The 57,671-nt window shown below is 36.4% G+C and carries 37 protein-coding genes, 3 tRNA genes and 8 pseudogenes (2 of these 48 only partly in view); 27 read left to right on the top strand and 21 right to left on the bottom strand.

Annotated elements, in window-relative coordinates; all coding sequences use genetic code 11:
• Together E4O00_RS00990 and E4O00_RS00985 are read right to left on the bottom strand one after the other, a co-directional pair.
• Positions 1-2,992: the 5' portion of a hypothetical protein gene (locus E4O00_RS00990; protein ID WP_253678132.1), read on the bottom strand. It extends 287 nt beyond the left edge of the window; only the first 2,992 of its 3,279 coding nucleotides appear in the window; its start codon is at positions 2,990-2,992; its stop codon lies beyond the left edge, outside the window.
• Positions 2,993-3,000: 8 nt separating this feature from the next.
• A complete protein-coding gene (locus tag E4O00_RS00985; protein WP_253678131.1) occupies positions 3,001-3,885 on the bottom strand; it encodes a hypothetical protein in 885 nt (294 codons plus the stop codon).
• A gap of 130 nt (positions 3,886-4,015) precedes the next feature.
• Between E4O00_RS00985 and thiI the strand changes: the two genes are divergently transcribed.
• The 4 genes and pseudogenes from thiI to E4O00_RS00965 all read left to right on the top strand — a co-directional run bounded on the left by thiI (position 4,016) and on the right by E4O00_RS00965 (position 8,372).
• Complete coding sequence (gene thiI / locus E4O00_RS00980) at positions 4,016-5,176, top strand: tRNA uracil 4-sulfurtransferase ThiI (protein ID WP_253678130.1); 1,161 nt, start codon at positions 4,016-4,018, stop codon at positions 5,174-5,176.
• A gap of 2 nt (positions 5,177-5,178) precedes the next feature.
• Positions 5,179-6,235 (top strand): annotated as a pseudogene (locus tag E4O00_RS00975) (3-deoxy-7-phosphoheptulonate synthase); the annotation flags it as partial.
• A 45-nt stretch (positions 6,236-6,280) separates the two neighbouring features.
• Entirely contained in the window at positions 6,281-6,757 is a 477-nt protein-coding gene (gene rnhA, locus E4O00_RS00970) for a ribonuclease HI (RefSeq protein WP_253679768.1), read from the top strand.
• Positions 6,758-6,760: 3 nt separating this feature from the next.
• Positions 6,761-8,372 (top strand): annotated as a pseudogene (locus E4O00_RS00965) (AAA family ATPase).
• 10 nt (positions 8,373-8,382) lie between these two features.
• Here the strand turns inward: E4O00_RS00965 and E4O00_RS00960 are convergent.
• Positions 8,383-8,613: a YdbC family protein gene (locus E4O00_RS00960; RefSeq protein WP_253679766.1), complete on the bottom strand. Its 231-nt coding sequence runs from the start codon at positions 8,611-8,613 to the stop codon at positions 8,383-8,385.
• A complete protein-coding gene (pgsA, locus tag E4O00_RS00955; RefSeq protein ID WP_253678129.1) occupies positions 8,606-9,199 on the bottom strand; it encodes a CDP-diacylglycerol--glycerol-3-phosphate 3-phosphatidyltransferase in 594 nt (197 codons plus the stop codon). Before pgsA ends, E4O00_RS00960 begins: the two co-directional genes overlap by 8 nt.
• 100 nt (positions 9,200-9,299) lie before the next feature.
• Here pgsA and E4O00_RS00950 point away from each other — a divergent pair.
• The 4 genes and pseudogenes from E4O00_RS00950 (at position 9,300) to E4O00_RS00935 (ending at position 12,948) form a co-directional block, all read left to right on the top strand.
• A pseudogene (locus tag E4O00_RS00950) lies at positions 9,300-10,887 on the top strand (glucose-6-phosphate isomerase).
• The gene (gene yihA, locus E4O00_RS00945) at positions 10,884-11,522 is read left to right on the top strand and encodes a ribosome biogenesis GTP-binding protein YihA/YsxC (protein WP_253678128.1); all 639 of its coding nucleotides are present in this window, start codon (positions 10,884-10,886) and stop codon (positions 11,520-11,522) included. Before E4O00_RS00950 ends, yihA begins: the two are co-directional and overlap by 4 nt.
• Before the next feature lie 3 nt (positions 11,523-11,525).
• Entirely contained in the window at positions 11,526-12,143 is a 618-nt protein-coding gene (locus E4O00_RS00940; protein WP_253678127.1) for a HutD family protein, read from the top strand.
• A 52-nt stretch (positions 12,144-12,195) separates the two neighbouring features.
• On the top strand, positions 12,196-12,948 hold the full coding sequence (locus tag E4O00_RS00935; RefSeq protein WP_253678126.1) for an RluA family pseudouridine synthase: 753 nt from the start codon (positions 12,196-12,198) through the stop codon (positions 12,946-12,948).
• Between the two features lie 59 nt (positions 12,949-13,007).
• Here the strand turns inward: E4O00_RS00935 and E4O00_RS00930 are convergent, their stop codons facing one another.
• From E4O00_RS00930 to recG, 4 genes and pseudogenes are all read right to left on the bottom strand, one after another.
• Positions 13,008-13,289 (bottom strand): DUF4160 domain-containing protein, encoded by a 282-nt coding sequence (locus E4O00_RS00930; RefSeq protein WP_253678125.1) that lies wholly within the window; start codon positions 13,287-13,289, stop codon positions 13,008-13,010.
• Between the two features lies 1 nt (position 13,290).
• Positions 13,291-13,512, bottom strand: coding sequence for a DUF7723 family protein (locus tag E4O00_RS00925; RefSeq protein WP_253678124.1), 222 nt, complete (start codon positions 13,510-13,512; stop codon positions 13,291-13,293).
• A complete protein-coding gene (locus E4O00_RS00920; protein WP_253678123.1) occupies positions 13,505-13,783 on the bottom strand; it encodes a DUF7724 family protein in 279 nt (92 codons plus the stop codon). The genes E4O00_RS00925 and E4O00_RS00920 overlap by 8 nt, the downstream gene beginning before the upstream one ends.
• A gap of 72 nt (positions 13,784-13,855) precedes the next feature.
• A pseudogene (recG, locus tag E4O00_RS00915) lies at positions 13,856-15,914 on the bottom strand (ATP-dependent DNA helicase RecG).
• A gap of 117 nt (positions 15,915-16,031) precedes the next feature.
• On the opposite strand from recG, the gene E4O00_RS00910 reads away from it, so the two are divergent.
• Together E4O00_RS00910 and E4O00_RS00905 are read left to right on the top strand one after the other, a co-directional pair.
• Entirely contained in the window at positions 16,032-21,350 is a 5,319-nt protein-coding gene (locus tag E4O00_RS00910) for a diguanylate cyclase (protein ID WP_253678122.1), read from the top strand.
• A gap of 10 nt (positions 21,351-21,360) precedes the next feature.
• Positions 21,361-26,661, top strand: coding sequence for a diguanylate cyclase (locus E4O00_RS00905; RefSeq protein WP_253678121.1), 5,301 nt, complete (start codon positions 21,361-21,363; stop codon positions 26,659-26,661).
• Position 26,662: 1 nt separating this feature from the next.
• Here E4O00_RS00905 and E4O00_RS00900 read toward each other — a convergent pair.
• The 4 genes and pseudogenes from E4O00_RS00900 to dnaX all read right to left on the bottom strand — a co-directional run bounded on the left by E4O00_RS00900 (position 26,663) and on the right by dnaX (position 31,083).
• Positions 26,663-26,734, bottom strand: a tRNA-Pro gene (locus E4O00_RS00900).
• Between the two features lie 53 nt (positions 26,735-26,787).
• A tRNA-Asp gene (locus E4O00_RS00895) sits at positions 26,788-26,861 on the bottom strand.
• Between the two features lie 97 nt (positions 26,862-26,958).
• Positions 26,959-29,296: pseudogene (locus E4O00_RS00890) on the bottom strand (methyl-accepting chemotaxis protein).
• Positions 29,244-31,083: pseudogene (gene dnaX / locus E4O00_RS14070) on the bottom strand (DNA polymerase III subunit gamma/tau). The pseudogenes E4O00_RS00890 and dnaX overlap by 53 nt, the downstream one beginning before the upstream one ends.
• Before the next feature lie 149 nt (positions 31,084-31,232).
• Here dnaX and E4O00_RS00875 point away from each other — a divergent pair.
• Positions 31,233-32,252 (top strand): endonuclease/exonuclease/phosphatase family protein, encoded by a 1,020-nt coding sequence (locus tag E4O00_RS00875; protein ID WP_253678117.1) that lies wholly within the window; start codon positions 31,233-31,235, stop codon positions 32,250-32,252.
• Between the two features lie 69 nt (positions 32,253-32,321).
• On the opposite strand, the gene E4O00_RS00870 is transcribed toward E4O00_RS00875, so the two are convergent.
• A tRNA-Leu gene (locus E4O00_RS00870) sits at positions 32,322-32,404 on the bottom strand.
• 214 nt (positions 32,405-32,618) lie between these two features.
• On the bottom strand, positions 32,619-34,025 hold the full coding sequence (locus E4O00_RS00865; RefSeq protein ID WP_253678116.1) for an aminopeptidase: 1,407 nt from the start codon (positions 34,023-34,025) through the stop codon (positions 32,619-32,621).
• 160 nt (positions 34,026-34,185) lie between these two features.
• Here E4O00_RS00865 and E4O00_RS00860 point away from each other — a divergent pair, with 160 nt between their 5' ends.
• The 3 genes from E4O00_RS00860 to E4O00_RS00850 all read left to right on the top strand — a co-directional run bounded on the left by E4O00_RS00860 (position 34,186) and on the right by E4O00_RS00850 (position 36,542).
• Complete coding sequence (locus E4O00_RS00860) at positions 34,186-34,581, top strand: rhodanese-like domain-containing protein (protein ID WP_253678115.1); 396 nt, start codon at positions 34,186-34,188, stop codon at positions 34,579-34,581.
• A gap of 89 nt (positions 34,582-34,670) precedes the next feature.
• Positions 34,671-35,303: a DbpA RNA binding domain-containing protein gene (locus E4O00_RS00855; protein WP_253678114.1), complete on the top strand. Its 633-nt coding sequence runs from the start codon at positions 34,671-34,673 to the stop codon at positions 35,301-35,303.
• Positions 35,304-35,405: 102 nt separating this feature from the next.
• Complete coding sequence (locus E4O00_RS00850; protein WP_253678113.1) at positions 35,406-36,542, top strand: sigma 54-interacting transcriptional regulator; 1,137 nt, start codon at positions 35,406-35,408, stop codon at positions 36,540-36,542.
• On the opposite strand, the gene E4O00_RS00845 is transcribed toward E4O00_RS00850, so the two are convergent.
• The 6 genes and pseudogenes from E4O00_RS00845 to tmk all read right to left on the bottom strand — a co-directional run bounded on the left by E4O00_RS00845 (position 36,539) and on the right by tmk (position 41,618).
• Positions 36,539-37,639 (bottom strand): tetratricopeptide repeat protein, encoded by a 1,101-nt coding sequence (locus E4O00_RS00845; RefSeq protein WP_253678112.1) that lies wholly within the window; start codon positions 37,637-37,639, stop codon positions 36,539-36,541. The genes E4O00_RS00850 and E4O00_RS00845 overlap by 4 nt on opposite strands.
• Positions 37,640-37,642: 3 nt before the next feature.
• A complete protein-coding gene (locus E4O00_RS00840; RefSeq protein ID WP_253678111.1) occupies positions 37,643-38,719 on the bottom strand; it encodes a hypothetical protein in 1,077 nt (358 codons plus the stop codon).
• On the bottom strand, positions 38,716-39,678 hold the full coding sequence (locus E4O00_RS00835; protein ID WP_253678110.1) for a tetratricopeptide repeat protein: 963 nt from the start codon (positions 39,676-39,678) through the stop codon (positions 38,716-38,718). Before E4O00_RS00835 ends, E4O00_RS00840 begins: the two co-directional genes overlap by 4 nt.
• On the bottom strand, positions 39,675-40,304 hold the full coding sequence (gene rpe / locus E4O00_RS00830) for a ribulose-phosphate 3-epimerase (protein WP_253678109.1): 630 nt from the start codon (positions 40,302-40,304) through the stop codon (positions 39,675-39,677). Before rpe ends, E4O00_RS00835 begins: the two co-directional genes overlap by 4 nt.
• Positions 40,305-40,357: 53 nt before the next feature.
• Positions 40,358-40,973: pseudogene (locus E4O00_RS00825) on the bottom strand (hypothetical protein).
• A 3-nt stretch (positions 40,974-40,976) separates the two neighbouring features.
• Positions 40,977-41,618, bottom strand: coding sequence for a dTMP kinase (gene tmk, locus E4O00_RS00820; RefSeq protein ID WP_371921862.1), 642 nt, complete (start codon positions 41,616-41,618; stop codon positions 40,977-40,979).
• Between the two features lie 32 nt (positions 41,619-41,650).
• On the opposite strand from tmk, the gene E4O00_RS00815 reads away from it, so the two are divergent.
• The 7 genes from E4O00_RS00815 to mutS all read left to right on the top strand — a co-directional run bounded on the left by E4O00_RS00815 (position 41,651) and on the right by mutS (position 51,874).
• The gene (locus E4O00_RS00815) at positions 41,651-45,292 is read left to right on the top strand and encodes a translocation/assembly module TamB domain-containing protein (RefSeq protein ID WP_253678107.1); all 3,642 of its coding nucleotides are present in this window, start codon (positions 41,651-41,653) and stop codon (positions 45,290-45,292) included.
• Positions 45,293-45,389: 97 nt separating this feature from the next.
• Positions 45,390-46,166: a hypothetical protein gene (locus tag E4O00_RS00810; RefSeq protein ID WP_253678106.1), complete on the top strand. Its 777-nt coding sequence runs from the start codon at positions 45,390-45,392 to the stop codon at positions 46,164-46,166.
• A gap of 14 nt (positions 46,167-46,180) precedes the next feature.
• A complete protein-coding gene (bamA, locus tag E4O00_RS00805) occupies positions 46,181-47,938 on the top strand; it encodes an outer membrane protein assembly factor BamA (protein ID WP_253678105.1) in 1,758 nt (585 codons plus the stop codon).
• A gap of 70 nt (positions 47,939-48,008) precedes the next feature.
• Positions 48,009-48,302, top strand: a complete 294-nt coding sequence (locus tag E4O00_RS00800) for a BamA/TamA family outer membrane protein (RefSeq protein ID WP_253678104.1) — start codon at positions 48,009-48,011, stop codon at positions 48,300-48,302.
• Between the two features lie 13 nt (positions 48,303-48,315).
• Positions 48,316-48,639, top strand: coding sequence for a BamA/TamA family outer membrane protein (locus tag E4O00_RS00795; protein ID WP_253678103.1), 324 nt, complete (start codon positions 48,316-48,318; stop codon positions 48,637-48,639).
• Positions 48,640-48,663: 24 nt separating this feature from the next.
• Complete coding sequence (locus tag E4O00_RS00790) at positions 48,664-49,191, top strand: OmpH/Skp family outer membrane protein (protein ID WP_253678102.1); 528 nt, start codon at positions 48,664-48,666, stop codon at positions 49,189-49,191.
• 13 nt (positions 49,192-49,204) lie between these two features.
• Entirely contained in the window at positions 49,205-51,874 is a 2,670-nt protein-coding gene (gene mutS, locus E4O00_RS00785; protein WP_253679764.1) for a DNA mismatch repair protein MutS, read from the top strand.
• A gap of 69 nt (positions 51,875-51,943) precedes the next feature.
• On the opposite strand, the gene E4O00_RS00780 is transcribed toward mutS, so the two are convergent.
• Positions 51,944-52,219 carry a hypothetical protein gene (locus tag E4O00_RS00780; protein WP_253678101.1) on the bottom strand — a complete coding sequence of 92 codons (276 nt, stop codon included), beginning with the start codon at positions 52,217-52,219 and terminating at the stop codon, positions 51,944-51,946.
• Between the two features lie 446 nt (positions 52,220-52,665).
• Between E4O00_RS00780 and E4O00_RS00775 the strand changes: the two are divergent.
• From E4O00_RS00775 to E4O00_RS00750, 6 genes and pseudogenes are all read left to right on the top strand, one after another.
• A pseudogene (locus E4O00_RS00775) lies at positions 52,666-53,325 on the top strand (Rpn family recombination-promoting nuclease/putative transposase).
• A gap of 84 nt (positions 53,326-53,409) precedes the next feature.
• Positions 53,410-53,799 (top strand): VOC family protein, encoded by a 390-nt coding sequence (locus tag E4O00_RS00770; RefSeq protein WP_253678100.1) that lies wholly within the window; start codon positions 53,410-53,412, stop codon positions 53,797-53,799.
• A gap of 161 nt (positions 53,800-53,960) precedes the next feature.
• Complete coding sequence (locus E4O00_RS00765; protein WP_253678099.1) at positions 53,961-54,635, top strand: class I SAM-dependent methyltransferase; 675 nt, start codon at positions 53,961-53,963, stop codon at positions 54,633-54,635.
• Positions 54,636-54,704: 69 nt separating this feature from the next.
• Entirely contained in the window at positions 54,705-55,466 is a 762-nt protein-coding gene (locus E4O00_RS00760) for an RpnC/YadD family protein (protein ID WP_253678098.1), read from the top strand.
• Between the two features lie 86 nt (positions 55,467-55,552).
• On the top strand, positions 55,553-56,905 hold the full coding sequence (locus E4O00_RS00755; protein ID WP_253678097.1) for a YjiH family protein: 1,353 nt from the start codon (positions 55,553-55,555) through the stop codon (positions 56,903-56,905).
• Between the two features lie 215 nt (positions 56,906-57,120).
• Positions 57,121-57,671 carry the beginning of a urocanate hydratase gene (locus E4O00_RS00750; protein ID WP_253678096.1) on the top strand. It continues 1,474 nt past the right edge of the window, so the window shows 551 of its 2,025 coding nt (coding positions 1-551); it begins with the start codon at positions 57,121-57,123; the stop codon falls past the right edge of the window.

Raw genomic sequence — 57,671 nt, 5'->3', positions numbered from 1 at the left:
TTAGCTCAGTATCTAACTTAAAATACTCGTATTTTACACGATGTAGATTATCACTTGATACATCATAATTCTGATAAATATGATGAGCGTTATCTGTTACAGGAGTCTCTTTCCATATAGGAATCTTTTTTCCTTGATATTTTTCCCAGATAGTAGTAAATGTTTCAGGCTTTTCTGAATCATAGTAGCTATATATTCTAAAATCATGAACAAAATAACCATCATATATAAATGTACTCTTATAACCAAAACCAGTATTTTTTAACTTCTTCGCTGTTACCGTCAATTTTCCCGGCGGAATATATGCCATGTCGCATACGGTATTTTTGGCATCTTCTTCACTGTTTATGGTTATTTCAGCCAGATTGATATTACCGGTTGCTGCAGCTCCTTCCCAAGCTTGTGTTTCATAATCAGTGTTGCAAAATGCAAGAAATTGAATTTTATCGCCCTTCTTTACATAGGAGCCTAGCTCAATTGGTTTTCCATCTCGAAGAGCAATAATACGCCCTGCATTTTCATTATTTACTTTAAAACCCAAGGGGTACAATTCCTGTACCTCAACTTTTACAACGTTAGAAATCCGTATTGCAGTGTTCAAGCCGTCAACCTTATCATTTGTATTTGTAACAAGGCAATAATAGTAATACTTGTTTGCTTCGGAAGTCGGAACGGTTACAGTAATAGAAGCAGATGTTTCTCCGGTCATTATCTGCCCGGTTTGGTTATTATCCTCAGTGTTTTGATACCATTGATAGGATATCTGTCCCATATCAATTGAAACAGCTTCTGCCGTAAGGGTAATGGTTCCTGAGGTGTTTATAGGTATAATCTTGCCTTCAGGTTGCTTAATAATTTTAGGAAGGGCTGCATCAGTAACAAGCAAATGCGGAGGTTTAATTAAGAGTTTTACTGCATCGGTTTTTACCGTATCGGTATGACCGTTAAAAGAATTGGTATTGGTTACTTCACAATATACATAACAGTTTGTTTCAACAGTTTTATCCGGATGATAAGCAGGTGAATCTGCATTCGGTATTGGCACACCGTCCTCATTTAACTGCTCTGTATTTTTATACCACTGATACGAAAGACCTTCCCCGGTGGGTACAGGCGCAGTTTTTACCGTCATAACTGCATCTTCAGCCGAGTTAATAGGTATTCTCAGAGTCTTAGGCTGAGCTAAGATAAGGGGCTGAGCAAGGCTATAGGCTGGATTCTCGGCTGTAACAACCTCGGTTTTCTTTGTAATAACCTTATTTCGGTAGGGAGAAAAACCTGCACCGCTTGCCTTTTTTTCGGCAGGTTTGGTAAAGGCAGGATTTTTTTGTGCCGTATAATTATTATTGGTAATATTTTCCTTTATCCAGCTATACAAGACAACTTGACCATCCTCTTTAACAAAACCTACAGGGTCGCTTAAATAAAAAGGCTCGTCAAATTGTTGATGACTTCCGCTTGAAGGTTCTGCATAATCCGTCCATCCGCTGGGTACCCCTACACCGCTTATACTAGCAGGATCGCTATAGTAAAAGAGAAATTTAGAATGAGTATCAACACAGAACATTGAGTTATCAAGCGATACACCTCCCGAGGCTGTAAATCGGTAAAAATAAAAACGCTTTTCTTTTTCCGCGTCAAAAAGAAGCGGGGTACTGCCCCATCTCTCTTGTCTTGACTTATAGCGGTAAAATTTTACATTCCCCATAGCTTTTAGGCCTGAGCCAAAATCAGGTCCTGCATATTGATCGGGCGAGCCCGACCATGAGTCAGGTTTAAACTTATAAGACGCAATATTATTGCTATTATTAAAGGCATCAATATAAACAACCCACTCATCGAATTTGGAAGCAGAAAAATCGTAGTCTTTGTCATAATAGACAAAGGGGTCAATTTCTTCGGTTATGGTATTTACCTTTACTACGTATTTTTTATTTCCGCTTTTATCTACGGGATTATAGACGGCAGCTGCATTTTTTCTGACAGTAAATTTCATACTCCAACCGAGATATTTGCCTTCTAAAGCAGGAACAGAAATTTCTGCCTCAACAATCTCAGAGCTTTCAAAGGTGATAGGATTAGGAGTTAGTTTTACCGGAAGATCATCAAAGGTCTTAAATACCACAATTATATCTTCCTCAGTTATTTGTGTTGTATTTACAGGAACATTGACTTCTTTTCCTATTTCTGTTTTAATACCCTGCACATAAATTTCGATAGGCTCCAAGGCAGCATCTTCATTTTCAGATCTTTTTTCTCTGGTTACAGATACAAAATTTTCAAAATCTTTATATTGACCCTTTAGGGCCTTTACAGAAATCTTTACATCAATACTTTCATCTTCTTTTAGTTCAATGCTGTTTCTTTCTAGCACGACAGGAATAACACTTTTTTCTGTACCGTAGCTAAATTCTGCTTTAATATCGGCTGCCGAGATCATGCTTTTTTTGTAAGGAAGAGTTACACTTCCTCCCATTGCATTTTCTCCGGCAATTGTCAAGCTTTCTAATTTTAAGTCAAATGGTTCATCTTGTGTAATCTTGATTATCTTTGTAACTTCACCATATTCAGCATTAGTGTCTTTTATCTTTATAGTTACAGGAATAGCTTTTCCCGGAATCAAGGGTACTCCTTCTCCATTAATTTCAACAGTTACTGCAACTTCTTCCATAGTCGATAAAGAGCTTACAGCCTTTACCTTTATATTTTCAGACACAATCTCTTCAATGGAAGGAGAAACATTGACGAAAAATTCTTTAGCTTCGACAAATTTTTTTAACTTGTCAGCCTCATCAGCCGGCTGCTCAGATAAAAAGGGACTAACAGGATTTTCGAGAACTTTTATTTCGGTAATATATAGCTTTCTAGGTTCATTTGAAGAAGCTCTTGGATACCACGGAGTTCCTATTGCCGGCTGGCAAGAATTTATAAATATAAAAGCCGTAAGAATAAAGACTACAGCTAAAGAATTCTTTATATAGTTTCTTGTCATAATTTACCTCACACCTTAAATAAAAGACCTAAACTTACTCCAAAATCAAGAGTATTCATAAAAAAGGATTTTATAGGATCTCGTTGAAAATTAACATTTGCATTCTGTTTACGAGCTGCATCTTCAATTTTTTTTGGCATAGCTACATAACCGGGTTTATATATCGAGTATGATAAATATCCGCCAATAATTAATCCCATAGTAGAAATAATAGGTTGATTGTATTCCATAGAGCCTTTTAAGCTAACCCCCAAAGGATTCATTTTTGTCATCATAGTTTCAGATACATAAAGTGTACCTCTTTCAGAGGAAAAATCTATGCCGTTGGCTTTTAATTGATCTATTTCATAATCATTTAAATTAGAATATAGCTCGTAAATAGGCCGCGGATCTGCCAGCAACTTTCCTCCTATCCCGAAGCCTAAAACAAGCCTGTTTTTTAAAAGCAGCGTTTTAAGTGTTGTCCCAAATTGCAAAACCGGCATCATATAAACTCTTGCATAAATTTCAATATCTTTTTTATAATTTGCTCCGCCGGACCCTTTAAAAGTTTGCTGTTTTGATCCCGAAATCTGTCCTGAAAAGCCTTGACCGATACCTAGGTTAAAACCAAGCCCCAAACCTCCAAAAATCTTGTTATTCGTATAGTTAAAATATCTTATGGAGTCAAAAATATAGGTAAGCTCGGCATCGCCGTTCATAATAAAACCTACCATACCCCGCATAAAATCGGCCCCAAGATATCTTTTATCTGCTTCATTTATATGGGGATCGGTAAAAGATCCGGAAAAGTTCGCTTTTAGTCCGAGAGTAAAGCCTTTTTCAAAGGCAAAGGCCGAAAAACTTACAAACACAAACATAACCAACAAAATAAATTTTCTAATCGGTCTCATAAACACCTCTTGGCTAAAGTGTACGGATTTTTTTATAAAAAGGTCAATACGAGGATAAATTATTATCGGTAATTTATTATCTATTCCCCCTGATGGACTTTTTTGCATTTTTAAGCTAAAATATAAAAATATGGAACTTTTCTATCTTGCAAAAATAGGCGAAATTAACCTAAAAAAAGGGAATTTAAAAGATTTTGAAATGCGGCTTTCGCAGAATTTACGCAGCTATTTATCCGGAGCGAAGCCCAATATACGCGTGCGGGCCGGAAGAATGTATGTAAGCGTTAAACCCGAATTTAAAGAAAAAACCGAAGAAGCCTTAAATAAACTCATAGGCATTACGGGCTGGGCCCAAGCCCTTCCCGCCGAAAAAACTATTGAAGCGATCACCGAGACAGCCAAGGCCGAAGCCATAAGGGCAAGGGATGCCGGGGCAAAAACATTTAAAATAGAATCCCGCCGCGGAGAAAAAAACTTCCCCCTCACCTCTTACGAAATTTCAAGAGAGGTCGGCGGCGTAATCCACATGCAAGGAATCTTAAAAACCGATGTTCATAATCCCGACATTGTAATCACAATCGAGGTAAGAGAAAAAGCCTTTATCTACGGCCTCCAACACAAGGGGCGGAGAGGTCTTCCATGCGGCTGTTCGGGAAGGGGTCTTTTACTCCTTTCGGGAGGGATTGACTCCCCAGTTGCAGGATTTAAGATGCTTACCCGCGGAATGAAGCTCGATTATCTTTACTTTCATTCTCATCCTTATACCTCGCCCGAAGCTCAAGCTAAGGTTGAAAAACTTGCCGAAATTTTAGCCGGCTACGGCCTCGGCGGATACTTAAATATAATTCCTTTTACAAAGGTTCAGCAGCAAATCAGAGAAAAAAGCCCCGAAGCCTATCTCACCTTAATGATGAGAATCTGCATGATGAAGATAGCGAATATGACGGCTAAAGGCATAAATGCCAAATGCCTTATTACCGGGGAAAGCCTTGCTCAGGTTGCAAGCCAAACTGTCGAAAACTTGACAGTTACCAATTCCTATGCGGAACTTCCTGTTTTCAGGCCGCTCATAGGCCTCGATAAGGAAGAAATCACGATACAGGCCAAGGAAATCGGAACCTATGAAACCTCAATCTTACCATACGAAGATTGCTGCGTAATGTTTTCGCCCAAGCACCCGATTTTACACTCAAACCTAAAAGATGCAGCCGAAATTTTTGAAAGAATGGAAATAGACGGCCTTTTGGAAGAAGCCTATGCACAAAGAGAAGTAAAAAAGATGAGTTTTTAAATATGATAAAAGACCTTGTTGACCTCCGTATCGAGAGGATTCACTGCATAAGTTCTCCGGCAGAAATGGTAGAAAAAATCCCTGCTTCCGATAAACTTTATTCTTTTATAGCCGATGCCCGAAAAACTATCAGCGATATAATAAGCGGAAAGGATAGGCGCTTTTTACTCATAGTCGGCCCCTGTTCCATCCACGACACAAAAGCCGCAGAAGATTATGCAATGCGTCTTTTAGAGCTAAAAAAGAAATGTGCAGATTCTTTCTATATTATAATGCGCACCTACTTTGAAAAACCCAGAACGGTTTTAGGCTGGAGGGGCCTCATTGTAGAGCCGGAACTTGACGGCTTTATAAACATTGAAGGAGGCATTCAAAAGTCGAGAAAATTTTTGATTAAACTTGCCGAAATCGGAATTCCTGCAGCCTCCGAAATGGTAGATCCTATGATTCCGCAATACATTGCCGACCTTGTAAGCTGGGCATCGATAGGGGCACGCTCGGCCGAAAGTCAGATCCACAGGGAAATCGCCTCAGGGCTTTCGATGCCGGTCGGCTTTAAAAATACGACTTATGGAGATATAACGGCAGCAGTAAACGGAGTAATTGTTTCCCGCCTGCCCCATGCCTTTGTGGGCATTGCCCGAAACGGCCTTTCCGCAATACTCCACACTACCGGAAATCTCGATACACACTTGGTTTTAAGGGGAGGTATTTCAAAACCCAATTATACTAGAGAAGATTTAGTAAACGCCGCTTCTCTCATGAAAGAAAAAGAATTGGAGCCGAGCATAGTAATAGATTGTTCGCACGGGAATTCGGGAAAGGATCCGAAAAAACAGATAAGCATTTTGGAAGAAAGCTTAAAACTCCGCTTCGATAAATATAAGCCTCTAGGCTATATAAGAGGCTGCATGATTGAAAGTTTTATCCAAGAGGGCAAAACCTCTATCGAAAAAAGCAAGGGAAGGCAGCGAATACGGAAAATCCATAACCGACCCCTGCCTCGGCTGGGAGGAAACTCAAGAAGAAATACTCAGAATCTATCAAAAATACAGGAAGTTTTTCACAGGCAGAAATTATGTTAAAGATAACAAGGAAGAAAAAATGAATATCGAAATATACACTGACGGAGCCTGCTCCAAAAATCCCGGCCCCGGAGGCTGGGCCTATATAATCATAAATAAGGATTCAAAGGAAGAAATATGCAGGGCAAGCGGAGGCGAAAAGCTGACCACCAATAACCGCATGGAACTTACGGCAGTCATACGAGCTCTGCAAAAAATAAAAGGTGCAGATTTAAGCGGTCAATCCAGCGGAATTGCAGCCTATAAAAGCATTTCAGTCCATACCGATTCCCAATACGTACAGCAGGGCATAAGCTCGTGGATCTTCAACTGGAAAAAAAATAATTGGAAAACTGCCTCCAAACAGCCTGTAAAAAATCAAGACCTTTGGCAGGAGCTGGATGCCCTTTCATTATCGGTTAAACCGGAATGGGTTTGGGTAAGAGGCCACGCGGGCAATCCTCTAAACGAGGCCTGCGACCGCCTGGCTGTCGAGGCTTATAAAAAAGAGGGGTGAGCTATGATTTCCGATAGAAAATTACCGCTTGGAATTCAAAATTTTGAAAAACTGAGAAATGAAAATTGTGTTTACATAGATAAAACTCAATTTGTGTGGAAACTTTCCCGTACTCCCTCTTCTTATTTTTTTAAGCCGTCCGCGCCGCTTTGGAAAAAGTCTTTTTCTTTCCACATTGGAAGCCTATTTTTTAGGAAAAAAAGAGCTGTTTAAGGACTTGGCTATAGAAAAACTTGAAGAAGCCGAAGCCTGTTCCAGAGAAATTTGGCAAACCTACCCTGTATTTTATCTGGATTTAAATGCCGAAGTATATAACGATTTAAAAGACTTAACCAGCAGGCTGAATTTATTTTTATCATACGGCGAAGAGGTTTACGGGAAAAACATTGAAGAAAAAACCTTTGCACAAAGATTCGAGGGCATCATAAAACGAGCTTACATAAAAACCGGAAAACAAGTAGTAATTCTCGTAGACGAATACGACAAGCCTCTCTTACAAACTATGAATAAAAATGAAACTTTAAACGAAGACTATAGAAATATCCTAAAAGCTTTTTTTACCGTAATTAAATCCTCAGATAAATATCTGCGTTTTGCTTTTTTAACCGGTGTCACAAAATTCAGCAAGATAAGCGTATTTAGTGATTTAAATAATTTACAAGATATCAGTATGCTTTATAACTACGGTGAAATATGCGGAATCTCTCAAGAAGAACTTGAAGATAATTTTAAACCGGAGATTGAAAACCTTACTGAAAACGGCTCCATTAGTATTGATAAGGCCTTACTAACACTTAAACAAAAATATGACGGTTACAGATTCAATGAAAAGTCTAAGGGTGTGTATAATCCTTTCAGTCTCTTAAATGCTTTCAGTTCCGGCGAGTTAAAAAATTTTTGGTTTACAACCGGCACTCCGGCCTTTTTAATTGATTTTATAAAAAAAGCCCGCTATAATATCCCTGACCTCGACGGTAAGGTTAGGATGGACGAGGCCGGCTTAAACAGTTATAGGGCAGAGTTCGCCCAGCCTGTTCCTATTCTCTTTCAAACAGGGTATCTTACTATAAAAGATTATAATACGGAAAGCAAATTATATACCCTTGGATTCCCTAATGATGAGGTAAGATACGGTTTTCTTAATAACTTGCTGCCTGCCTATACGTCTATCCCTCAAGACCGGACAGGAATTTCCGTATGGAATTTTGTCGAAGATATACAAAATGCAAATATCGACGGATTTATGCAAAATCTAAAATCAATTATATCAGGCATTCCATACGATAATTTTTCGGAAAAAAATTTGAACTTACGAGAACAAAATTATCAGGCTGCAATATATCTAATATTTGCCCTCATGAATCAATTTGTAGAAACAGAAGTCCATTCCTCAGCCGGAAGAGCTGATTGTGTAGTACAAACCCAAGATGCCGTTTATCTTTTTGAATTAAAATTAAGTAAAGAAGCATCCTCTGAAGATGCTATTTTACAAATAAAAGAAAACAATTATAGCGAAAAATATAAACCAAGCGGTAAAAAAATATTTGCAATCGTAACTTCTTTCAATGAAAGATTGAGAACGATTAAAGATTGGAAAACCGAAAGACTTTTATAAAACGTATAATCTATATCCCGGCCTCGTCCAAAAGCTTTTTTAAAGCTATAAGCTCATCCCTTGTAAGAGTTATCCCCTTCCCCATTTTTTGGTGATCGGGGGACCAAGACCTTATATCGAATTTCGGATCTCTCCCGTTCCATGAAACCTCGTTAAGTTCGGTGTTCCAACCGCCCTTTCCTTCCGAGATAGTACCGTAATTCTTTGTAATTTCAAATTTGAATTCGTCCTGATTATTCATCATTTTCCCTCCTTGTGTTTAAATATGAAGTAAGATAATCTGCAAATGATGCAAGCGACAAGATAACGGCTGCAAAATAAAGAAGCCAGTTAAAATAGGTAACGTAACGGGTAAGAGCCGGCGGTAAAAATACATAAATCTGCTCAAGCTTTAAAAACATTGAAACACTTGCAGCTACGATATAAAGCACAGTCTTTGTCTTTCCGCCCATCTTTGCCCCTATTGTCATACCTTCTCCGCGGGCCTTCATCCTCAAAAACATGATTCCGAATTCGCGGTAAACTATAATTAAAAAGAAGGGAGCAAATAAAAGGCCGTCCATCAAAAAACAAAATAAAACCGTCACATTTGCAACGACATCGGCGAAGGGGTCGAATATTTTTCCGAATTCATCCACCTGATTACGCTGCCTTGCATAGTAGCCGTCCAAAAAATCGGTAAATTCCATAAAAATAAAAATCGGAATAATAATAAGAATGGTAATTTTAGGATTTATAAAAGGAAGCCACTCAGGCAAAAAATACAAAACATAAATAAGAGGAGCCAGCACCAGACGCGATGATGTAAAAACATTAGATAACTTCATATCCTATATGATGTAGCTTTAATCCTTTTTTGTCAATAGGCAAAAGTACGCTTTTACCAACGAGTTGTTTTTTTTAGAAAAAAAGGTTAGAATAGAATTTATGGAATGGAAAAATTTAAATACTTGTAAATCTTTTACAAAATTGCAGGAAGTTCATAAAGAACAGGCTAAAAACTTAAACTTAGCAGATATTTTCAATAAAGAAAATTCATGCGAAAGGGTTACCTCTTATCAGGTCAAAATGGGCGGAAACCTTAAATACAATTATGCGGCTAAGCCCGTAAATGAAGAAATCCTTAAAGCCTTGCAAGCTCTATCCGATGAACAAAAACTAATCGAAAAATATGAGCTCTTGCTCAACGGGGATTTTATAAACACAGGCGAAAACCGTATGGTTCTCCATCAGCTGACCCGCGGCCAACTAAAAAACGATGTGGTTTATAAGGGTTTAAACATGAGGAGCTTTTACCTCAACGAGCTTGCAAAAATAAAAGAATTTTCTAAAGACATTCATTCGGGAAAGATTAAAACTTCTACAGGTAAGACCTTTACCGATGTTGTCCAAATCGGCATAGGCGGCTCCGACTTAGGGCCGAGAGCCATGTACATAGCCTTAAAAAATTGGGCAAAGGCAACCGGCAAACATAAAATGAAGGCTCACTTTATTTCCAATGTGGATCCCGATGATGCAGCCGAGGTTTTAAATTCCATCGATCTTGCAAGCTCCCTTTTTATCCTCGTTTCAAAAAGCGGAACAACTCAAGAAACACTTGCAAACGAAAGGTTTGTAAAATCCGTTCTCGAAAAAAACGGCCTTGACAGCAAAAAGCAGATGCTTGCCGTTACAAGCGAAACAAGCCCGCTTGCAAATAACCCCGATTATCTTACTTCCTTTTATATGGATGATTTTATAGGAGGAAGATATTCTTCCACCTCGGTTTGCGGAGCGGCAGTACTCGCCCTCGCCTTCGGCATGGAAACGGTAGAGTCTTTTTTTAAAAGGGGCTGCAGAAGGGGATAAGCTTTCTTTAAACAAAAACATAAAAGAAAATGCAAGCCTCTTAGATGCCCTCCTCGGTGTTTACGAAAGAAACATTTTAGCTTATTCGGCGACGGCCATCCTGCCCTATAGTCAGGCCCTTTCCCGCTTCCCTGCCCACCTCCAGCAGCTGGACATGGAATCGAACGGAAAAACCGTAAACCGCTCAGGCGAAAAAATTTCCTATAAAACGGGCCCCGTAATTTTCGGAGAACCCGGCACAAACGGACAACATTCTTTTTATCAGCTCCTTCATCAGGGAAGCGATATAATCCCCTTGCAGTTTATCGGCTTTAAAAAAAGCCAAATCGGCCTCGATGTCGAAAGCGAGGGTTCTACCAATATGCAAAAGCTCAATGCAAATTTGGCAGCCCAAATAATGGCCTTTGCAGCGGGTAAAACCGATGAAAACAAAAACAAGGACTTTGCAGGCAACCGCCCGGCAAGTTTAATCTACGGAGACGAGCTTAACCCCGAAAACCTCGGTGCCCTCCTTGCACACTACGAAAACAAGGTGATGTTCCAAGGCTTTATCTGGAACCTCAACAGCTTCGACCAAGAGGGAGTTCAGCTCGGCAAAACCCTTGCAAAAAAGGTGCTTTCAAAGGATATGCCCCCGGCCCTCAAGGCCTTTTCGGAACTTCTATGAAGATTATAAATGCGGAATTTATAAAGGGAGCCGTCAAGGCAGAGCAGTTTCCCGAAATAGGAGTTTCCGAATTTGCCTTTTTCGGGCGTTCCAATGCAGGGAAGTCGAGCTTGATAAACATGCTTGTCAACAGAAAAAATTTGGTCAAGACAGGCTCCCGCCCCGGAATGACAAGGGAGGTAAACTTCTTTTTGGTAAACCGTCCTGCTTCTTTAAATTTTAACCCCAAGACCAAAAAGTTTTCAGGGCAGCCCCCTAAGGACATGTTTGTGCTGACAGACCTTCCGGGCTACGGCTATGCAAAACTTTCAGGCGGAATGACCTTGCAAATCGACAAGATGCTCTACGAGTATTGTACAAACCGCCCCCTCTTAAAAACCATCTTTTTTTTGATGGACATGAGGAGGGAACCTACAGAAACCGAAAAAGAAAGCATCAATTTTTTCAACAAGCTGGATATTGAAGTTATAATTGTGGGCACTAAAGCCGATAAGATAGGTAAGAACGATCAGATAAAGGCAAAGCAGGCTTGGACCGCCTTCTTTAACTTTGACGAAGAGCTCATCATCATAAGCTCTGCTGCAAAAAAAACGGGAAAGGACGAGATTTTGTCCTTAATCTCAAAAAGGATTTAAATTATGAAAATTACACATTACGGCGAAAAAGATTTTAAAACTTCAAACTGGAGCGGAGGCACTACGACGGAACTTTTTATTTATCCGCGTGAAGCCGATTATCAAAAAAGAAATTTTTTGTTCCGCTTAAGCTCCGCTACAGTCGATTTGGATAGGTCGGACTTCACTCCCCTTCCGGGGTTTTTCCGTTTTATTTCACCCTTAAACGGAGACTTAAAAATAAGCCATGACGAAAAAAACTTCACCAAGCTCAAGCCCTACGAGGTCTACGCCTTTGACGGCGGGGCAAAAACAGTCAGCATGGGAAGGGTTAGGGATTTTAATCTCATGGTAAAAGAAGGCATACAAACTGAAGTGAAAAATTTTGCCTTAAACAAAAATTCTATTTTAAAGTTTTCGGTATCAAAGGGAGAAATCGGCTGGATCTTTTCGTACAATGCTAAAGCCCTGCTTAATGTAGAAGCCGTTAATAGCAAATCATTTTCTCAGAAAGACAAATTCAATCTTGATAAATTGGACCTGATTATTTTTGAATCGGACGGCGATACAAAAGAAGAAGTTTTGCTTTCAGCCGATAACACTATAAGTTTGTTTTACGGAAAGATTCCTGTACTTTCTTAACATAAAACAAGATAAAAAAACATAAGCTTAAAATCACAAGCTTGGAATTATAATGAAAAAAAAGCTTTATGAAATAGTCTATGAAGATAAAGACCTCATAATCGTAAATAAGAGTGCAGGCCTTCTTGTAACAGCCGACCGCTGGGACAGCGAAGCTCCCCGCCTCGATAAGATACTTGAAGAAGCTCTTTTAAAAAAAGAACAAGGCTCAAAAATTTGTAACTCGAAAATTTATCCCGTTCATCGGCTTGACAAGGACACTTCCGGCCTCATAATCTATGCCCTAAATGCAGAAGCTCATAAAATCTTAAACGACAATTTTCAAAACCGCAAAATAGAAAAAATCTATCATGCAGTATCGGCCGGCTGCCCTCGAGAAGAAAATTTTAAAAGCGAAGCAAGATTAAAAATAGACGGAGATAAGATGCACCGCACCCTCATAGACGAAAAAAAAGGAAAAGATTCCTTAACCGAATTCTCTCTTTTAAAAAAATTAGGCCGCTTTTCCCTCTTGGAAGCCCGTCCCATAACAGGCCGAACTCATCAAATAAGGGCACACCTAAAACATCTGGGACTCCCAATCCTATGCGATAGTCTTTACGGAAACGGAGAGCCTGTCTACATATCAGCCTTAAAAAAGAATTGGAGGGGCGATAAATATGAAGAGCGTCCCATAATCTCGCGATTAGCCCTCCATGCTCACTCGCTAAAATTCTTTCATCCCATAAGCAGGGAAAAAATAGAAATAAGAGCAGATTATCCTAAGGACATGGCGGGACTTATCAACCAGCTTTCAAAATTGTAAAAAGCCGTTTTACAGCAGCGGCTTGCCGCTGTGTCAGCTTTGAAGGTTGGTGTTAGAACTTATTTTCCATCATAAAAACTTTCATAACTGTACTCACACCATTTTTCGTACATTTGAATATATTTTTCTTTGATAAACTCTTGTATCTTCCTTAACTCTTTATCAGTCAGAATACCTCTATTTTGAATTACAGTATCACCATTATCTTTTACAAAAAATTTAGCAGAACTTTCTTCCGTTAATTTATAATCACTCGCGTGTACATGAAACGCCTCAATAATACATTTTGATGTAAAATATAAATAATACCCTGCAACCTTAAATGAAAAATATTTCGGCATATTAATCTTCCATGTATTTTAAACAACTTTGTAAATATTTTTTCGAAACAGCTATTTCTATATCATCCATATTTGTTTCTATCAAAGTACCATCAGACTTAAAAACTGCAGCACCGTAACCATTGTTTAGATTAAAAACTTTTATTCCATCAGGGATTTTCTTAAATGCAAAACCATTATCAATAACATCTGCCTCATGAGCAATTTTGTATAAATCAGGCATAACGCACCTCCACTTTTCTAATTGAAGATAAAAATTCTTCTACATCAATATATAAATTTTTTAATATTGGAATTAAATCAATATATTCTTCTTCCGGTTGAGAGTTATGACTATATTTAGCCAACACCTCAAGATAGCCGCTGTCCCAATAGAGAATTTTTTCATATTTTTCCAGTGAATACGGAGCTGCAAATTTTAATCGAGTATTATTAAAAGAGAATAATGTGTATGAACCGTCATTGCTTAAATAAGCTGTATCAAATACATCCATATTTAAATTATAGCATAAAAATATAAAACAAACTACTTGCAAGAACAATAAATATTTAAAATTACAGTAGTTTTAACACTTATCAAAAGGTTTATTAAATTTAGTTTGTTCGAGGAGCTCAAAGGCTGCGGAGCGGGCTTCCTGCAAAATTTTAAAGTCACGGGCAGGATCTGCAATCGTAAAGCCGAGGTGATAACCCGACTGCTCAATCCCGCCTATATCTCCGGGGCCGCGTAGTCTTAGGTCTTCCTCGGCGATTATAAAGCCGTCATTTGTTTCCTTCATTATAGTAAGGCGGGCCCTTCCGGCCTCGGTAATTTTTTTTCCGTAAATCAAAAAACAATAGGCTTGGAGGTCGCCCCGCCCGACCCTTCCGCGGAGCTGATGCAGGGCGGAAAGGCCGAACCTGTCGGCATGTTCAATCACCATGCAGGAGGCATTGGGAACATCCACCCCGACCTCGACAACAGAGGTCGCAACCAAAATATTGAGCTTCCCTGCCCTAAATTCTTCCATAATTCTTTTTTGCTCTTCTTCCGGAACCTTGGAGTGAATTAAGGCCAACCTATGATTGGGAAAACCTGTCTTTAATTCTTCAAACATCCTCTCGGCTGATTTTAGGGAAAGGTCTTCATTTTCTTCTATCAAAGGATATACAAAATAAGCCTGCCGGCCTTGTAAAATCTCCTGCCCGATAAAGTTATAAACCCTTTCGGCTTTCTCCTCTGCAGCAACATAGGTGATAATCGGCTTCCTTCCGGGCGGCATGGTTTTTATGGTCGAAATATCCAAGTCGCCGAAGATAGAAAGGGCGAGGGTTCGGGGAATGGGAGTTGCACTCATCATAAGAAGGTGGGGATTCCGTTTTTCTTCATTGCTTTCGGCTCCCTTTTGGATTATGGCCGAGCGCTGGAGAACTCCGAAGCGGTGCTGTTCATCTATTACGGCTAGGCGTAAATTTTTATACTGCACCCCTGCCGAAAAAAGAGAGTGGGTACCGATTATCAAATCGATGTTTCCCTTTTGCAACTCTTGTAAAAGACGGCTCCTTCCCTTAGCCTTGGTATTCCCGGTTAAAAAGGCAAGCCGTACACCGAGGGGCTCCAAGAGGCGGGCTGCATTTTCGGCATGTTGGCGGGCTAAAAGCTCTGTGGGGGCTAAAAAGGCCGCCTGACCGCCCTGCTCTATTACCTTTAAACAGCCTAAAAAGGCGGCAAGAGTCTTCCCCGAGCCGACATCTCCCTGCATAAGACGGGCCATTGTGTTGGGGCCGTCCAGATCCTCGTTTATCTCGGCACAGACCGAAAGCTGATCTTGGGTAAGCTTAAAATTAAGCCTTTCCAAGAGGGCTTTTTGAAGCGGCGTTAAAAGAGGCTCTTTTTTGACAGTTTTGCCGATATTTCTTTCATCTTCAAGGTTGGGAAGCCTTCCCCGCCTCTCAATCGACCTCATCCCTATGGCATATTGAAACAAAAAGAACTCTTCAAAGATGAGGGCATAGCGGCCTTTTTCTACCTCAGCCATGGATTTCGGCGCATGGAGCATAAAAAGCACTTCCTGCTTAGGCGGAAGACCGTATTTTTTTAAAACGGAATCGGGAAGCTCGGAATCAATGCCTTGTCCGTACATTTTTAGGGCGGAAGCAATTATTTTCCGCAATTTTGCCTGTCCCAGCCCCGAGGTAAGCGGATAAACCGGAAGAATCCTTGCCTGCATGTTTTCGGGTTTTTCAAGCTCGAATGCTGAAGACTGAAGCTCTCCGTATTTTCGGTAAAAAGAGCCGTACACAAAGGCTCGGGCTCCTATGGGAAAGCTTTTTTTCCAAAAAGGGGCGGTTAAAACAGATAAGAGAGGCCGTCATTCCGTTTTTGTCGGATACAATAAGTTTTAAGGTCTTCATCTTGCCGAAGCCGAACCATTTATGGCCTGCAACGGTAACTTCTACATGAATTTTTTGAAACCTGTTCCAATCCAAAAAAATGTTTATCTTTGAGCGGTCTTCCCAATCCCGCGGAAAAAGCCTCAAAAGGTCTCCGGTATTTTCCACTCCAAGCCTTTTTAACTGTGAGACCGCAGCGGTACCTACTCCTGCAATATTTATCAGAGGACCCTGTATTTCAGAAATCAGCATAGCTCATTGTAACACAAGTTTTTAAAAATTATAAGTACTAGACTTTTTTGATAAAAAATGATAGGGTTATCAAATTGATATATTTATATTTTGCTAAATCACGATTAGGCTTAGTCTATGGAAATCATCAACAGTAGATACAAGATTATTAAAAAAATAAGCAACTCAATCCCTTATGTACGGGAATTTTTAGCTGCAGACCTGTGGTCGGAAAGCAAAAAGATAAACTTAAAAATTGTATCGTCCTTAGATCTAAAAAAAGAAGATCTTGATTTTTTTAAAGATAACTTTATTACCATCAGCAGTATAGATAATTATTTTTATCTTAAAAGTTACGGGTTTTCAAGCTTATATATAGCCTATCCCTCCATGCCCCATTTGAGTCCTGATGAAATCCTATACATTTTTACAACCGAACATCTTGAACATACAATGCCCGTTTTAGAATTTGTACAAAAATGTTCGATGGAAGATATTCTCAAAATAGCCGTATCTGTTTGTCAGAGCCTCGTTCATGCAAGTAATATGGGCTTTGAATATGAAGTCTTTAATCATGACAATGTAATGATTGTCAAAGAAGCAGAAGGTTTTAGAATCAGAATAAAAGATATAGTATCTGCCAAGCTCGAAAACAATCAATCGGTATGGTTTAAAGAAGCTAAAGATTATATGGGAACTACTGAAAATACAGATACGGTTATTTCCTTTATAGTTACTCTCCTTGCAAGAGAGGAACTTAAAACAAGTGTATCATCTGTCCTTGGAAAATTAAAAACGCTTTATAAAACATCAAATAAAAAAGATGAAGAAATTTTTAATGCCTTATATGAAATAGCAAAAAAACATATTCAGCATAAAAGTAAAAACAATAAAATATATCAAATCATTCAAGATATAAATAATAGGCTTAATAAAAACTATCCTGCAGATATTATTCCGCCTCTTAACAGCATAACTTTCCGTCCTAAACTGGTTGGAAAACAAAAAGAAATAAATATGATATTGCAGGCAAGAAATGAGATAACTTCAAAACAAACTAAAAAAACGATATTTATGCTCAAAGGCAATCAAGGAACAGGAAAAACAAGATTTTTAAAAGAAGCAGAATATCGCCTGGCCCTGGAAGGAACAAACATATACGCTAATTATAATTTTCGAAATTCAACAACAGAAGAATTCTGGGATGATTTTTTAGGAAAAATATTTTTAAATTCTTATTCTCTCCAAGACATAGAAGAGAGAGAAAACATTATAAAAAATGTAAAACAAATTCGCGACCGTAAGTTTGCAGGCAATACCGAAAAAGAATATGATCACATGAAATTTAAAACTTTTAACGAAGCTAAAAACTTATTCTTCAAAACAATCGGACAGCTGCCTGTATTTCTCATTCTTGACGACATACAATTTGCAGACGACTTTATATTAGACACAGTTTTGTACTTAGCTACAGAAATTACCGAACTTGAAAGGCTGGGAGTTATTTTGTCTTATGACGAATCGGTTCCGCCTGTGTCATCTAAGTTTAAGTCTTTTTTAGGCATCTTAAATAATTATGAAAAAACTGAAACTTTTGGACTAAATTATTTTTCAAAAGAAGAAACAATAGAGATGCTAAAAAATATCTTGATCTTAAACTATCCTCCTTTAGAATTCGGCCCCATACTCTATAAGTACACATCAGGCCGTGCTTCCTTTATTATTGAAATGATAAAAGAATTTGTGAATGCAGGAACAATACATAGAGAAATGCTCACAGGTATATGGGTTATACAGGATGATGTATACGATGAAGAGCTGCAAAAAAGAATTCCAAAATCAATTGAAGAAACTTTAACAAACCAACTAAATATTCTTTCATCAAGCGAAAAAAAACTGCTCCTTGAAGCTTCATTATTCCAAAACACTTTCAAAATAGAACATCTGTATAAAATTGTACCGATGACTTCAACGCAGATAGATAAGAACATAAAAAAAATTATAAACAAAGGTTTGATTACCGTTCTAAAAACAGGGGAAAAACAAGAGTTCACTATTACCAATCAGATTATGCGTAATATTTTATACCGGCTTATGCCGTCCGATAATAGAATATTGCGGCACAAAAAAATAAGTCAAATTCTTCAAAAAGAGCCCAATGCGGATGTCAACGAACTTATTTGGCATTTGGAAGAATCGGGAAATAAAAAAGCTGCATTAACTTGTTGTCTGGAAATCGTAGAAAAAAACATGAAGGAGAAAAATCTGGATATAGTCATAAAAATTTATGAAAAAATTCCTTCAATAATTTCAGGCCAAAACATAAAAACAAAATTTGACATTCTCTTAAAAATATTCGAGTTGTATAATCAAATGGCTATAAGAAATAAAGAAACCGAAACTATGTCATTACTCGAAGAAATGCTGCCGAAAATAAGAGATCTTGATCTTTTGTCTTCATATTATAATTTAGCTGCAAGGTATGAATATGCAACTTTAAATGAAGAGAAAGTTCTTTTTTATGTAAAAAAACTTACCGAACTATATGCAAAAGTATCTACAGAAATAATTAATCTGAGGTTACAGCATACAAAGTGTTTGTACTATCATATAAAACAGCAAAACCGTGATTTTAAAGAATCTACTTATAAAATATTTAATCTGACAAAAAATCATTCGGAATATCTCCCCTATAGAGTTGAAGCTTATATATTTTTAGGATATCTTTATGATAAACAAAAAAATAGAAAGATAGCTTTTAAATGTTTCCAAAAAGCAAAAGAGCTTGCTGCCATATCTAATAATATAAAAACAGAATTGATTGCAATGTACAATATATCGGTAATGCATTGGAACAATCAATCAAATATTGAAAAAACGCTTCAATATACAAAAGATGTTATAAACTTAGCAAAAAAATTCGGGTTTTTAGTTATTGAAACAGTTTCTATAATTAATTATGCAAGAATACTAAGTGCGATTCAGCAAAATCAAGAAGCATATGAATATGCAAAATCTGCTGAACAAAAAATACTTGCTAATGACATAGCAATATTAAAACTTTCATGTATTATAAGTCTTATGGAAATTACTCAAAACTTAAACAGATATAAAGAATTTTACGAATACAGAAAACAATATATTAAAACGGCAAAAGAAAATAAGAAAAGAAATGTATATCAATATAACTTTATTTTTTATGCTCTCATGTCAAGAATGTATCAAGAATTCGGATATAATAATAAAGCAATTGCATGTTTAAAGAAAAGCATAAAGTTTAAAAAATATCTTCCTGATCACAAAATATTTATGGTAAATTTTATGATGGAAGCGTTAAGAATAATTCAAAAAAAGAAATCTGACATAACTAAGCTGATACAAATTTTTTCCTCATATATAAATGTAAAAAAGAGCATTAAAACAAATCAAAGACAGCTTACAAAAAATTTCTTTGATACGGTAATTACCGCTACAATAAAGCGTCCCGACATCGATTTTACTCCATTGATAACTCATATAGTAAAATTAGATATGCCTGATTTATATGATTTTCAGCAGTCAGGAATGCACTATCTAAAAACATATTTAAACAAAGGTGAATCAGAGCATATCTTACAAGAAAACATTCAGCTTATGAAGCCTAAGCGTCTGATAAATATTACCCTGTTCCTTAATATGTCGTTAGCAGATTATTATTATCAAACCGGAATACAAAGTTTGGCTATCTTATATTATCTGGAAGCTCAAAATAAAATAGCAAATATAATCAAAAACACTCCTGAAAAATACAAGGTAAAATTGTTTAATAATTGGCAATTTAATAGAGCCTTCGATATAGTTTCGGAGTTTATAAAAGGAAAACCGCCTCAAAAAGATAAAAAATATAATCGAAAGATAACTAATGCTGAACTGAAAGAAATTTTAAAACTAAAACATATAAATATAATAAAAAAAGACAAAAATTTTAAAAAAGAATTAATACAAAACTTTTTAAAAAGTGAAGGTTATGAACACACTACATCGGTTGAAATTGTAAATAATTTTACTGACAATTATATACAAAATGTATCGGATATAATGAAATTTTTAGCCCTAAATGTAATTGCAACTTCTCATGAATTTTTAGAAATAGGAAAATCCGATGAGCCTTCCTTTATATTAAACCAAGAAGATGATAACGGAGATTTGAGAAAGATATTTGAGCTTATAACAAAATTCGGATACCAGAATACGGCTAAGATAGAAGCCGCATTGCATAAACCATGTATGGTAATTCCGGTTAATAAAAGAAATTTCGGAGCTAATGATTATAAACTTTTAGGCTTTATGATTTTTATATCGGAAAATGTCATAAATAATTTTTCACATGAAGGAAGATATTTTTGTAAAAAGCATTCAAATCTTTTAACTATGCTTGTTGAAAGTAAAAATTTTCAACAAGCTGCGGCTTATGATACATTAACCGGAGCCTATACAAGAAAATACTTTGAAGTGTTTTTCAAAAATAGTATCAAAAATTTATATAACTCCGGTTCCAAATTCTCGCTTATATTATACGATTTGGATAAATTTAAAAGCATAAACGATACCTATGGACACCTTGTCGGCGATATAGTACTCAAAAGAGTCACTCACACGATTTTAAATTCCTTAAATAAAGGACAGATCCTGGGAAGATACGGCGGTGAAGAATTTACCATCTTATTGCCTGATACAGATTCCCAAAAAGCCTTTAAAACATCAGAATATTTTAGAAAAAAAATAGAAAATTTAATTTTTACCGAATTTGACAAGGCTGTTACAATAAGCCTCGGCATTGCAACCTTTCCCGATCATGGAAAAACTACTTCAGAATTGCTTTCAAATGCAGACAAAGCGTTATACAACTCAAAAAATACAGGCAGAAATAAAACCTCTATATGGAATCCGTCTATAGTAAATAAAAAAGGAGAGAAAATAAGTCAGCCCGGTGTTATTATAGCTGATGAAACCTCTTTTAGCGAACACATATCCGCTACAATAGAATTATGCGATATATTAAAAACAAATATAAAAAAACAAGATTTATCACAAATTTTAATATCAAAGATGGTAAAATTTTTTGAAGCTGAAAGCGGTGCTATTATTCGTAAATCAATAAATAAAAAAAGAAATGAGATCAATTTTAAAATCAATGCAAAAATAGGTTTTGAGTCATATCCTATAAACGAACAATTGATTCACACAGTTGCTGAAGACGGAATCGGTATTTACCAAATGGATTGGGACTCAATAGCAAAAAGAAACACCATAACCAATATGCCGGAATGGAATTCGGTAATGATAACACCTATAATAAAAAATGAAAATATTATGGGAGTAATTTATTTGGCTGCACCCGAAAAAAATAATAAATTTAGCTTAAGCAAATTTAATTTCTTCAAATTTTTAACTGATATAATATCTGCAAATATATAGGGAGGTTTAGATGAAAATATTAAATAATAGATATAGAATTATAAGAGAGCTCCCCATAGAATTAAAAAACAATACAGGATTTATTGCTAAAGACTTACTTTCCGATAAAGGAGAAAAAGTTGAACTAAGACTGGTATATGCTTCGGACTTAGATGAAAGTTTTATGCAATTTATCAGAGAAAAATTTATTCTTATTAAACAATTAAAAGAAACAGCTCATATAAAAAATTATGACTTTACACGCTTAATAAGTATAGATAACAAAACAATAGATGAGAAAATATACTTATATACAATAGAATACATAGAAGAAAAAGAACCTATATTGAATTTTTTAGCTAACGCATCAGCAAAAGAAATTTTTGATTTATTTGCAGCAATCTTAAAAGAGTTAAACTATTTAATAACATACGGAATAGTATATAATAACTTTGATTTAAATAATATATATGTAATAAAAGATCAAGGTCAAGTTTTTATAAAAGTAAAAGATATTATTACCGAAAAAAAACAATATTCAAATCAAATAAGTCTTTTATCAAATGAAGAAATTAATACATTTACATATAGCTATGATATTTTAAAAACAATAATCTTATCCCTTCTCTTAAAAAGAAACATAATAAAAAATCATGAAAAACATTTTCAAGAATTGCAATACATAAAAGCCAAGCAATTAGATAACGAAAAACATCTTTACACATGTTTTTTTAAAGTATATAATAAAATTAATACACGCAAGCTCAAAAAAAAGCCCTATTCTTTTTATGAAATAATATCGGATATTAATTACACTATAAATAGTGAATACAATATTGCAACTCCAATGAGAATTGTAAAAAATCATCAACTATCCATCAATCGAGAAAAGGAAAAAAAAGAAATTTTCTCTATATTGAAGCAAGAAAAAACATCTAAATATAGAAATAAAAATATATTAATCTCAGGCTCTTGCGGTATAGGAAAGAGCTATTTTTTATCCGATTTATATTTTTTACTCTTACTTGAAAAAAATGATGTTTATTATATTCCAAGTTTAGGAGATATAGACGATATTAAATTTATTCTATATCTGATGAAAAGTTTGTTTTTGAAAAATTCTTTGGTTCAAAAAAATTATGAAAAAGAGCTAAACATCATTTTTGACTCTTTAAAAGCGGAAATAGCTGCCAATGAAGACATCATACGTATCAGCGCACTTAAATATAAACTTATAAACTTAATAGCAGGCTTATTAATCGAAAACTCATCATCTCAATCCATAGTTTTTATAATCGACGATATACACTTAATAAGTGAATTTATTACCAAAACAATGTTGTACATAACAATAGAAAATTCCGATAAAAAAAATATAATATTAATACTGTCCGCTAATGAAAGTTTAATAAGTAATAATCAAAATGCAGCAAAACTGATTAAGACCTTATCAAACCATTCCGTTATAAAAAAAATAAATCTTCAAAATTTATCTGAAACCGAAATCGAAAGTTTAATACGTAATACAATAAACATAAGAATGGTTCCTGAAATATTGGTAAAAAAAATACATTTAAATACCGGAGGCAATCCCTTATTTATTAATGAAACTATAAAAGAACTTACTTTATCAGGAGAGTTAAAAAAAGATGAAGCGTACGAATCATGTAAACTTTCGGACAGCTTATCTAACCCTGTGATTCCTATACCCATATCTACCAACATACAGCAAGCAGTAAAAAAACAAATAATAAACCTTGATAAGAACGAATTAAATTTTTTACGAGATTTATGCGTTTTCCAAACAAGTTTTAAAACGGAATTTTTACCAAAAATGCTGAATGTAACAGCTTCAGCCGTCAAAAAATATATACCAAAACTCTTAGAACAAAATATAATCAAAAAAATAACAAAACATTATGCGGATGAGTATTCAATTATAAATAAAATTTTACAAAAAATGCTGTATAATGAGCTTGATTACGATTATAGGATAGAACTACATAAAAAAATTATGCAAAGAATACAAACAATAAAATCGGCAAATATTCATGAGTTTATCTGGCATGCAGAAAAAGCACAACTTTCTGAAGAAGCTGTTGATTATTGTATAAAATATAAAAGCAAAATAAAAAAACAATGTACACATGTCTCCTATATAGATATATTTGAAAAAATATATTCATTATTACCAAATAATGCCAACGATAAAAAACTGGATATACTCCTTATTCTTGCAGAATCATATTTGGAAAATGACGATATAACAGAATCCGGAAAACAAATAACGATAGCCGAAAAAATAATAAAAAACTTCGATTCAAACAAAATAACAGCCGCACAAATTCATATAATAAAAGCAATAAAAGAAACTCAGATGAAAGCTAAACCTGAAAAAATAGCCAAATCTTTAACATTAGCCGAAAAATTTACAGCCGAAGCAAATCATATATATACTCAGTTGTTACTTGATAAAGCTAAAATAGGATTCTTACAATACAAGAAAAAATATGCTGAAGCAATCAATGAAGCAAAAAAAGTTATATTAAAATGCGGTAATTCAATTGAGCTAAAATCAATAAAAACAAAGGTTCTATTAGATTTAGGAAACAACCTTTTTTATTCAGGGAAATATGAAGATGCTGAAAAAGCCTATCTTGAAACTATTAAAAATGCAAAAAAAACAGGTAACACGAATATTGAAGACAATGCCTATAATAACTTAGCTATCATCCAAGAGCAGGTATATAAAAATTTTAATTCGGCAATAGCATATTACAAAAAAATTTTAAAAAATAATACCATATCAGGAAATACCATTGCAGAAATTCTCGCACTACTTAATTTAAGTATTGTCTACTTACATTTCTATGATTATGAAAAAGCATGTGATATTTGCAATCAAGCAATAAAAAAAATACTGCAAACTTTTGATACCGACAAAATATTTTTTGCACATACAATTATTTATGAAATTTATCTTTCATTATGTATGTATGATAAAGCAGCTGAAACCGAAGCAGAAATATTAAAAATGATTAAAAACAAGAGCATAACCAAGCTCCCGATACATATAACTACCTTTAAACAAACAAGGAGTACTTTTTACTATGCAGTGGGGGACTTCAATTCTGCGTTAGAAGTTTTCGATAAAACATCCGAAGGACAAAACGACATTAACGATATTTTCTATTTTTTTGCATCATTATGTCTTAATTTAAATAAAATCGCAGATGGTAAAATCGATTCTATTAATAAATTAGAAGAACAAATATTGCAAATAAGTTCGAAGCAGACATTCTTAGATAATATATATCTTTTATTTTATGAATTAGTTTACCGCATAAGAAAAATTATCGTATTCCGCTATGATATTGATTTTAAAAAAATAGTTAAGGTCATACTTGGACTAAAATATTACAGTAATCATCCTCTGATAAAAGCCCCTCTTCTCTTTTTGGAAGCATATATCGATCCTGAAAATTCTGAAAAAAAATTGCTGGAAGCAACATCTTTACTGGAAAATAAATACATAACGGACCTAAGTATCGATATTAATATCAAGCTGGGGTTAATTCATCTTAAAAAAAATAACATTAATATGGCAATGATTAATTTTGTTGAAGCGCAAAAACTAATTAGTATTTTTATAAAAAAAATACCAATAAAATTCAGAGCAAGTTATTTTAATGCTCATCACTATAGTTTACCATCATTAATAATAGACGACTATATTAACAAAAAAATAAAACCCGAATATAGACGATGTACTGAAAAGCTCTCCTATGAACAGATAAAAAAACTATTATCGAAGAACACGGTCGAAAAATTAAAAAACAATCCGGCTTTTATTTTGAACATTATATCACAAACAAAAATTTCCGGAGTATTTAAAAATAAATCTATTGATGACATAATAGAAAAGTTTTCAGATGATTTTCTGCAAAATATAAATGATCTTTTAAATTTTACATCTTTAAATCTGCTTGCAAACTCGGCTGATGTATTTATCACAACCTCCGACAATAAAATCGAATCATTGTTTAATTTCGGTCAGAACAAAACTATCGAAAAAATTGCAAAGCTAATAGAATCATCTACATACAATACCGTAAACATTAAAGCAGACGGAGAAATTTCGTCTCATCTTGTTATTCCGATTAACTCTTATAATAACAGGCAAACAGGGAATCCCACAACAGGCTATTTGGTTTTTGTATCAAATAAAGAAATAAATAACTTCGGTAATTTCGGAATACGCTTTTGTTTGAGCATTGAAAACATATTCTCATTTTTAATAGAAAGCTATAAGGCTCAACAAGAAGCAGCGACCGATAAACTTACATCGGCACTCACAAGAAAATACAGTGAAAATGCAATCAAAGATCTTTTAAGAGTTTCCAAAATAAGCAACACACCTTTTAGCATTATCATGTACGATTTGGATAAATTTAAAAAAATAAACGACACATTCGGACATCAATCTGGAGATAAAGTCTTAAAAGCGACAGCTAAAACTGTATTGGATGCTTTAAAAAAAGAGCAACTCCTCGGTCGTATCGGCGGGGAAGAATTTATTATTCTTCTTCCCAAGATCGGAAAAGACCAAGCTCTAACTGTTGCAGAAAAAATAAGAAAGCAGGTAGAAGCTCTACGCTTTGAAGATCCGGCTCTCAAAGTAACGGTAAGTATGGGAATAGCCGTCTTCCCCATACACGGCACAGCCGAAAAAGATTTATTGTCAAAAGCAGATCAAGCTCTATATGCCGCAAAAAATTGGGGCAGAAACCAAACGGTTGTATGGAAAGAAGATCTTGAACCTGTTAAGAAAAAGACAGACAGACTAGCCGGAATCTTAACCGGAAATATCATAAACGACACAAAAAATATTCTAAGCTTTATCGATACAGCCTCACTCATACGGCGCTCCATATCGAAAACAAAGAGACTCGAAATCTGTCTTGAAAAAATAATAGATGCAACAGGTGCCGACTCAGGAATTTTTATATGCCCTGTTACAGAAAAAAAATCCAAAAAAATCTTTAAGTATCGGCCTACTGCAAAGGCAGAATTTCCGGTAAATAGAGACTTCATAATCGAGGTTATGTCAGAAAAAAAAGACCTATGCAAAATCGACTGGGAAAATGTCTCAGGCACAAGTGCCATAACGGGAATACCCAACTGGAATTCGACCATTCTTGTACCTGTAATCCTAAAGGACGAGATAAAGGCTATAATCTATCTTGTAGTTGAAATCAGAAAAAGAAAATTCGGAACGGAAGAGCTGAACTTGACAAATCTCTTTGCAGGACTGATAGCTTCATTCTTTTAAATCGGGCAGGGGGGATTTGAACCCCCGACTTCTTGGTCCCGAACCAAGCGCGCTACCCCTGCGCTACTGCCCGTAAATAAAAAGCTGAATAAAAAAAAGCTCACCACTAAAGGCGGTGAGCTTTTTCGGGAGCGACGGGGCTCGAACCCGCGATCTCCGGCGTGACAGGCCAGCGCGATAACCAGCTTCGCTACGCCCCCATAAGGTTTGCACATTCTATCAAAACGAAAAGAAAATGTCAATAGATTTTCACAAAAAAATAAAAAAAAAGCCCAAAATAATTGGGCTTTTTTACGCTTAGCTAGGGTTTTCCGTAATAAGACGGCTTAATTTTGAAATCGAAGCTCCTGTGTCGGACTCAACCTTTCTAGTATTGTTTATAGCAAGATCCAAGGTATTGATACTGTTCAGCATTTCAGAAATTTCAGAATTAACTTGGTCTGTGGCACTTAAAAGGCGTTTAAAGCTGCCTGAAATATCTGAACGGGTATGGCTGATATTATCTTTTTCTTTTTGCACATTGGTAAACTCTTCCAAAAGAGTATTCATAATCGAATTCATTTTATCGGTTTGAGTATTTACATCAGAAATAAAGCCCGAAATATTGGACAAGATATGCTGAAAATCAAAAACTTTTTGATTTATATCATCAAAACTTTTTTGAAGCACGCTTGAGGCCTCTGCCGATTGGCGTATGCTGTTATTTATCTGACTCAATATCTTGCCGGTAGAATCGGCCTCGGTTGCGGAACCTTCTGCAAGTTTTCTTATTTCGTCGGCAACAACAGCGAAGCCCTTACCTGCATCTCCTGCGTGAGCCGCCTCTATCGCAGCATTCATTGCCAAGAGGTTTGTTTGTTCGGCTAAGGCAGTAATCAGCTGGTTAGCTTCAAGAAGACCTTCGGAGCTTTGATAAATATTTGCTATAATTGCAGTTACCTTTGCCAAATTATCCTTGCCCATCTTGCTTGCATCAGAAAGTAAGGCAAAATCCCGGTTTATTGTTTCAAATTTATCGGAAAGATCATTGGTAACCTTATTAAGCTCCTTTATTTGTAAAACCGTGTTTTCTGCAGCCCTGGATTGACTTTCGATTCCTTCGGAAATATTATCTAAAAACAAATTAAGACTATCTGTGGCATTTTGTGTTCCCCGTAACTCTCCGTCTTGTACTGTAATTTCCTGCCTTACTGATTCGGCATATCCGGAAAGTTTTCGCATCGCATCTTCAGCTATATTCATGTTTTCGGTTAAAACAACTTCTTGATGCTTCAAATCACTGCTTGTATTTTTTATCTCATCAAACAAAAGGCCTCTTTGTTTATCGGACTCGATGAGCATAGCTCTAACCTCATCAGCTCTTTTAGTTTCAAGATAATTTCTCCATGCAAGACAAAAGGCTTGTGCAAATAAAAATCCTGAAAAACCGAAAGGCAGCAAATTGCCGAAGTTTGAAATCATCATACTATATAAAACATCATTGACTGCCGAAATAGCCAAAAATGCAACGCCTATTACAATAGGAATACTTCCTGTTCTTTTCTTTATTAATATACGTATTACAAAGTAAATAGCATACAAAACTTCTCCCAGTAATATTATCTGATGTACAAAAATAAATTTTCCGTAAATGTATGCAGGACTTACCAAAATAAATAAAAAATATGCAACGGCTTCAACCGCAATTATTATATATACCAAATTTTTTATATCTTCTTTATACAAAGATCTAAAATATGTAAATATAAAAAATCCTACAGTTGCAAATGTAAAATAATCCAACTTTGTGGTAAGCTCCCAAGAAGCCGAAGGAAAAATATATTTAAAAACATACCCCATTACGGAAGTACGCAGAATAACCGTCGAAGTAAAAAAGATAAAGTACAAAAGATTTCTGTTTCTAGGATGAAAAATAAAAAGGGCCAAATGATAAAGAATAATTGCAATCCCGAACCCGAAAACAAAGATGTCCACAAAGTGCTTTGCTGCAACTGCATTGCCTATATTTTCTTTTAAACCGATACTTATCGGATGATAAATTCCTCCGCGTGCGTGGGCAAAGTTTGAAACCTGAAGTGCAATATAAATTTCGTTACGGTCTTGAGGAATATCATACAGAATATCACTTATGCCGGTCTTTGAATTTTCTTTTGAAGAAGACGGAGAACCAGCCCTCATAACTTCTTCTCCGTCAACAAACAAGGCCCAAGCCGAAACAGGCGAGCTAATTTTTAAGGTAAGTTTAGGAGCCCTTTGAGGCATCAATATTTTAAATGTGTATGTTCCGCTGCCTAAATTTGAAAGCTGCGTGCCGTCCGAAAGAATAACCTTGCTCCATTCCATAGGGCATGGAATAAATACGCCGGCTTTTTCGATATCCTCTTTTGAAAAAATCAGCTTATTATTGTAAAAGCCCATTTCTCCGTTTAAAGTTAAAACTCGTGAAGAAGCAAAATCGGAATTTCGTAAATCTAACACGCCCTTTTTGATTTCTTCAGAAAAAACCGATAGGCCTGCCAAGAAAAAAAAGGCATAGGGCCAAAATAAATTTTATCGGCACTTGTTGTTTAGCTTTTGATTTTTCAAACATTTTGTTCCTGCATAACGGCAGGTGATTGTACATTTTGAATTTCATTTTCATCTCCTTCTTCAGTTTCGGATACCAAATTTTTGCACTCAACAACCTTTCCCATAAACACATCAGTGATGGTGCGTATTTTTTCCGATTCCTTAACTGTATCTTCAACTTTATTTTCCGGCTCAGGCGGAATATATTCTTTTACAATTAATTTATATCTTTTTCCCGTAATTTCAAACATACAGGCGGTAACCGTGTCTTTTTGCTTTTGAATCAGCGTATAGTCAAACGAGCTGCGTGCAAAAAGAGTAAGGCTGTCTTCTTTTAAAAGCCAATCCTTGCTTTGGCCTACGGCAGAAGACAATATCCCGCTCTTTTCTAAAAGAGCTTCAAGCAGAGGTTCTTTTAAATTCTCTACATTACTAAAATTATTTTCTACATTGCGGGCAGTCTGAAGTACGGTTTCTTGTTCCTCATCTTTTTTTTCAAAAGATATATTTTCCGAAGGAATATTATTTGAAACCGGCTGTTTCTCTTCATTTTTTTTTTCAGGAAACCCGTCCAATTTATTGTCGCGTTTTAATACGGCCTTAAATTGTTCGGTCAAACTGCCCGCATGGTTAAAAGACTGTGAAGTCTCCGCAGGCTTATTTTCTTCAATGTGATGCATCATTCGCACAGGTTCGGCATTTGCACGGCGGCCTGAAAGAAGGCTTTGGGCTGCGTCAAAGGCGGCTTTTAAACCGGCAGGCGAAACATAATCGCTCAACCACGAAAGGCGCGAAACGGCAAGCTCCAATTCATACCGCTGATCAATAGAAAATCTAAGATCCTTAAAAAGCTGGAGCATTATACTTAGGGCTCTTTCTATTTGCACGGTCTCCCAGCCATGCAAAATATCTTGAGGAAAGCGGTCGGCTCTTTGGCCGATGAGGGCCTCCTTTGTTATGCCGTGCTTTACCAATAAAAGACTTCTAAAATAATCGGCACAGTCCGAAACTACCTGCTCAGCCGAAATTCCTCCCTGTAAGATTCCATCCAAGATAGAAAGGGCTTCCCGGCCGTTTTTTTGCAACACAGGCCGACACAAGTTTATTTATTGAATCGACACCTGTAAGACCGAGCTTTTCATGTATCTTTTCAAAGGTGATATGCCCGTCCGAAAAGGCTGCAACCTGATCAAAAAGGGTATAAGCATCCCGCACGCTTCCTGTAGCTTCGCGGGCAATCCAATAAAGAGCCTCATCATCTGCTGCTATGCCCATCTCTTCAGCCGCATCGCCCAAAGCTTTTTTTAAAATCTCTATCGAAACAAGCTTAAAATTAAACTGCTGGCAGCGGCTTTTAATAGTAGCCGGAACCTTGTGAATTTCGGTAGTGGCAAAGATAAACACAACGTAGGGCGGCGGCTCTTCTATTGTTTTTAAAAGAGCATTAAAGGCGCTTGTCGAAAGCATATGAACTTCGTCAATTATATAAATTTTGTACCTGTTAGAATTCGGAGGAAATAAAATTTCGTCCTTTATCTGTCTTACATCATTTACACTCGTATTTGAAGCACCGTCAATCTCGATTACATCCAAACATGAACCGGCAGTAATTTCTTCGCAAGAGGTACAATTACCGCATGGAGTGGGCCTCGGCCCCTCGGCACAGTTAAGTACCTTGGCTAGAATTCTAGCTGAGCTTGTTTTTCCGCAGCCTCTCGGCCCCGAAAAAAGATAAGCATGGGCTATCTTACCTGCCTCAATCGATTTTTGCAATGTTGCGGCAACAAATTCTTGGCCCAGCAAATCTTCAAATCGCTGAGGCCGCCTCCGTGTCGCTGTTACTTGATATTCCATATTTAGCAGTATAGCACAAATTAATTCAAAATTAAACTAGGCAGCCCTTCAATTTTATATCATATCTTACTTGAAAAAAAATATATTTTCTTTTAATATTTTGATATTCTTTTACAAAAAAACATACAACAATAGTAGAGGTGATAGTTATGAAAAAATTAGGAAGAATTTTGACTTTATCTATTTTTATATGTTTTTCTTTTCTTTTAGTTTCATGCACGGGCTGCTCAAGCCGTTTTTTTCTACAAAGCACAGGAAAAGATGAAATTTCGATTGTAAGCTATAATGCTCAAACTTTTTTTGATGCTGTAGAGGATGGGAACGAATTTAAAGAATTCAAGGGTTCAAAAACAAAGTGGTCTAAAGAGAAGTACGCAGAAAGGCTTCTGAGATTAAAAGAAGCCGTAAATCTTGCATGTTTGGGACTAGGTTTAGGCGAAAAAGAGATTCCCGATATTCTTGTTTTGCAGGAAATAGAAAGCCGATCCGTTATAGACGATTTTTGCAAAATCCTCCCGATGAATAACTCATACAAATACGCAGTTTTTATTCCTCCGCAAAACAGAGGAGCTTTCAGCACTGCCCTGCTTTCAAAATTTCCTATAACAGAAACAAAGGTGTTTAATGTATATTCGGGAAAAAGATCCTTAAGGCCGCTCATCGAAACCAGAATTCAAATAGGCAATTCTACCGGAGATAACGAATTGGTACTATTAAATGTTCATTGGAAATCCAAGGTAGGAGACTCAGATACAGATTCTATTAGAAGGCAGCAGGAAGAACAAGCCTATAAAAGGCTTTTAGAATTAAAAAATTCAGAACCGCAGACCCCATTTATTATCTGCGGCGACTTTAATCAGACCTTGGGAGAATTTTCGCTTTTATCGGAATTTGATAATTGCTGGAATGCCGAGACCTATCAAAGGGCTGTTCAAGCAGGCAGTCAGCCTTCCGGAAGTTATTTTTATAGGGGAAAATGGGAAGGAATCGACCATTTTTTCTATTCGGATAATTTAAGCGACGGAAAAAACTTGGATTTAAGCTTTTTTTGTGTAATTAACTCGATGCCTCTGACCAACAAAGCTGGGAAACCTCAAAAATATTCCGTGAGCAAAGGAACAGGATATTCCGATCATTTACCCATAGGAATAATTCTCAAAAGGCAATAAAATTTTTTAAGCCATACTATTCGTAAAAATAAAAAACCTTCCGCTTTTAAAGCAGAAGGTTTATAAAAATACCGGCGAAGGGACTTGAACCCTTACGGAGTCGCCCCCAATAGATTTTGAGTCTATCGTGTATACCATTTCACCACGCCGGCTCATTGAAGACTTATTGTATCATAAAAATAAAACTTTGTAAAGCCCTTTTTTAGGCTGAATTTTAGGTTTATAAACTGTAAAAGAGCTGTCAAAAAAAAGAGCCCGCTCTCGCGGGCTAACTCGGTCCCGTACGAAGGAGGATTACGAAACCGAGCATACATATCCAACAAAAATAGTAAGCATAAGTTACATACTATTTGCATAATTACTTATTTATTTATAAAAAGCACTATAAGCCCTATAGGCCATATAAAGGTCAGCCTTGCTTATAATTTCATATGGAGCATGCATTGAAAGTACAGGAACACCGCAATCAACAACTTCAGCACCGTATTTTGCGATAATATAGGCAATTGTTCCGCCTCCGCCGGCATCTATTTTGCCGAGCTCGGCAGTCTGCCAGACAACATTATTGTCATCAAATATTTTTCTTACTTTTTGTAAGAACTCGGCATTGGCATCGTTTGAACCGCCCTTTCCGCCGGAACCGGTATACTTGTTGATACAGATACCGTTGCCTATAAAGGCCGAATTCATTTTTTCAAAAACGGAGGGGAATGCAGGGTCAAAGCCTGCAGAAACATCGGCAGAAAGCATATAAGAATTAGCAAAGGCTCTTCTTACATCAATATCCCTGTAGTCTTTGTTTAATGCAGCTATTTCTGCAACCATATTTTCAAAATATAGAGCCTGCATACCGGTATTGCCTACCGAGCCTATTTCTTCCTTATCGGCAAAAAGAGCAGCGGCAGTCCGCGAGGGGGATTCAATCTCCAAAATAGCTTTTAAGGTTGTGTAAGCACAAACCCTGTCATCGTGGCCGTGGCCTGCAATAAGGGAGCTGTCAAAGCCGACATTTCGGGCCTTTCCGGCAGGAACAACTTCCAGCTCTGCAACCCTAAAATCTTCTTCGATAATGCCGTATTTTTCATTAAGAATTTTTAAGATATTATCTTTTATCGGATTTTTTGACTCTTCGTTTTTATCGTCTTTTTTTTCGTTTGAAGCAGGCTTCTGATTTCCTACAAGAATATTAAGCTGCTCGCCGGTTATACCTTCAGCCATTGTTTCCTGAAGCTGTTTTTTTGACAAATGAATCAAAAGGTCATTAATAAAAAGAACCGGATCTTTTTCATCTTCGCCTATGCAAATGTCAACTTTTTTTCCTTCCTTTGTAAAGATAACCCCGTGAATGGCCAAAGGAATCGTAGTCCACTGATATTTTTTTACACCGCCGTAATAGTGAGTTTTTAAAAAAGCAAGATTAGACTCTTCAAAAAGAGGCATTTGCTTTAAGTCAAGGCGGGGGCTGTCGATGTGAGCTCCGATAATATTCATACCCTGAGTAATATCATCACCCAAAACCATCAAAACTACGGACTTTTCTTTATTATTTAAATAAACCTTTGTACCCTTTTTTGCCGAACCGCTTTTTATTACTTCTTCAAGAGACTTAAAGCCGTGTTTTTTAGCCTGCTTAATAATCTCTACAGTACATTCTCTTTCTGTTTTTCCATTGTTCAAAAAATCCAAATAACCATCCGAAAGTTTACCGAGCTCGGAAAGCTCATCCTTAGTCAAATTTTCCCATGCAGATTTCTGCTTATAAGACAAATCCATAACGCACCTCATTAATTTTTCCTGCCGAAGGCAGTCTTATTTTCCCGTAAAGTATATATCTTTTTTTTGTTTTATAAAAGGGGTAAAACATGCAAAGCACACGGAACTTGACAGATGCCGAAAATTTATATAGATTTGTATCAATTAAGGAGAATAACAAATGAAAAGGATAGGTATATTTTTGATATTTTTAATTACGGGGATTTTTTCGGCTTCTTGTAATACGAAATCAGCCGAAAACATTACCCGAATGAGCGGCTCCCAGCTTGAAGCCATTATAAAAGATGCGAAAGAAGTAAAAAACTATCTCATAATCGATGTAAGAGAAGACTATGAATATAAGGCCGGCCATGTACCGAATGCAATCAATATCAGTGTGCAGGAAATCGAAAGCCGCATTTCAGAAATTGCCGATTGGAAAGAAAAAAATGTAGTTGTCGTATGCAGGAGCGGAAGAAGGAGCCGGTCAGCCGCCGAAATTCTAGCAAAGCACGGGTTTAAAAAAATATTTGATGCAGACGGTGTAAGCAAATATAATTATAAATTAGTTAAATAAAGAACCTCTTTGATTTTATAAAAAACTCATTAAAAAGGGCTTGCCTAAAAAGCGATTATATGGCAATATAGCCCCTTAGGAGATATATCGTGTCAAACAAATTTAGAATTGAAGATGAAGAACAATTAATTTCTTCCTTAAAAGCTCTTATTGAGGCGATCAAAACACAGGAAAACCCTGAAGAATTAAATCTATATCGCCGCATCTTTAAAAAAGCAGTCCCGCTCACGATGCGGTCTTATGTTGCCGCCTACCTTATTAAACAAGCGGGAATCGGCGGTAACCGTATTTATAAAAAAGACAACCGCAACGGTTTAGGAAAAGGACCTTTTAAACAAAATCCTGCAAGACCGGCAAGGCCCAAAGTTATATTGGCAGAAGAAGAATCGACAAGTCTTTTTATCGGTATCGGCCGCAAAAGGGGAATTTTCCCAAAAGATATTATAACATTACTGATTCAGGGAGCCGGTATTTCGCGTGAGCATATCGGAGATATAAGGATTTTGGATAACTACTGTTTTGTTCAGGTTATGCAGGATGAGGCAGAAAGTATCATAGAAAAACTTAACAACAGTTATTATCGAGGAAAAAATTTAACGGTCAGCCATTCAAGAAGACCGGAGGATGAAAGTTTTGAAGATTCAGAAAACTTTAATGATGAAAATATAGAAAACTATACTGAAGAAGAAACTTCAGAAACTCAGACCGAAACCGAAGCATAAACTTCAAAAATCCCCTCTTAAAAAGAGGGGATTTTTTTAACAGACTGTCAATACTTTTTTTAACAGACTTGTAAGAAAAAAATAAATTTGCTAGAATAAGGTATGAAAAATTGTATTTACTCGGCATATTCAAAAGAAGATGCCAAAAATTTTATTAAAGAAGTTGGAAGTTTCTGGCATGTATATTTAACATTTGACAGCAGCAAAATAGTAGAAATTTTAAAAGAAGAAAATTTTGATTTTGTAATCTTAGATGCAGAATCGGGAGGGCTTTTTCTACCGGATATAATCGAATTAATCAAAAATGAATTTCCCCGGATTCATATATTCATCATAATACATTGTAAACAAACCGATTTACAATACAATATATTAAACTCAAATGTATCGGAAATTTTTGAACTCCCAAAAGATTTAAAAGGTGTGTATGAAAAAATCGAAAACTTTTTTCTCGAAGAATCTTGTAAAGAAAAAACACCTGCCTACACAAAAGAAGACGAAAATACGCAAATAATCAAAAAAGAAATAATCGGGGTCAGCAAGGAAGCCAGCGAGCTCAGAGAATTTATTTACCGAGCCGCCAACTCAAAACTGCCTGTTCTTATTTCAGGTGAGACAGGCTCCGGAAAAGGTTTAGCTGCAAATTTAATACATCGGCTGTCTCATATCAAAGAAAAAAACTTTATGCCTATCAATGTAAGCTGTATACCTGACTCATTGGCAGAGTCTTTTTTGTTCGGCACAGAAGCAGGCAGCTTTACGGGTGCAGTAAAAAAAGAAGGAGCGTTTTTTGAAGCCTTAGGCGGCACAATTTTTTTGGATGAAATGGAAACGCTTTCGATGGATATCCAAGCAAAACTTCTGCAAGTTATCGAATCAGGTATTATAAGACCGGTGGGATCGACAAAACCAAAGAAGGTAGAATTCCGTTTAATAGCAGCAACAAACGAAGACCTGAAAAAAATGATTAACGAAAAAAAATTCCGCCAAGATCTATTTTATAGACTTCATGTTCTGCACCATGAAATACCGCCCCTGCGTAACCGAAAAGAAGATATAAAGTACATTGCTCAAGCTTATCTTAACAAGCAAGGAAAAACCATAAGTGATGGGGCTCAAGCAAAGCTCAATTTTCACAACTGGCCGGGAAACATCAGAGAATTATATAATTGTCTGGATAGGGCATGTAATCTTGCCGGCCCGGAGGAACAAATAGAAAACCGTCATATAAAATTCTAGTCGTTTTCGGCAGGTTTTTGGGTTTGATGAATTCCCTTTCCCTTTAAGCAGACAGTTCCGTCTTTTAGAATTATTTGCCCCAATACATTTACCGGTCTATCGGGATCTATCTTTGAAACAAAATCACAAAAGACAGGAACAACACCTTCAAGGACCTGTTTTGTATCGTAACCAACCAAAAGATTAAAAGCAGTACTGTATGTACCGGTTTGTATATTTGTAGGCATACCTTTCCATACAACCCAGCAATCAAGGTAAAGCAGGGGTTCTTGTTTTACTTGAGCATAAGAATAAATATCCTTTATATTGTCAAAGCCGGGCTCTTCAAAATAATCCATCAAAAGTCTGGATTTTTGCTTTATCGAAAAAGAAGCATTCGATGAAAGCAGCCTGTTTATCTCAACCTGAGCAGCATTATCCCTGTGGGCATTAAAATATGTTTGAGCATCAGAATAGGCTTTTAAGATTTGGCTCTGGGTCAAAACATAAACATAAGAGCCCTCCATATCCACAGCATAACGCCTTTCATTACCGTCCAGTTTAAATTCCTCTAAATTAGCCCTTCCGCTGTCTAAAAACTGTCTGGTTTTTGCGATATAAGGCACAATAAAAACAAAGGAGACAAGCGAAATGCCTAAAACAAGGGCAACAGCAATAAGTCTGCCTTTTTTTTCTTCATACCCCGGACGCGGAAAAAGATTTTTTATTTTACCTGATTGAACAAAATTGCCCATTTTTTCAGGAGAGTTATTTTTACGGATAATGTCCAAGCCTTTTTTTGCAAGTTTACAATTGGGGTTGTGTTCAAGGGCTTGTAAATAATATTCAACTGCTTCTGTTGTAAGAGAGCGTCTTAATGCCATAGCGGCATAAGTAGATAGCAAATCCGTATCTGTAGGTTTTATTTGTCTAGCTCTTAAAAAATAATCCATCGCACCCTGTATGTCTCCCGCATGGAAAGATGCTAAGCCCAAATAAAAATGAAAGGCAAAAGAATCCCTGTATTCGACCACATGAGGTTCCAACAAAGAGATAACTTCATTATATTTCTTTTTAGCTAATAATTTTTTACCTTGATCTACAATGGAAACAGCCATTTTTTATTCCTGTATATTTTGTATTGCATCATCTGTTTGTTTCATTAGATCTTCAATATATTCATCAGAAGCCATATCCGGATTTGATTCAAGTTCAAGAATCTTGTCCAATAGAGCCTGTATATACTGATAATCTTTTTCCTCCTGAGCTTTTTCATTTACGCTTTCGGCAGGAGCAGGAGGCAGTACCGGTTTCGGCTTGGGAACAGGAATATTAGTATTTTCATAATCGGCCTCTTTTGCAGATGTATTATTCTTTCGTAAAAAGTCATAACAGCCTATCAACATATTCACATTTAAGGTTTCATTGTTTTCCAACACCGATTTTGGCCAAACAAAGAGCAGAGCCGAATCATTATGCAAATATTTGGTACTGAATAATCTACCTTGAATGGTTTTAGGCAGCCACTTAATGCTTTGAAGCCGATCCCAGTTTGCAACATAAATTTTATCAGGCATATCCGCCTCGGAATGATTGATTAAGAACAAGCAGGCCGAATCCGAATTTGCAGAAATAATTGCAGAGTCCTTTTCAAATTTAGGCTCTAAGAGAGTTTCTCTAAAAATTCCCGTTCTAAGATCAGTATAAAGGGGTGTTTTCCGGTTTTCACCCAACTTAGTATCAAAAAGAGCTTTTAAGGCAAACTCTGCATTACCGCCGCTAGTGTTTTCGACTACAGTTTCAATCTTTAAAAGAGGACCGCTAGTACCGTAAGTTTTTTGAGTAAACGACAATGTTTGAGTAACATAAAAAGCATCTTCCGCCTCATACATAATCTTTATTGAATCTTCATCGGCTTCGATATTTAACGGCTTACCGATTTTCTTTTTTAATTCGTAAACCTTACTGTCCTTATAAACATAGAACTTATTTGTGCGGCCAAGAGATCTGTCATCATAGAGAGGAATGTATTTTCCCTTTCCCCTAATGGAAAGATTATAAAGACAAAAATTTCCCGTTTTTCTAAAAACCACAAGCTTAAGATTGTCTTTTAAAAGTTCGTAATCGGGCAGAGATTTAGCATGTAGAAAAAATGTTGTTAAACCCAATAATAAAATCGTTAAATATCTTTTTTTCATTGACTTTTTTCCTCCAAAAGTTGATTATACATACCCTGCAAAACTTTGGCTTTTTTTATAAGAGCTTCAATTGCAGCTCTTCTGGCCTTTGGATCCGAATAATCTGCAGCAGGATCTTCCTCATCAGCAGTCATTTCTGGAGTGTATTTAGCATCCATTTGTGCTAAGGTCGCCAAAAGCTCTTGATTTCTTAACTCAAACAGAACCAGTTTGTCATTTAACTCTTCATTCCGTTTTCTTTCCATTTTGAGCTGTTCCGAAAGATCTGCAACTCTGGAATCTCCTCCGGCATCGGAAGACTGTCTTTGGTATGCCGCTATAGTCTGCTCATAATTTTTTTTATTTTTTTCGGATTCTTCAGAAAGTTTTAAAAGCTCCTCATGGCTTATTTTTAGGAGCTTTAAAAGCTCATCCTGAGTAGAAGCCTGATCTATTAAGGCAATCTTATATCTGGATGATTCAACCTTTGCCGATGACGGATAATCGATTATAACGCGGGAAAAAATGGTCCTGGCATCTTTTAACCGGCCTACCATGTAGAGGTTTTCACCTATCCAATAATATGCAGAGGCAGCTTGTCTGTGATTGGGGTATTTTCTCAAAAAGCCGTATAAAACATTGATGGATTGATCATGCTTTGCCGAAAGACAGCAAATTCTACCTTGCTGATACATAATCTCGGCAGCCTTGGAGCTATTCGGGAATCTCTTTAAAAAGGTTTCTGCATCTTTAAGAGCAACAGTATAATTCCTAGCCGATGCATTTGCCATTATAAGCCAATAAAGAGGCTCATCCGCAGAATTTTTTGAAGTGTCCATTGCCTTTTGAAAAGAAAACAGAGCAGAAGACCAATCGGATCGGGCATAGGCATCTAATCCGGATGACATATAATCGGTGTAGTTTTGTGAAAAGGCGTTTACGGTAAAAAGTAGAAAAAATAAGATTAAATTTTTTTTCATATTCTTAAATCCCCCGAAAAGAAAGCTGAACCGGACACAATTACATCTGCACCGGCCTCAATAACCGACCCCGCATTTTTTGAATCGATTCCCCCATCGACAGAAATCAAATAATTATAGTTTTTTTCTTGACGCAATGATTTTAAGCGTTTAACTTTTTCTAAACAATAAGGTATAAGTTTTTGTCCGCCGAAACCGGGATTAACGCTCATGACCAAGATAAGATCTACCAAGGGTGCTATTTCTTCGAGCATTCCGACAGGTGTGGTAGGAACAATGCTTACCCCGGCCTTCATCCCATGAGCACGGATATCGGCAATAAGCCTGTCTGCATGAATAGATGCTTCGGCATGAAAGGTAAAATAGTCGGTTCCGGCCTTTGCAAAGGCATCAACCAAATTTTCAGGATTATTGACCATTAGATGAACATCAAAAACAAGCCCGGAGCATGGCCTGATAGCCTTTACTACCGGAGCTCCAAATGTTAAATTGGGAACAAACTGACCATCCATTACATCTATGTGAACCCAGTCGCCGCCGTTTTTTTCGATAAAGGTTAATTCTTCACCTAGTTTTGAAAAATCCGCACTTAAAAGCGAAGGGCTTAATTTAAAACACCTATCCATATATTCCATATTAGCAAACAAACAAATATATGTAAATAGGTAAATACTAAAAATTAATAAGTAGTATCATCCATATTCATAAACTCTTCCCTAACATGTTCAAGCCGAAGGAGTTCTCTTTTTATAGTCCGCTCATAGTTTAAATCGCCTGAAGCTATGCGGGCTCTTTCGTTTTCCCAAAAAGGAAGGCTGTCCAAAAATAAGAATTGGAATTCCCTCATATTGGCTTTTTTCGGCCCATAATTTTGCCTCATTCCAATAAACAAGGGCTGTTTCATAAAATTCTTCAGCCTTAGACAGGCTTTCTATATTTTGTTCTTTCCAAGGATAGTTATAAAAGTATGCAGCCTGCTTATCGAATTTGCTGCCCAACCTTAAATGCTGCTCTACCATCTTAAGGTTGAGGTGCATCATAAACATGTACCGGTATTTTTCCCATTCCTTTTTGGTAGTAACCTTTCCAAGGGCATGGAGGGGATTACAAAAATCGGCATTGATAGCCCTTTCAAGCCAATAAATATTTTCTACGATGTCGTCTGGCTCTTGCTCGTAATGAATATGATATAGTTTATAATATTGCTCCTTATATTCTACAAAATAAGGAAAAATTTGGCTATTAGAGAAAATAAAAAAACATAAAACAGCAAAAAACAAAAATCGCTTTTTCATCGATTATATTTTCGGCAAATCTTTTACAATACTCCATAATTTATCGTGAATTTCTTCAATTTGTTCAACAGCGTTAATTATAACTATGTTCATTTTAGGTTCTTTTAATCTGTACTCTTCAATAATTTTCTTATACTCGTCTTGAACCTTGTACTGAAAAGTTTTTTCTTCATATATTTCGAGTACATTACTTCTTCCCATCACCCGGTTCATAGAAACATCGACAGGCAGATCAAAGAAGAATAGAAATTCAGGAAGAGGGAAACCCTCGTTTTGCAGTTTTACAAGATCCGCAGCCCCAGCAGCAGCTTGGTAGGCAAGGCTTGAAAAAAGGTATCTATCCGAAAAAACAGACCGTCCCTCATTCAAATGCTTTAAAATTCCTTGAGTACCGTAAATATGTTCGCAGCGGTCCGCGGCAAATAAACGGGTCATAGTTTCAGGAGCAAGTTCAAACGAGCCTTGAAGAGCAGAGCGGATTAGAGAACCTATAGGGCCTGATGTAGGTTCTTGTGTAAAGTAAACAAGGGCACCCTTATCTTCAGATTCAAACCTTTCCTTTAAGAGCCGCATCTGACTCGTAGTGCCTGAGCCGTCTATTCCTTCAAATACAACAAAGTTGGGTAATATCATGAGGCCTATCATAACATTTTTTTTTTTGATATAATAGTAGTCGAGTGGAAAATATAAAAAAAAGGCGCATCATAGAAATTATCGTTTTTCTCGCAATTGTTGTAAGCTCACTGATAGTTTTTCATCCGGCGGCCGAAGCTTTGGAAGAGCAGCTGGTATATGTAAGGGATAACCTTATAAAAGCTGCCGAAGACGAACTCGAAATAAAAATTACATATGACTCTATTTCTCCCTCATTTTTTGACAAGATAAAAATAAGAGATGTTAATATTTACAATGCGGCCTCAGAGAAAAAAATAGCTCATTTTTCACTGCTATCCGTAGACTACAGGCTTCTCTCATTAATAAAAAAAGATTTTACCTCTGTAGTTGCATCCCTAGGCATTTATGACGGGATTATAGATTTTAATATTGAAACCGATAAAAATATTTTAGAAAAATTTAATACCGAGGATAGTAATGGCGGACGGGTAACAACAACTCAAAAAACAGATAACGATATTGATTCATCCGTAGATGTACTAAAAATTATTGAAGACAATTTAAGAAAAATTAAAAATATAAAACCCGTAAAAATCGAATTAAAAAATATAGCCTTAAATTATAGCGATAAAAATTCAAATGCATCTTTTTATACATCCAATGGGAAATTTACCCTCAATTCGGGTAAAATCGACTTTTATATAAACTCAAATCTTCGATACAGCAATTTTATACAAAAAAATTTTCCCGGCTTCAGTACACTAATAAATATAAACGGTTCATTTTATCCCGATGCGGTTTCGGCTTCATCAATACTAAATTTTTCGGATATAAGAATAGGCAATATATATATAGATAAATTTTCGGTCTTTGCCTCCTATTTGGATAAGATTGCTTCTATTACAACACTTCAAGACATTCAACCTATTGATGTAAAAGGTTCTTGGAATACGGTAGAAAATGCAGGAAGCATCAATCTTGAGTGTCACGGCTTAAAGCCGCTTTTGGCGGTTACACCTTCAGAAGGAATGGAACTTCTTAATGAATTAAAACAAGCCTCTTTTACCGGATATTTTAATTTAAGTTTTTCTACTGCTTCAAAACTCTTATGGGATACATCCTTTTCGATTGAACTGCCTAAATTTCAAGTTGCGGGCAATAAGATTGCAAAATCCATTCTCAGCTTTAATGCGGGCGGAGACGAAAATTTGATAAAACTAAAAAACTTAAACTTAACCAATTCGGACACAAACATCTTTGCACAAGGTTCTTACAAGATAAAAGAAATATTACCGAACTTTTATTTAAATATTTCAAAATTTAAATTAGCATCCGGTGAAAATCTGACGGCAAACTTGACTGTTTCTTCGGATCAAAATAAAATATTTTTGAAAATACCCAATATAGAAATAGGCAAAGCATCTTTAGAAAACATTCAAGGCTTATTAGAAAAAAAAACGGACAAAACCGATGTATATCTTTCAGGAAAAGATCCAAACGGAGGTTTCAGCTTTGACGGAACATGGACTCACCCCGAAAAAAAGGCTTCAGGTAAAAACATGGGCTATTTGGAGATGCATGGGGCAGCAGACTCAATCAGCATCGAAAATATTTATAACGGAGTAATATCTTTTACCGGCTTAGAGGTTCCCGGACAAAATGTCTTGGAATCGTCCATTAATCCGGTTCAAATGACGAGCGAATTTTATATATCGACCGATTTTAAAAAGTTTTCATATAATATAATACAGGCCGTTCTTGCATCAAATTCAAAAAACGGATTTTACAGTCTTTTTTCCCTTCAAGGAAACGAATCATCGCTTAACATAAGCAATATCGATATTCTTTTTAATAATATGAACCTGGGAGGAAGCATTAACTCATCTTTCGAAAAAGACAGCGTAATTTTTGATTCTCTTTTAACTTTAAACGGCATAAGTTATGAGGTTTCAGGTCTTTTAACTGATGAAGTAATAAGCATTTACGGAGATTACGGATTAAACATAAATATTCTAAAAGATATCGAAAAAAAATTAAAAGGGACTATGCAGGTAAAAGAAATCCCTGTTCCGTTTATAGATTCTATTTTTTCCGCCGACACTTCGTTTGAATATCTGGATAACACAAATTGGGAACTTATATGCAATTATGCTAAATTGGAACATCTTGAAACCGATATAACAAAAACCGATGAAGGTCTTGAGTTTTATGCAGAAGGGTATGCAAAACCAAAGGAAGCTTTTTTTCATAATGTAAAGGCAGGCATAAAAAATCAACAGCTTGAAGGAACCGCTGCTTTTAATTTAATCCCTTCTTCAACAGAAAATATTAATCAATATGCAGCTAATATTTCACTATTAGATAAAAACAAGACTGAGAGCTTTATTTTTAATTCATTATTTTCTCTATCCGATAAAATTTACTTTGATGGAACATGTAAGATAAAAGATATATCCCTTAACCGTTTTTTGAAGAAACAAAGAGCCGAAAATAAGGTGAACGCAGAATTTATTTTTCTTGGAAACCCAGATTCAGTTTCTGTAAAAGCCGACTTAAAAAATATATCGTTTAATCTAAATGGTCAAAACATTGAAGGACGAGCATCAGCTTTTATAGATAATGATAAAATTTCTCTTTATGAATCTTCATTTGAGTGGGGCATTCATAAGATTGACAACATCCAAGCCTTTATAAATCCTTCAGAACAAAATGGAGCTCTTACTTTTTTATATGAGACAGATATACAAAATCAAAACAGCAAAGAAAATTTAAATACCAGGGCAAATTTTTCTTTTGACTTTACATCTACGGCAGGCAACAAGAATACAGAAAATCAAAGTGTGCTTGAAAAAACACTCAACCTGACTTCCCACTTCAATATTGACATGAAAATATCAGACTGGATTCTTGCCGGTCAAAAGGGAGAGGGATCAGTCAAAGCTTCATTTGTAAAGGAACCGAATATTATAGCATTATATGCAGGTAACAATGACGAAATATACGGTTTTAAAACCGATGACGGAATTGTATCCCTGCATATAGACGAATCCCTTCCTCTCCATTTAAACATTGACGGTAATTTATCGGGGGATAATATAAATCTTTCCGTATCGAATATAGGGATAGACCTTGCAACGGTAATAAATATCATACCTAATAATAATATTATCAAATTTTCAGGCGGAACTGTTCAAGGAAATATTCAAATAAGCGGTACACAAAAAGATCCTTTGTTCTACGGAAATCTTAAAGGCGAAAAAGTCTTCTGTACATCTCCCGGCTATTCTCCGGACACCTACGGCCCTGTAGAAGTACCAATACAATTTGACGGAACCCTTATATCAGTACCATACACTATTCTACAAGGAAAAATCGGAAGTCTATGGGCTGAAGCCTCATCGGAATTTATAGGCTGGATCCCATACTATACTACAGTAGAATGCGGTATCCTTGAAAATACCCAAGCCCTAATAAGAACAAAAAATATAGCCTTTCACGCAGATGGAAGAGCTGAAGGCAAAGTAAGGCTTGAAATAAACCCTGAACTGGTAACGCTTGAAGGAGATGCATATTTCGATAAGGGTTATTTTTCAATTCCGTTTGCCGAGTTACAAAAGCAAAGCGAGCAAGCCTCAAATACCAACATCTTAACCGTTTTTTCCATGAATTTAAATCTTAGCCTGGGTAAAAAAATCCGAATTTAGGTTTCCATCAACGGATCTTCCTTTTTTAAGAGCTCTCGCGTACACAGAAAACGGACCTTTTAACCTAAGCCTGGATACAGGACTTGGGAAATTCGATATGTCGGGATCTGCAAAAATCCGTACAGGAGAAATTTTTTATATAAAAAGGAACTTTTACATAAAAGAAGGCGAATTAAAGATTCTTAATTCTCCTTTTCAGCAAATTGAACCTATAATATCCGTAAGAGCTGAAATAAAAGATAAAATGCCTGACGGACAGCCTCTTACGATCAGCTTAACGGCAAAGGATCAGCATCTTGACCTTGAGCGTTTTAGACCTGTAATTTCAACCTCTCCTCCTATGGCTATGTCAGACTCCGATACAATGAACTTAATGGGACAGGTAGCATTAGGCGACCTAAAAAACAGCAATGTTTTAAAAGAAACCCTGCTAAATGCTTCAGATATTTTGGCAAACATAGGTATAATGAAAAGAGTTGAACAAGAAGTCAGAAATCTTCTGCATGTAGATGTATTCTCGGCAAGAAGTCTGCTCATACAAAATGTTATATTGGAAAATTTATTTAGATCTTCAAAAGATAAGCCATTGACAATCGGTAACTATTTTGATAATACAAGTGTTTACATTGGTAAGTATTTTGGTTCTGCCATATATGCGGATGCAATGCTGCATCTTAGCTATTACGATCCGCTTTCTGCAAAAACAGATGCTGTTAGAAAACCGGTTTACGGAAATTTACTGTTTCAACCTGAAATAGGCTTTGAAATGAATACTCCGTTCTTCCTGCTTAGATGGCACATAGCTCCAAGCAGGCCCGACTCTCTGTTTGTATCGGATACAGGATTGACACTATCATGGAAATTTTCCTATTAATAGGGGGATAAAAAATGTTGAAGAAAAAAATTGTAGGTTTTATACTATTCCTTTTTGTATTAAACTGCTTTGCTCAAGAACCTGAGGGCTGGTATAACGGAAAACCGGTTTTAGAGATTAAGTTTAAGGGATTACAAAATATTGAAGCTTCAGAATTAGATGAAATCTTCAAATCATACAAGAAAAAAACTTTTTCTGATGATCTATATTGGGAAATTTTACAAAAAATCTATGCTTTAGATTACTTTACAGACATCGTGCCCAAGGCCATACCGGCAGATGAAAAGTATAATTCCGTTTTTTTGGAATTTATAGTTAAAGAAAAACCTGCCGTAAAAGATATTGTTTTTATAGGAAACAGCAATATCAAAAAATCTGATCTTCTTTCAGCTATAAACATAAAAAAGGGAGATATTTTCAATGAAATTAATGTAAAAAATGCTGAAAGAGCCTTAAAAGACTTTTATATCGAAAAAGGCTTTACAAAAGCTGAAATAGCCAGTAATACCTCAGAAGATAAAGAAAAAAACAGTATAAAAGTCGAATTCTCAGTCAAAGAAGGGAAGGTTTCAGTTATAAATAAAATTCTTTTTGAAGGAAATTCGAAATTCCCCGAAAAAGCCCTAAAAAAAGTTCTGGTTTCTAAAGAAGCATGGCTATTGCAAAAGGGTTTGTTCAGAGAAGATGCTCTACAAGCCGATAAAAGTGCAATCAAATTATTCTATGGAGAACATGGCTATATTGATGCCCATGTTGAAACTATCAAAAGGGATATAGACAGTACATCTGACCCTCAAAAAGATCAAATTACCCTTACCTATGTAATCATGGAAGGAGAACAGTTTACTTATGCGGGTATAGATTTTCAAGGTAACTATATTTTTTCAAGCGAGGAGCTAGGCGAAAAATTTAAACTAAAAAAAGGCGATATCTTTAACTTGAAAAAATTTGAAATAGGATTTGGAGATGTAGCAAACCTATATTATGAAAACGGTTATACCGGCAATTACATCGATAAAAAAGAAAACCGCAATACATCAACTAAAGAAGTTTCGTATACAGTACTCATCATCGAGAGAGAAAGAAGTCATATTGAAAATATCATAATAAAAGGAAATACCAAAACTAAGGATAAAGTAATTTTACGAGAACTCCTACTAAAAGAAGGGGATGTATTTTCTAAAACTAAAATCATGAATAGTTTTAGAAACTTGGCAAACCTCAGGTATTTCTCAACAGTTTTACCTGATGTTCTGCCCGGCTCAGAGCCTGATCTTGTGGATGTAATAATAAATGTTGAAGAACAGTCTACAGCTGGAATTCAATTCGGAATTACTTTTTCCGGAGTATCCGACACAAATGCTTTCCCAATGTCAGTGTTTGCACAATGGGAAGAAAAGAACTTGTTTGGAACCGGAAGAGAGTTATCGGTCAATCTGAATGCAGCAAGCGATACCCAGAGCTTAACTCTCGGCTTCACCGAAAACTGGTTCTTGGGCAAGCCTATTTCGGTTGGTTTTGACTTTTCTGTGGCACATAAGACACTAAATACTTATCAGGATCTCATGTATCCATTTAATAATATACCCGACCCGCATTTAACTATGGATGAATTTAATGCAAATCCTTCTTTATCGGATGCATTTAAAATGAAGTATGACCGTCTTGAATTCGGTTTCGGTATGAACTCTGGATATAGATGGTTTCCCAAATTTGCTGTTATAACATTAAGGGGCGGAGTAAATTTCGGTATTGTAAAAAAATTTTTATAACAGCAAACTATATAGACCTGCAGAGGAAAGAATTCGAACTCAACAAGACAAATGGAGCTTAAGCAACTCTTTGAAAATAAAATTATCTATAGATGATCGAGACCTTGCTCATGACCCATCGAAGGGTTGGTTTTTTAGCCAAGAGCTGAGCTTTTTCGGACTTATGCCTAAGATTGAAGATGAATACTTTTTTCAATCGGATACAAAGGGAGAATTTTATGTAACACTTTTAGACTACCCTGTAAGTGAAATATGGAATTTAAAATTTGTCCTAGGCTTTTATTCGGGATTTTCTTTCCAAGTTCCTCTTGAAAAGAAACCTATAGGTTTTGACAGACTTCTCTACATTGACGGAGCTTTTTAAAGGAAGAGGCTGGATGGGAATGGGACCCCAAGCGGCTGGAATGGTTATGCAAAATAACTGGATTGAATTCAGATGGCCCTTAGCTCATGGAATTTTATCCTTTGATTTCTTCTTTGATGCTATAGCCGTCAAAAACAGCTTAAAAGACCTAAGGTCTCTAAGTATAAACGATTATTATTTCAGCTTCGGCCCCGGATTAAGATTTTCAATTCCTCAATTCCCATTACGGTTATTATTTGCAAATACATTTATATCCGAAAACGGTAAACCGGTATGGGGAAACGGAAAAGGAGCCGACTGGAGATTTGTTCTTTCATTCAATATACCGAATTTATAAGTCTTAGTTTATAGGAGTTTAAGTATGAATAAAAAAGGTGCTTTGATTATTGTTATAATGTTATTGTTGTCTCTTGGAATCTATGCACAGCAAATTACCCGCTTTGCAGTAATAGATACAGGTCTTATTTTCGATACATTTAGGCGTGATGCAAAGGCGGCAAGGGACTATCAGGAAAAGAAAGAGAAATTTGAAAATCAAAAAAAGCTTCTTGAGGCTGAAATCGTACAGCTTAGACAAAAAAAAGTTAATGCAGAAGCTGACGGAAAAGACTCTGAAGTAAAAAAATATGAAGAAAAAATAAAGAGCAAAATTACCTTATTGATGGAATATGTAAAGGCTTCCAATGACGAATTGAATATGCTCAGAAAAAATCTTATCAATGATGATACTTTTTACAGCAGCTTATATGAAGCCGTCAGCCGAGTTGCCGAATCTGAAGGCTACACAATGGTTTTAAGCTATGAGCATAATACAGGCATCATATGGTACAGCCCTACTGTCGATATTACCGACAAGGTTATTCAAGAATTAAGAAAACAAAGTGAATAAGCCTCAAACGCCCATGATGAGGCAATACCTCAGCATCAAGGCACAATACAAGGACGAAATACTTTTTTTTAGGCTCGGCGATTTTTATGAGATGTTTTTCGATGAGGCTGTTGAAGTAAGCCGAATCTTAAACCTGACTCTCACAAAAAGAGCCGATGTACCTATGTGCGGCATCCCTTATCACGCTGCAAAAATATACATAGCCCGACTCCTGCGTGCAGGCAAAAAGATTGCGATATGCGAGCAAGTTACGGAGCCCGTAGCAGGAGGCTTGACCGAACGCAAGGTTGTTGAAGTTATCACTCCCGGAACCGTTGCCGAAGACGACTTTTTAGAACAGGGAAGCAATAACTATCTTGCAGCCGTATATTGCTCAAACAAAAAAACTGAAGGAAACTGCGGGCTCGATTACTATGCAGGCCTTGCCTATATAGATATTACCACGGGCAATTTTTTTGCTACATCCTTCCCCAAAACAGATTTTAAAGAACAGTTTTTAAAAGAAATAGGAAGAATCAACCCCAAAGAAATTTTAATTCAGCAGTCGATTCAAAGCGAATTCCCGGTCTTAAAGCAGATCCTTTCGGAATTTCCTTCGATGATGCAAAACTTTTATCCGGATTGGAGCTTTAACCCCGATCAGGCCGAAAAAAGACTTTGCTCAGCCTTTGGAACCGAAAACCTAAAGGGCTTTTTACTCGATATCAATTCGCCTGAAGTTCCGCCTGCCGGCCTCCTGCTTCAATACTTGGAAGAGATTTCGGGCAGGGATATTTCCCACATTTCGGGGATTAAAATCTATGCCGAAAGCGACTTTGTTTCTTTGGATGACTCCACAAGGAAAAATTTAGAGCTTTTGACCAACTTGAGGGATAACAGCCCTGCATACAGCCTCTTTGAATCTGTAAATTACACGAAGACGGCCATGGGAACCCGCCTTTTAAGGAGGAGGATAAGCTATCCGCTCCGCTCAAAGAAGGAAATAGATAAGAGGCTCGACAAGGTAAACAGTCTTTTCAAGGACGGAAAGGCTTCAGCGGTTATAAGGGAAACCCTTTCTTCAATACTCGATATTGAGCGTCTTTCGGGCCGCATTGCCATGAAAAAGACCCACGGGAAGGATCTTTTAGCCCTAAAACAAAGCCTTAACTCCGTAATAAGGATGGGAAGCCTCATAGAAGAAAAAAAGCTTAATTTTTTGCAGATTAACGATGAAGAAAAAAAGCTGCTTACCGAAATCCGCAACCTTTTGGAAAATTCGATAGATGATGAGTGCACAATAGCCTTAAATGACGGAAAGCTTATAAAAAAAGGCTTTTCAAAAAAGGTAGACACGATAAAAAACATAAAAGAAAATGCCCACGAGATTCTTGAAAAATATTTGGACGATGAACGGAAAAAAACGGGCATCAATAATCTAAAAATAAAATATAACAGGATGATGGGTTATTTTTTGGAAGTTTCTTTAGGAAATATCTCGGCTGTTCCCGATTATTTTATCCGGCAGCGTTCCCTGTCAAATGCAGACCGTTTTACCACCGAAACCTTGCAGCAAATAGAAGACAATATAAATAACTCGGAAGAAAGGCTTATCGATGCCGAAAAAGAGGTCTTTGATGAGGTTTGCACCGAAATAGGTTCTCATCACCGCTTTTTACAAAAACTTGCAGAAGAAGTCGCCGAGCTCGATGTGAACCAATCCTTTGCACAGGCCGCAATTTTGCATGCATGGACAAGACCGGAACTTTGCGATAATTCAGGGCTCTTAAATATAACAAACGGCAGGCACCCTGTAGTCGAAAACCATCTTAGGGCCGGCGACTTTGTACCCAATTCCATTGAACTCTTGTCGGGAGAAGCTTCAAATCAAGAAGATAGAACAATTCCGTCCTTTGCGGTCATCACAGGACCCAACATGGCGGGAAAAAGCACTTTTTTACGGCAGACAGCACTAATCTGCCTTTTAGCCCAGATTGGCTCCTTTGTTCCGGCCGAAAAGGCCGTTTTAAGCCCCGTAGATAAGATCTTTTGCAGAGTGGGAGCAACTGACAATCTTGCCCGAGGGGAATCGACCTTTTTGGTCGAGATGATAGAAACGGCCTACATCCTCAATTCGGCAACGCGGAACAGCCTTGTTATCATGGACGAGGTCGGCCGAGGAACTTCTATGGAGGACGGTCTTGCGATAGCTCAGGCCGTAAGCGAACACCTCCTTAATACCATAAAGGCAAAAACCCTCTTTGCAACCCACTATCATGAGCTTACCCGGTTGGAGCACGAAAAAATCATAAACCTAAAACTAGATGTGCTTGAAGCAGAAGGAAAGATAGTCTTTTTAAAAAAGGTAGTTCCCGGAGCTGCAGGAAATTCTTACGGCATCCACGTTGCAGGCCTTGCAGGCATCCCTCAAAGCGTCTTAACAAGGGCCGAAAACCTTTTATACATGAGAAGCCAATTCCAAAAAGAAAGAGCCGGTCAAGCAGAAAGCCCTTCCGGCAACACGGCCATCGGCTCCGAAGAGAAAGCCGCCTCAAGCCCGGTTTCGAACACTCTATCCCTCTTCCCTGAAGAAGAGCTTATCTTAAACGAAATCCTATCGACCAACCCCGATGAAACAGCCCCGATAAAAGCCCTCCAGCTCATCGCCTCATGGAAAAAAAAGGCTCTCGGGGAAATGACATAAGGTTAATTCCGAGGAGTTAAGAAACCATAAAAAAAATCCCCTGCCATAGCAGGGGATTTGAAATTACTCTTATTTTAAATTATCAAAAAAATCCTGATCAAGATCCGCCGATTTTGCATACCATCCATTCCAAGTTCCCTCAAAATAGGACTTATCAATTAAACGCAGATCATAATCAACAAGAGCATTAGTCTCTGCATCCCGATAAGAGCAGACCTCAATGTAAATTTTTTCAGCATCATATTCATCTTTAAAATCGGGATAACCTTGGTTCATCATTGCATTTAGTTCTACATTGCTAAATAAATCAAGAATTTCTTTTTTAACGGACTTATATTTTACCATATTTCCTTGAAAGCGAACCTTCTTACCGTTCCCCCAATCAATTATTTGACCTGTAAAAAATCTTCCGGTATTTTATATGTTAAGTATAATCTAAAAAGCTGAATTTTTCAAGTTTAAAATTTACTATTTATTCAACATAGAGCCTTATAATTAAGAGAAGAAACAGTAATTCAATATCTTTATGTTTAATTAAACGAGTCAATGGTTTATACTATGAAAAAGAGACTTGAAGAGTATAATCTAAAAGATTTTTGAATAAGATTTTTAGCCAAAGGGGAGCCCACTTTACCCCCAATCGGCAGTTTACAAAGTTTTTGGTTTACTCTTTGATCGAGATAAAAAGCAAAATAATTGGAGAATATTTTTACCTATTTTGCTATTTTTTTTAAATAATTCCTACAAATATAATAAGGATGGAGAATATTAAAAATAATAGGAGAAAACAAATGGTAAAAAGATTTGAAGATTTAACGTTTACAGACGATTTTATGTTTTGTAAAACTATGCAAAGTCCGTAAGGTTTGATGTTCTAGTACAGGCAGAAAGCGGTAAACTTTATGATGTAGAAATGCAGGTAAGCAATGAAAGGAATACTCCTAAAAGAATGCGGTTTTACCAAGCGGCTCTTGATATTTCTTTTTTTGGATAAGGGCAATTCATATAATGCTTTAAACGACAGCTTTATAATTTTTATCTGTACCTTTGATGTTATAGGCAAAAATAGACCTATTTATACCTTTGAAAATATTTGTATTGAAGACAAAAATACACCTTTACATGACGGCACACAAAAGGTTATAATAAATGCAGAGGCCTTTGAAAACACTGAGGACAAAGAATTAAAGGATTTTTTAGAATACCTTAAAACAGGTAAGGCAAAAAGCGAATTTACAAGAGGGATAGAAAAAATGATACAAACAGTAAAAAATAATGAACAGGCAAGGCAAGAGTATAGGTTATTATCTACTTTTGAAATGGATATTAAAGATAAAACCGAGTATAAAGTTAAGAGAGAAACAGCTAAAAATATGAAGCTAAAAAACTTTGATATAGCTGTAATTAATGAGATAACAGGACTTCCCGAATCCGAAATAGAAAAACTGTAATTTTATGCAAAGCTCATTGACAGGCAGATTAACCAAGGCAATAAACAGCTGAGGCGTATTTTTAATATCATAGCAAAGGCTTATATGCATCATATTGAAATTTATGTAGGCAATTTAAAAGAAAGTAGAAGATTTTATACATGGCTGCTGGAAAGACTGGGCTATGTTTTGTTTCAAGATTGGAACGAGGGCTTTTCTTATAAAAAAGACGGATTTTATCTTGTATTTGTGCAGACAAGGGCTAAATATATTAAAAATAAATATAATAGATGTAATATAGGCTTAAACCATATCGCTTTTAATTGCAGCTCAAAACAAGAAGTCGATGCTATAAGGGATGAGTTAATAAAAATGAGGGTAACACTATTGTATGATGAAAAATATCCTCACGCAGGCGGAAAGGAACACTATGCAGTTTATTTTGAAGACCCGGATAGAATAAAATTAGAAGTAGTTGCATTGGAATCAAAGTAGTTAATGTAGGACTTAATGGAATATATCTTAGTAAATAATAATATTTTACCATTGAAAAATCGATAACCATATGTTAGTATATTTTAAGGATGAAGATATTACCATCGGCAGAAAAACTTCTGAAAATGACAACAATAAAGAGGTTTTTGTGGGAGTAGTTTATGTGTAAAGAAAATTATTATGCAAAAAGTTTAAATTCGCAAAAGTTGTTCCAAGTTTATGAAACGGCGATTCCTCGTGTAAAGCAGTATTTAGATGAGGAAATCAATTTTATCAAAAAACAGTTGACAGGCAATGAATCTGTCTTTGAAATCGGCTGCGGATATGGGCGTATCTTAAAAGAACTCTATCCCTATGCAAAGGCGGTAACGGGAATAGATATTTCGGAAGATTCAATTAAATTTGCAAAAGAATTTTTAAAAGACGGTTCGAATATTTATCTTGAAACAATGGATGCCTATAAAATGGATTTTAAAGAAGAATTCGATATGCTTCTTTGTTTACAAAACGGGCTTTCGGCAATCAAGGGAGAACCTGAAGAGCTTATACAAAAATGTATAAAAGCCTTAAAAAAGAATGGGAGAGCTTATTTTAGTACTTATAGCTCCAAATTTTGGAATATCCGTTTAGACTGGTTTAAAGAGCAAGCCGATAAAAAACTTTTGGGAGAAATAGATGAAGAAAAAACAAAGGACGGTATCATTATCTGCAAAGACGGATTTAAGGCCCGAACCTTCACCGAAAAAGATTTCGACGATTTAGGTAAAAAATCCGGTCTTGAATATGAGATTAAAGAAATAGACGAGTCAAGCTTGTTTTTAATAATAAGTAACTAAAAATACTATGGGATAATGATTGCTAACCGGTAAATTTTTTGGTATAATGACACTTAAGGAGGGTGATTAATGGGTAAAAACAACCGGCAATACAAAGATTCGGTTTTTGTAGATCTTTTTGCAAATGATGTTTCCTGTCTAGTTGACAACAAAATCATTGTGCTTGCGGAGCATCAATCAACAATCAATGAAAATATGCCTTTACGTTGCTTGCAATATGTAGCACGTCTGTATGAACAAATCCAAGAGCCGAAGGCTAAATATTACAAAAGTCTGCAGAAGATTCCTACACCCGAATTTTATGTGTTTTACAACGGTATTGAACAATATCCGTCTCAGAAAATACTTAAACTTTCGGATGCCTACATTGTAAAATCGGAAGAGGTTCCGCTGGAACTGACTGTTCAAGTGCTTAATATCAGCACAGACAAAGCGAATAAAATTTTAATGACCTGCAAACCGTTGGAAGAATACAGCCTGTTCGTAGAAGCCGTGCGCCGTCATACCTCACTTGATAAAAAAAGCGGCTTTGAAAACGCCATAAAAGAGTGCATACAAAACGATATACTCAAAGAATATTTACAAAGAAAATCTCGGGAGGTGATAAATATGTTACTGGCAGAATATGATTACGACACGGATATAGCGGTACAACGAGAAGAAAGTTTAAGGATTGGGATACGGCAAGGTATTGCACAAGGCTTTGCAGACGGTTCGCACCAAAAAGCTCTCGAAACGGCAAGATTGATGAAGCAGGCAAATTGCGAACTTGACTTCATTATGCAGATGACAGGTCTTTCCATTGAAGATATTGAAAACCTCTCAAAATGAGCTGTAATGAATATGTTATCGGTGAAATACGTGTATGCGGTTTGTAAACAAACCGCATGAAAAAATATTTTTTTAGGAGAATGGTTATGAGTGACAAAAAAATGAACGAGAGCGGCACAGCTGCTCTTGGAGGAAAGGCGGATCCGAAAACTATAATTCGATTTGTTGTTTATAGTTTAATCGGAATTTTTATGTTTTTTATCCCGATTGCAATCGGAGGAAAAAAAACTATACCCTTGGATCACATTGTGGGATTGATTCAAAAGATTCCCTATTATGCAAAATACTGGGGGCTCTTGCTTTGCTGTGTGGGCGTAGTTTTTCCCTTTGTAACAGGTTCGTGGAAAAAGACCAAGGTAAAAATGGTATTTTCCCTTATAAACATTCTTGCAATTCCCTTTGCAATTATGACTGTATTCAATATAGGCCCCGAAGCTCTCTTAGCCAAAGGAATGCTTCCATTTATCTACGGTAAAATAGTTGTTCCGGTTACAACTATTGTTCCTATAGGCTCGGTCTTTTTGGCCTTTATCGTAGGCTACGGCCTCATGGAATTTGTAGGTGTTTTTATGCGCCCCATAATGAAGCCGGTTTGGAAAACTCCGGGACGAAGTGCAATAGACGCAGTAGCCTCCTTTGTAGGAAGTTATTCGATAGCCCTCCTTATCACAAACCGAGTTTACAAAGAAGGAAAATACACAGACAAGGAAGCAGCAATAATTGCAACAGGATTTTCTACCGTTTCGGCAACATTTATGATAATAGTCGCAAAGACCCTCGGCTTTATGGAATATTGGAACTTCTATTTTTGGACAACGGTTATAGTTACCTTTATAGTAACGGCAATTACGGCAAGAATATATCCTCTATCCAAAAAAGCCGATTCCTATTATGAAGACAGAAAAGGCGACATTGAAACCGATGTAAAGGGAAATAAATTTAAAAAAGCCTTAAATGAGGCCGTTAATGTTTGCAGCTCAGCCCCTTCACTTCTTCAAAATGTAAAAATAAATATTCTTGACGGTATAAAACTTGCAATAGGCCTTGCCCCCTCCCTTATGGCAATCGGAAGTTTAGGTCTGATTATTGCAAAGTATACACCCGTTTTTGACATAATCGGATATATCTTTGTGCCCTTCACATGGCTGATCCAACTGCCTGAACCTGTTCTTGCAGCAAAGGCTCTTGCAACCAGCATTGCAGAAATGTTCTTGCCGGCTCCATTAGTTGCAAGTGCATCGGCAGGTACAAGACTCGTAGTAGCCGTCGCCTGTGTTTCGGAAATCTTATTTTTCTCGGCATCAATCCCCTGTATGATGAGTACCGAAATCCCGCTAAAGATGAAAGATTATCTTATAATATGGGTTGAAAGGGTAATCCTTTCGGTTCTGCTGACAGCACCCTTTATATACATATTTACATATTTGATAGCAAAATAAGAATTCAAGCTGAAGAATGTTTCAGCATTATGTTGCAGCACTGAAATAAAGATGAAAAAACTTCATTTTTCTTCAGTGCTGCATTTATGCAGTATATTAAGTAAGTTTGACAAGTTGTAAAAATAAATCTTGCATATTTTAAGACTTCATGTTATACTTAGATTTTATATAAGGAAATTATGTAAATTCTACTATAATTTAAGGAGATGATGATTATGATTACAAACAAAGAAATCGGACAGGCGATGACCATTAAACTTGACGCAACGCTTCCTCCCGATCCTGTTTTTGAAAAGGGAATCAGGCGTGCACCGAGCCGGGGCTTTAACTTGACAAAGGCTCAAACAGAAATAGCCTTAAAAAATGCCCTCCGCTATGTACCTGAAGAACTTCACGAAAAGCTTGCTCCCGAATTTTTAGATGAGCTTTTTACCTACGGCCGAATTTATGCCTACCGCTATAGGCCTCACGGAAACATTTACGGAAAACCCATAGACGAGTACAAGGGTAAGTGCCTTGCAGCTAAGGCCATGCAGGTCATGATCGACAACAACTTGGACTTTGATGTTGCCCTCTACCCCTATGAACTTGTTACCTACGGTGAAACAGGCTCTGTCTGCCACAACTGGCTCCAGTACCGCCTCATCAAAAAATATTTGGAAGAATTAACCGAAGATCAGACCCTCGTTATGGAATCCGGTCATCCCTTAGGCCTCTTCCCCTCAAAACCAGAAGCTCCTCGAGTTATAATTACGAACGGCCTTAT

Source organism: Treponema sp. OMZ 788 (genome assembly GCF_024181245.1).
In the GTDB taxonomy this organism is placed as follows: domain Bacteria; phylum Spirochaetota; class Spirochaetia; order Treponematales; family Treponemataceae; genus Treponema_B.
Note: the sequence above shows the minus strand (reverse complement) of the source record. Positions and strands in the feature narration are given on the sequence as shown.

Coding starts and splice junctions, on each gene's coding strand:
- E4O00_RS00985 (WP_253678131.1), bottom strand. CDS start 3,885: ATGAGACCGATTAGAAAATTTATTTTGTTGGTTATGTTTGTGTTTGTA.
- thiI (WP_253678130.1), top strand. CDS start 4,016: ATGGAACTTTTCTATCTTGCAAAAATAGGCGAAATTAACCTAAAAAAA.
- rnhA (WP_253679768.1), top strand. CDS start 6,281: ATGAATATCGAAATATACACTGACGGAGCCTGCTCCAAAAATCCCGGC.
- E4O00_RS00960 (WP_253679766.1), bottom strand. CDS start 8,613: ATGAATAATCAGGACGAATTCAAATTTGAAATTACAAAGAATTACGGT.
- pgsA (WP_253678129.1), bottom strand. CDS start 9,199: ATGAAGTTATCTAATGTTTTTACATCATCGCGTCTGGTGCTGGCTCCT.
- yihA (WP_253678128.1), top strand. CDS start 10,884: ATGAAGATTATAAATGCGGAATTTATAAAGGGAGCCGTCAAGGCAGAG.
- E4O00_RS00940 (WP_253678127.1), top strand. CDS start 11,526: ATGAAAATTACACATTACGGCGAAAAAGATTTTAAAACTTCAAACTGG.
- E4O00_RS00935 (WP_253678126.1), top strand. CDS start 12,196: ATGAAAAAAAAGCTTTATGAAATAGTCTATGAAGATAAAGACCTCATA.
- E4O00_RS00930 (WP_253678125.1), bottom strand. CDS start 13,289: ATGCCGAAATATTTTTCATTTAAGGTTGCAGGGTATTATTTATATTTT.
- E4O00_RS00925 (WP_253678124.1), bottom strand. CDS start 13,512: ATGCCTGATTTATACAAAATTGCTCATGAGGCAGATGTTATTGATAAT.
- E4O00_RS00920 (WP_253678123.1), bottom strand. CDS start 13,783: ATGGATGTATTTGATACAGCTTATTTAAGCAATGACGGTTCATACACA.
- E4O00_RS00910 (WP_253678122.1), top strand. CDS start 16,032: ATGGAAATCATCAACAGTAGATACAAGATTATTAAAAAAATAAGCAAC.
- E4O00_RS00905 (WP_253678121.1), top strand. CDS start 21,361: ATGAAAATATTAAATAATAGATATAGAATTATAAGAGAGCTCCCCATA.
- E4O00_RS00875 (WP_253678117.1), top strand. CDS start 31,233: ATGAAAAAATTAGGAAGAATTTTGACTTTATCTATTTTTATATGTTTT.
- E4O00_RS00865 (WP_253678116.1), bottom strand. CDS start 34,025: ATGGATTTGTCTTATAAGCAGAAATCTGCATGGGAAAATTTGACTAAG.
- E4O00_RS00860 (WP_253678115.1), top strand. CDS start 34,186: ATGAAAAGGATAGGTATATTTTTGATATTTTTAATTACGGGGATTTTT.
- E4O00_RS00850 (WP_253678113.1), top strand. CDS start 35,406: ATGAAAAATTGTATTTACTCGGCATATTCAAAAGAAGATGCCAAAAAT.
- E4O00_RS00845 (WP_253678112.1), bottom strand. CDS start 37,639: ATGGCTGTTTCCATTGTAGATCAAGGTAAAAAATTATTAGCTAAAAAG.
- E4O00_RS00840 (WP_253678111.1), bottom strand. CDS start 38,719: ATGAAAAAAAGATATTTAACGATTTTATTATTGGGTTTAACAACATTT.
- E4O00_RS00835 (WP_253678110.1), bottom strand. CDS start 39,678: ATGAAAAAAAATTTAATCTTATTTTTTCTACTTTTTACCGTAAACGCC.
- rpe (WP_253678109.1), bottom strand. CDS start 40,304: ATGGATAGGTGTTTTAAATTAAGCCCTTCGCTTTTAAGTGCGGATTTT.
- tmk (WP_371921862.1), bottom strand. CDS start 41,618: ATGATAGGCCTCATGATATTACCCAACTTTGTTGTATTTGAAGGAATA.
- E4O00_RS00810 (WP_253678106.1), top strand. CDS start 45,390: ATGTCGGGATCTGCAAAAATCCGTACAGGAGAAATTTTTTATATAAAA.
- bamA (WP_253678105.1), top strand. CDS start 46,181: ATGTTGAAGAAAAAAATTGTAGGTTTTATACTATTCCTTTTTGTATTA.
- E4O00_RS00795 (WP_253678103.1), top strand. CDS start 48,316: ATGGGAATGGGACCCCAAGCGGCTGGAATGGTTATGCAAAATAACTGG.
- E4O00_RS00790 (WP_253678102.1), top strand. CDS start 48,664: ATGAATAAAAAAGGTGCTTTGATTATTGTTATAATGTTATTGTTGTCT.
- mutS (WP_253679764.1), top strand. CDS start 49,205: ATGATGAGGCAATACCTCAGCATCAAGGCACAATACAAGGACGAAATA.
- E4O00_RS00780 (WP_253678101.1), bottom strand. CDS start 52,219: ATGGTAAAATATAAGTCCGTTAAAAAAGAAATTCTTGATTTATTTAGC.
- E4O00_RS00770 (WP_253678100.1), top strand. CDS start 53,410: ATGCATCATATTGAAATTTATGTAGGCAATTTAAAAGAAAGTAGAAGA.
- E4O00_RS00765 (WP_253678099.1), top strand. CDS start 53,961: ATGTGTAAAGAAAATTATTATGCAAAAAGTTTAAATTCGCAAAAGTTG.
- E4O00_RS00760 (WP_253678098.1), top strand. CDS start 54,705: ATGGGTAAAAACAACCGGCAATACAAAGATTCGGTTTTTGTAGATCTT.
- E4O00_RS00755 (WP_253678097.1), top strand. CDS start 55,553: ATGAGTGACAAAAAAATGAACGAGAGCGGCACAGCTGCTCTTGGAGGA.